The 57,671-nt window shown below is 55.8% G+C and carries 46 protein-coding genes and 4 pseudogenes (1 of these 50 running past the window's edge); 21 read left to right on the top strand and 29 right to left on the bottom strand.

Translation table 11 applies throughout. The annotated features are described in order from the left end of the window. From tnpC to tnpA, 3 genes are all read right to left on the bottom strand, one after another. Positions 1 to 1,247: the 5' portion of an IS66 family transposase gene (gene tnpC, locus QB905_RS14580; protein WP_282973902.1), read on the bottom strand. It extends 292 nt beyond the left edge of the window; 1,247 of the gene's 1,539 nt are visible here — the first part of the coding sequence; its start codon is at positions 1,245 to 1,247; its stop codon lies off the left edge, out of view. A gap of 68 nt (positions 1,248 to 1,315) precedes the next feature. Next, entirely contained in the window at positions 1,316 to 1,669 is a 354-nt protein-coding gene (gene tnpB, locus QB905_RS14575) for an IS66 family insertion sequence element accessory protein TnpB (RefSeq protein WP_282972945.1), read from the bottom strand. Beyond that, positions 1,666 to 2,058, bottom strand: a complete 393-nt coding sequence (gene tnpA, locus QB905_RS15360) for an IS66-like element accessory protein TnpA (RefSeq protein WP_461781760.1) — start codon at positions 2,056 to 2,058, stop codon at positions 1,666 to 1,668. Before tnpA ends, tnpB begins: the two co-directional genes overlap by 4 nt. 56 nt (positions 2,059 to 2,114) lie before the next feature. Between tnpA and QB905_RS14570 the strand changes: the two are divergent. The 3 genes and pseudogenes from QB905_RS14570 to QB905_RS14560 all read left to right on the top strand — a co-directional run. Further along, positions 2,115 to 3,239, top strand: a pseudogene (locus QB905_RS14570) (IS3 family transposase); the annotation flags it as partial. A gap of 536 nt (positions 3,240 to 3,775) precedes the next feature. Further along, positions 3,776 to 4,366, top strand: a complete 591-nt coding sequence (locus QB905_RS14565) for a glycine zipper domain-containing protein (RefSeq protein WP_282975905.1) — start codon at positions 3,776 to 3,778, stop codon at positions 4,364 to 4,366. Between the two features lie 203 nt (positions 4,367 to 4,569). Beyond that, positions 4,570 to 6,429, top strand: coding sequence for a sensor histidine kinase (locus QB905_RS14560; protein ID WP_282975904.1), 1,860 nt, complete (start codon positions 4,570 to 4,572; stop codon positions 6,427 to 6,429). Between the two features lie 82 nt (positions 6,430 to 6,511). Here QB905_RS14560 and QB905_RS14555 read toward each other — a convergent pair whose 3' ends face one another. Continuing rightward, the gene (locus tag QB905_RS14555; RefSeq protein ID WP_282973694.1) at positions 6,512 to 7,348 is read right to left on the bottom strand and encodes an IS5 family transposase; all 837 of its coding nucleotides are present in this window, start codon (positions 7,346 to 7,348) and stop codon (positions 6,512 to 6,514) included. A 41-nt stretch (positions 7,349 to 7,389) separates the two neighbouring features. Here QB905_RS14555 and QB905_RS14550 point away from each other — a divergent pair, with 41 nt between their 5' ends. Beyond that, on the top strand, positions 7,390 to 9,570 hold the full coding sequence (locus QB905_RS14550; RefSeq protein WP_282975902.1) for a GGDEF/EAL domain-containing response regulator: 2,181 nt from the start codon (positions 7,390 to 7,392) through the stop codon (positions 9,568 to 9,570). A 151-nt stretch (positions 9,571 to 9,721) separates the two neighbouring features. On the opposite strand, the gene QB905_RS14545 is transcribed toward QB905_RS14550, so the two are convergent. The 10 genes and pseudogenes from QB905_RS14545 to QB905_RS14500 all read right to left on the bottom strand — a co-directional run bounded on the left by QB905_RS14545 (position 9,722) and on the right by QB905_RS14500 (position 20,969). After that, entirely contained in the window at positions 9,722 to 10,846 is a 1,125-nt protein-coding gene (locus QB905_RS14545) for an acyltransferase family protein (protein ID WP_282975900.1), read from the bottom strand. Positions 10,847 to 10,877: 31 nt separating this feature from the next. Continuing rightward, the gene (copD, locus tag QB905_RS14540; protein WP_282975898.1) at positions 10,878 to 11,801 is read right to left on the bottom strand and encodes a copper homeostasis membrane protein CopD; all 924 of its coding nucleotides are present in this window, start codon (positions 11,799 to 11,801) and stop codon (positions 10,878 to 10,880) included. A gap of 29 nt (positions 11,802 to 11,830) precedes the next feature. After that, positions 11,831 to 12,196: a copper homeostasis periplasmic binding protein CopC gene (copC, locus tag QB905_RS14535; protein WP_282975895.1), complete on the bottom strand. Its 366-nt coding sequence runs from the start codon at positions 12,194 to 12,196 to the stop codon at positions 11,831 to 11,833. Between the two features lie 34 nt (positions 12,197 to 12,230). Continuing rightward, the gene (locus QB905_RS14530; RefSeq protein WP_282975893.1) at positions 12,231 to 12,983 is read right to left on the bottom strand and encodes a copper resistance protein B; all 753 of its coding nucleotides are present in this window, start codon (positions 12,981 to 12,983) and stop codon (positions 12,231 to 12,233) included. Next, positions 12,973 to 15,150 carry a multicopper oxidase domain-containing protein gene (locus QB905_RS14525; protein ID WP_282975890.1) on the bottom strand — a complete coding sequence of 726 codons (2,178 nt, stop codon included), beginning with the start codon at positions 15,148 to 15,150 and terminating at the stop codon, positions 12,973 to 12,975. The genes QB905_RS14530 and QB905_RS14525 overlap by 11 nt, the downstream gene beginning before the upstream one ends. 66 nt (positions 15,151 to 15,216) lie before the next feature. Next, positions 15,217 to 15,615 (bottom strand): hypothetical protein, encoded by a 399-nt coding sequence (locus tag QB905_RS14520; RefSeq protein ID WP_282975888.1) that lies wholly within the window; start codon positions 15,613 to 15,615, stop codon positions 15,217 to 15,219. A gap of 118 nt (positions 15,616 to 15,733) precedes the next feature. Continuing rightward, positions 15,734 to 18,115 (bottom strand): copper-transporting P-type ATPase, encoded by a 2,382-nt coding sequence (locus QB905_RS14515; RefSeq protein WP_282975887.1) that lies wholly within the window; start codon positions 18,113 to 18,115, stop codon positions 15,734 to 15,736. A gap of 9 nt (positions 18,116 to 18,124) precedes the next feature. After that, entirely contained in the window at positions 18,125 to 18,400 is a 276-nt protein-coding gene (locus QB905_RS14510; protein ID WP_282975885.1) for a metal-sensitive transcriptional regulator, read from the bottom strand. 424 nt (positions 18,401 to 18,824) lie between these two features. Continuing rightward, positions 18,825 to 19,933: pseudogene (locus QB905_RS14505) on the bottom strand (IS110 family RNA-guided transposase). A gap of 121 nt (positions 19,934 to 20,054) precedes the next feature. Beyond that, entirely contained in the window at positions 20,055 to 20,969 is a 915-nt protein-coding gene (locus QB905_RS14500) for an FAD-dependent oxidoreductase (protein WP_282975884.1), read from the bottom strand. A 259-nt stretch (positions 20,970 to 21,228) separates the two neighbouring features. On the opposite strand from QB905_RS14500, the gene QB905_RS14495 reads away from it, so the two are divergent. Further along, entirely contained in the window at positions 21,229 to 21,822 is a 594-nt protein-coding gene (locus tag QB905_RS14495) for a TetR/AcrR family transcriptional regulator (RefSeq protein ID WP_282975883.1), read from the top strand. 33 nt (positions 21,823 to 21,855) lie between these two features. On the opposite strand, the gene QB905_RS14490 is transcribed toward QB905_RS14495, so the two are convergent. From QB905_RS14490 to QB905_RS14465, 6 genes are all read right to left on the bottom strand, one after another. Further along, the gene (locus tag QB905_RS14490; RefSeq protein WP_282975881.1) at positions 21,856 to 22,260 is read right to left on the bottom strand and encodes a copper-binding protein; all 405 of its coding nucleotides are present in this window, start codon (positions 22,258 to 22,260) and stop codon (positions 21,856 to 21,858) included. Further along, on the bottom strand, positions 22,257 to 25,412 hold the full coding sequence (locus QB905_RS14485; protein WP_282975879.1) for an efflux RND transporter permease subunit: 3,156 nt from the start codon (positions 25,410 to 25,412) through the stop codon (positions 22,257 to 22,259). The genes QB905_RS14490 and QB905_RS14485 overlap by 4 nt, the downstream gene beginning before the upstream one ends. Next, positions 25,409 to 26,911 carry an efflux RND transporter periplasmic adaptor subunit gene (locus QB905_RS14480; protein WP_282975877.1) on the bottom strand — a complete coding sequence of 501 codons (1,503 nt, stop codon included), beginning with the start codon at positions 26,909 to 26,911 and terminating at the stop codon, positions 25,409 to 25,411. The genes QB905_RS14485 and QB905_RS14480 overlap by 4 nt, the downstream gene beginning before the upstream one ends. Further along, positions 26,908 to 28,152 (bottom strand): TolC family protein, encoded by a 1,245-nt coding sequence (locus tag QB905_RS14475; RefSeq protein ID WP_282975876.1) that lies wholly within the window; start codon positions 28,150 to 28,152, stop codon positions 26,908 to 26,910. The genes QB905_RS14480 and QB905_RS14475 overlap by 4 nt, the downstream gene beginning before the upstream one ends. Before the next feature lie 437 nt (positions 28,153 to 28,589). Beyond that, positions 28,590 to 28,970, bottom strand: a complete 381-nt coding sequence (locus tag QB905_RS14470; RefSeq protein ID WP_282975874.1) for a hypothetical protein — start codon at positions 28,968 to 28,970, stop codon at positions 28,590 to 28,592. A gap of 385 nt (positions 28,971 to 29,355) precedes the next feature. Beyond that, complete coding sequence (locus tag QB905_RS14465) at positions 29,356 to 29,781, bottom strand: tyrosine-type recombinase/integrase (protein WP_282975872.1); 426 nt, start codon at positions 29,779 to 29,781, stop codon at positions 29,356 to 29,358. 207 nt (positions 29,782 to 29,988) lie between these two features. Here QB905_RS14465 and QB905_RS14460 point away from each other — a divergent pair, with 207 nt between their 5' ends. Together QB905_RS14460 and QB905_RS14455 are read left to right on the top strand one after the other, a co-directional pair. Beyond that, on the top strand, positions 29,989 to 31,023 hold the full coding sequence (locus tag QB905_RS14460) for an IS110 family RNA-guided transposase (protein ID WP_282975871.1): 1,035 nt from the start codon (positions 29,989 to 29,991) through the stop codon (positions 31,021 to 31,023). A gap of 12 nt (positions 31,024 to 31,035) precedes the next feature. Beyond that, positions 31,036 to 31,377: a copper-binding protein gene (locus QB905_RS14455; protein WP_282975870.1), complete on the top strand. Its 342-nt coding sequence runs from the start codon at positions 31,036 to 31,038 to the stop codon at positions 31,375 to 31,377. 121 nt (positions 31,378 to 31,498) lie between these two features. Here QB905_RS14455 and QB905_RS14450 read toward each other — a convergent pair whose 3' ends face one another. The 4 genes from QB905_RS14450 to QB905_RS14435 form a co-directional block, all read right to left on the bottom strand. After that, positions 31,499 to 32,311, bottom strand: coding sequence for an FTR1 family iron permease (locus QB905_RS14450; protein ID WP_282975868.1), 813 nt, complete (start codon positions 32,309 to 32,311; stop codon positions 31,499 to 31,501). A 13-nt stretch (positions 32,312 to 32,324) separates the two neighbouring features. Further along, positions 32,325 to 33,065, bottom strand: coding sequence for a hypothetical protein (locus QB905_RS14445; RefSeq protein WP_282975866.1), 741 nt, complete (start codon positions 33,063 to 33,065; stop codon positions 32,325 to 32,327). A 5-nt stretch (positions 33,066 to 33,070) separates the two neighbouring features. Next, the gene (locus QB905_RS14440) at positions 33,071 to 33,412 is read right to left on the bottom strand and encodes a cupredoxin domain-containing protein (RefSeq protein ID WP_282975865.1); all 342 of its coding nucleotides are present in this window, start codon (positions 33,410 to 33,412) and stop codon (positions 33,071 to 33,073) included. 124 nt (positions 33,413 to 33,536) lie between these two features. Then, a protein-coding gene (locus QB905_RS14435) for an IS630 family transposase (protein ID WP_282975864.1) occupies positions 33,537 to 34,687 on the bottom strand; the annotation gives its coding sequence in 2 pieces (ribosomal slippage) (positions 33,537 to 34,225 and positions 34,225 to 34,687; 1,152 coding nt in all). Between the two features lie 155 nt (positions 34,688 to 34,842). On the opposite strand from QB905_RS14435, the gene QB905_RS14430 reads away from it, so the two are divergent. After that, positions 34,843 to 36,189 carry an IS1380 family transposase gene (locus tag QB905_RS14430; RefSeq protein WP_282972822.1) on the top strand — a complete coding sequence of 449 codons (1,347 nt, stop codon included), beginning with the start codon at positions 34,843 to 34,845 and terminating at the stop codon, positions 36,187 to 36,189. Positions 36,190 to 36,542: 353 nt separating this feature from the next. On the opposite strand, the gene QB905_RS14425 is transcribed toward QB905_RS14430, so the two are convergent. Further along, a complete protein-coding gene (locus QB905_RS14425) occupies positions 36,543 to 37,019 on the bottom strand; it encodes a DUF2127 domain-containing protein (RefSeq protein WP_282973517.1) in 477 nt (158 codons plus the stop codon). 214 nt (positions 37,020 to 37,233) lie between these two features. On the opposite strand from QB905_RS14425, the gene QB905_RS14420 reads away from it, so the two are divergent. The 8 genes from QB905_RS14420 to QB905_RS14385 all read left to right on the top strand — a co-directional run bounded on the left by QB905_RS14420 (position 37,234) and on the right by QB905_RS14385 (position 48,719). Further along, complete coding sequence (locus tag QB905_RS14420; RefSeq protein WP_349252583.1) at positions 37,234 to 38,547, top strand: TolC family protein; 1,314 nt, start codon at positions 37,234 to 37,236, stop codon at positions 38,545 to 38,547. Then, complete coding sequence (locus QB905_RS14415; RefSeq protein ID WP_282975863.1) at positions 38,544 to 39,431, top strand: efflux RND transporter periplasmic adaptor subunit; 888 nt, start codon at positions 38,544 to 38,546, stop codon at positions 39,429 to 39,431. Before QB905_RS14420 ends, QB905_RS14415 begins: the two co-directional genes overlap by 4 nt. Then, positions 39,431 to 42,514 carry an efflux RND transporter permease subunit gene (locus QB905_RS14410; protein ID WP_282975861.1) on the top strand — a complete coding sequence of 1,028 codons (3,084 nt, stop codon included), beginning with the start codon at positions 39,431 to 39,433 and terminating at the stop codon, positions 42,512 to 42,514. The genes QB905_RS14415 and QB905_RS14410 overlap by 1 nt, the downstream gene beginning before the upstream one ends. 130 nt (positions 42,515 to 42,644) lie before the next feature. After that, the gene (locus QB905_RS14405; RefSeq protein ID WP_282975859.1) at positions 42,645 to 43,298 is read left to right on the top strand and encodes a response regulator transcription factor; all 654 of its coding nucleotides are present in this window, start codon (positions 42,645 to 42,647) and stop codon (positions 43,296 to 43,298) included. Next, the gene (locus QB905_RS14400) at positions 43,295 to 44,653 is read left to right on the top strand and encodes an ATP-binding protein (RefSeq protein WP_282975857.1); all 1,359 of its coding nucleotides are present in this window, start codon (positions 43,295 to 43,297) and stop codon (positions 44,651 to 44,653) included. The genes QB905_RS14405 and QB905_RS14400 overlap by 4 nt, the downstream gene beginning before the upstream one ends. A gap of 303 nt (positions 44,654 to 44,956) precedes the next feature. Then, complete coding sequence (locus QB905_RS14395) at positions 44,957 to 47,116, top strand: outer membrane beta-barrel family protein (protein ID WP_282975856.1); 2,160 nt, start codon at positions 44,957 to 44,959, stop codon at positions 47,114 to 47,116. A 137-nt stretch (positions 47,117 to 47,253) separates the two neighbouring features. Further along, the gene (locus QB905_RS14390) at positions 47,254 to 47,586 is read left to right on the top strand and encodes a PepSY domain-containing protein (protein ID WP_282975854.1); all 333 of its coding nucleotides are present in this window, start codon (positions 47,254 to 47,256) and stop codon (positions 47,584 to 47,586) included. Positions 47,587 to 47,945: 359 nt separating this feature from the next. Next, on the top strand, positions 47,946 to 48,719 hold the full coding sequence (locus tag QB905_RS14385) for a COG4705 family protein (RefSeq protein WP_282975852.1): 774 nt from the start codon (positions 47,946 to 47,948) through the stop codon (positions 48,717 to 48,719). Between the two features lie 576 nt (positions 48,720 to 49,295). Here the strand turns inward: QB905_RS14385 and QB905_RS14380 are convergent. After that, positions 49,296 to 49,496, bottom strand: coding sequence for an ATP-binding protein (locus QB905_RS14380; RefSeq protein WP_282975851.1), 201 nt, complete (start codon positions 49,494 to 49,496; stop codon positions 49,296 to 49,298). A gap of 134 nt (positions 49,497 to 49,630) precedes the next feature. Between QB905_RS14380 and QB905_RS14375 the strand changes: the two are divergent. Then, positions 49,631 to 49,903: pseudogene (locus QB905_RS14375) on the top strand (IS21 family transposase); the annotation flags it as partial. 29 nt (positions 49,904 to 49,932) lie between these two features. Then, positions 49,933 to 50,649: an IS6 family transposase gene (locus QB905_RS14370; protein WP_282975844.1), complete on the top strand. Its 717-nt coding sequence runs from the start codon at positions 49,933 to 49,935 to the stop codon at positions 50,647 to 50,649. Between the two features lie 398 nt (positions 50,650 to 51,047). On the opposite strand, the gene QB905_RS14365 is transcribed toward QB905_RS14370, so the two are convergent. Beyond that, the gene (locus QB905_RS14365; protein WP_282972822.1) at positions 51,048 to 52,394 is read right to left on the bottom strand and encodes an IS1380 family transposase; all 1,347 of its coding nucleotides are present in this window, start codon (positions 52,392 to 52,394) and stop codon (positions 51,048 to 51,050) included. Positions 52,395 to 52,573: 179 nt separating this feature from the next. On the opposite strand from QB905_RS14365, the gene QB905_RS14360 reads away from it, so the two are divergent. Beyond that, on the top strand, positions 52,574 to 52,903 hold the full coding sequence (locus QB905_RS14360) for a hypothetical protein (RefSeq protein WP_282975849.1): 330 nt from the start codon (positions 52,574 to 52,576) through the stop codon (positions 52,901 to 52,903). Positions 52,904 to 53,085: 182 nt separating this feature from the next. Here QB905_RS14360 and QB905_RS14355 read toward each other — a convergent pair whose 3' ends face one another. Then, a complete protein-coding gene (locus QB905_RS14355; RefSeq protein ID WP_282975847.1) occupies positions 53,086 to 55,323 on the bottom strand; it encodes a TonB-dependent receptor in 2,238 nt (745 codons plus the stop codon). Between the two features lie 450 nt (positions 55,324 to 55,773). Continuing rightward, positions 55,774 to 56,490, bottom strand: coding sequence for an IS6 family transposase (locus QB905_RS14350; protein ID WP_282975844.1), 717 nt, complete (start codon positions 56,488 to 56,490; stop codon positions 55,774 to 55,776). Between QB905_RS14350 and QB905_RS14345 the strand changes: the two genes are divergently transcribed. Then, entirely contained in the window at positions 56,477 to 56,854 is a 378-nt protein-coding gene (locus QB905_RS14345; protein ID WP_282975843.1) for a hypothetical protein, read from the top strand. The genes QB905_RS14350 and QB905_RS14345 overlap by 14 nt on opposite strands. Before the next feature lie 632 nt (positions 56,855 to 57,486). Beyond that, positions 57,487 to 57,671: pseudogene (locus QB905_RS14340) on the top strand (hypothetical protein); the annotation flags it as partial.

Genomic DNA, 57,671 nt, shown 5'->3' with positions numbered 1-57,671 from the left:
TTGGCGATGTAATTCAATGCCTCGCCAAGCGGCGATTTGGCGGCGACACGGCTGCGGTGATTGTTGAGCCATGCCTCTATATCGGCCACTACGGGGCCAGATCGTAATTGTCGTGCAGCCAGACGCACCGCCGGATCGCTACCGCGGATGTCCGCTTCGATCTTGTAGAGATCGGCGATGCGCCTGAGGCCCTCTTCGGCGATTGGCGCCGGACCGGCGCGGGTAATCTCAAACAGCTTACGACGGGCATGCGCCCAGCAATAGGCCAGCCGGATTGCCGGGCCGATACGGTCGGGTGCGATCAGGCGATTGTAACCAGCATAGCCGTCGACCTGCAGAATGCCGGTGAAGCCCTGCAAGATATGTTCGGCATACTGCCCGCCACGCCCGGGCGCGTAGGTGAAGGCGACACCAGGCGGCGCCGCACCGTTCCACGGTCGGTCATCGCGGGCCAGGGCCCAGAAGTATCCGGTTTTTGTTTTACGTGCGCCGGGATCAAGTACCGGGGCGCGGGTTTCATCCATAAAGAGCTTGGTGGATTGCTTCAGATTGGCGATCAGGGCGCCCCACACCGGGCGCAACTCGAACGCGGCCCGGCCAACCCAGTCAGCCAGCGTAGACCGGTCAAGGTCAACGCCTTGGCGGCTATAAATCTGGGCCTGCCGATACAGGGGCAGATGGTCGGCATACTTACTGACCAGCACATGAGCCACAGTCGCCTCAGTCGGCAGGCCACCGGGAACGAGGCGCGCCGGAGCAGAGGCTTGAGTTATGCCATCCGTGCAGGCCCGGCAGGCATATTTGGGGCGGCGGGTGACGATGACGCGGAACTGCGCCGGGATCACGTCCAGCCGCTCGCACCTGTCTTCACCAATGCAATGTAAGCCGTTGCCGCAGGCACAGAGCAGACTGTCAGGCTCAATAACCTCTTCGATGCGGGGCAGATGGCCGGGTAAGGCCCCGCGATTGCCAGCGCGAGACTTTGCAGCCCGTTTACCACAAGGCGCATCGGCCTCTTCCTCAGCATGGATCGCGGCGATAGCGGTTTCAAGGTCTTCCAGGGCCAGTTCAAACTGACCCGGCTCGGCCTTCTCGGATTTGCGCCCGAAGGCGGCCTGCCTGAAGGCGGCGACCAGCTTCTCCAATCGCTCGATCCGGTCATCCTTGCGCAGATTGCGGGCCTCAGAAGCCACCAGCATGGCTTTGAGAACCGCTATATCATCAGGCAAATTGGCGGGGTTGAGCATGACGGCAATCTAACAAAATCCGCTTTTACCTTCCTGCCTAAAATGCCCCCCGAGTCATCTTGTCGCAGCTATTCCACCGCCTCCGGTGCACGCGCCTCCAGGGCCCGGACTCGGCGCCAGTCCAGCCCCGAGAACAACGCCTCAAACTGAGCATGGCTAAGGCTCATAAGTCCGTCCTTGATCGCCGGCCAGGTGAACACATGCGCCTCCAGCCGTTTATAGGCCATCACCAGTCCGGTGCCGTCCCAATAGAGCAACTTCAGGCGGTCCGCCTTGCGCGACCGGAAGACGAAGACCGTGCCGGTGAAGGGGTCTTTGTGCAATTGGTTCTTCACCAGTGCGGCAAGACCATCATGCCCTTTACGGAAGTCGATTGGCTTGGTCGCCACCATGATCCGTACCCGGTTTGACGGGAAGATCATACCGACGCCATCATGGCACACGCAACTGCCGCAATACGATCTGCTGAAGCGTCGTCTTCAAGACGGATCGTCACATTCCCGACCACGATCTCAGGCCTGATAGCCGGATGCGTAGCCGCGACCGGGGCCGGTTCGCTGACCACCAGAGCGCTAAATTCAACGTCGTCCTCAGGCGCCGGCAAGATCAACTTGCCCCTCCGCGCCAAGGTGCGCCATGAAGACAGGTGGTTCGCCTTTACCCCGGCACGGCGCGCCACTTCATTGACGCTTACCCCAGGCCGCAAGGTCTCTGCAACAAGCCGCGCCTTGACCTCATCCGGCCATCGGCGCGAACGCCGGGTCCCACTGCGGACCGCCCTTCCAGTGAGAATCTCCGGTGTAGTCTCCATGGAGAAAGTCCCTCTCGTTCAACTCTGAACAAGCCATGCGCAGATCAATGCCGAAAAGGGAACGTGGGGGCAGAACACCGCTTACGCTTGAACGCGCAGAGACGGTCATAGATATTCAAAAAAAAGTGGCAGCTTTGCTGGGCTTACCGCCCTTGAGCGGCGAGGAGCCCTGATGGATGTCGTAGCGGGTTTGGCTGTTGGCTGTGGCGTAATGGGCGCTTGCCTAACCGCACTCGGCTTGTCGAAAGCCAGTTTCCATCGGCGCCGGGCCAAAGCCCTCCATCCGCTTGAAGACAAAGCTCCGCGTCCAAGACCCCCGCGGGCCCTATCTGATCTGGAGCGCGACGGCATTCTCGCGCTTTTGCATGAACCCCAATTTGCCGATCTCGCGCCCGCCGAGATCTATGCGACCTTGCTGGACCAGGGAATCTACCACTGCTCCATACGCACCATGTACCGCGTCCTTCACGATAATGACGAGGTTAAAGAGCGCCGACGCCAATTACGTCATCCAGTCTACAAGAAGCCTGAGCTGCTCGCAGAAAAGCCCAATGAAGTCTGGTCGTGGGACATAACGAAACTGATGGGACCAGCCAAGTGGACCTACTTTTATCTATATGTAATCATTGATATATTCAGCCGGCGAGTTGTCGGCTGGTATGTCGCAGATTGTGAAAGCGCCAACCTGTTCAAGCTGCTCTTTCATGACGCTGTCCAAAAGCATGATATACCAGCAGATCAACTGACCCTCCATGCGGACAGGGGGCCGTCTATGAAAGCCAAGGCGACTGCACTTATGTTGGCAGATCTCGGCGTCACGAAGTCACACAGCAGGCCCTATACTTCGAACGACAATCCTTTCTCGGAAAGCCACTTCAAAACGTTGAAGTACCAACCTCAGTTCCCGAAGAGGTTCGGCTGCATCCAGGACGCCAAAGCCTTCTGCCAGCATTTCTTCAGCTGGTACAATCAAGACCATCACCATGCCGGAATTGGACTGATGACGCCAAATCAAGTCCATTTCGGCAAGGTCGATGCCATCTACGACGAGCGCCAAAAGACCCTTAGCCTGGCTTTTCAAGCCAACCCCGACCGTTTCGTCAACAAAGCCGCTACCGCCGCAAAAGCCGATCGCCGCCTGGATAAATCCCCCGGCCAAAACGCTGGAAATCCAAGTCTAAACTACGAAACACGATGTCTCAAAGTCGTTGACACGTTCCGCAGACCGTAGCGCGCGCTTTCTGAGAACGGGATGCAATGCCAGGGCTGTTCGTGATTTCCATCGGCGCGCGGCACTTTCGTTCCCGCCCAACCCGGCACAGTAATTTTTATCGGCTGCGGTGCAGGCCTGTCGCCGAACTGACGAAATTTCACCAAGGGCATTCCGGTCCTCCTAAAAGTTAACTCCAAGCGGTCCGTACCGCTTGTTTCGTGAACCCTCGATGAACGATTGTTAAGGTATCTGCCGCATCTCCTGACTCTGCCGTCATCACCGGTCAACGCGCCAAAGTATCGCTGATCCGACGAATCGCCGAATAAATTATTGCGACCATCTATGGTCTCTATCGCAGACGAGGCAGTCGAAGTCGCGACGAATGAACGCTTGGATGAACCAGTATGAACGTGCTGCTCAAATCCCGTTCATATCGCCGCAGCTATACATGTTCCCTGAAACGCGACGATAGACGCCGCGCTGCCAACTTCTGGAAATACACGAATGTCGAACTTTCTGACCAAGACCATGAACCTGAAAATCGTCACCCTGTCCGTCGCGGCCCTGGCCGCGGCCAGCTTGGCGGTCCCGAGCCTCGCCTCGGCACAAAGCTGCTACGATCACATGAAGGCCAACAGCACTGACGGCGCTATTCTTGGTGCCCTGGCCGGCGCAGCCGTCGGTAACGGTGTCAGCAGTCACCACAGCAAGGGCGCCGGCACACTTATCGGCGCCTTCCTTGGAGCGGCGGTCGGCTCCAACGTCGCTCGCGAGGCCACCCAATGCCGCTATACCTCGAATCGTACCGATTACCGCCAGGGTTACGGCAATGGCGGCTATAACAATGGCTACGCCGGTGGCGGTTATGGCGACCGTGGTTATAGCAATCGCGGTTATGCTGACCAAGGCTATGACGCCGCGCCGCCGCGCGAAACGGTCTATCGCGAACGCACATATAACCAGACGCCGGCCTATTATGGCGGCTATTCGCAACGCCGCTATGCTGAGACCACAAGCTACCGCGCGGGCAATGGCTATGGCCGCAGCTACGGCTATCGCCGCCACGACGATGGCGATGAAGCCAACGTCTGGTAGGCCAGCGGGAATTTCTAATGGAAACCTCTTAATAACTAATCCGGTCTAGGATGAATTCCTGTCCTTGGTTGCGAGGGCGCCAGAATATTCCTAGTGTGAGTAAGAGAACGAATTTGTCAAAATCTTCGCATACCCCAGCCGAAGACCCAACTTCGTCAAGTCATACTAGTTTGGTTTCTGTGCCATATCTTGTAATGGCTCCAGTGGCTTCCCCCGAGGCTAAATCTCAACGGCGTGAGGAAAGATCATGGTTTCATTTTACCAATTTGAAGGTAGAGGCAGCTATCTTTCTACTTATCGCCTTGACCTTTGCAGCTGTACTGGGGCAGGGCGCGGTCACTGACAAGACTCTCGACATCACGCCTCTATCCAGTCGATATTATCCATATGTTTTTAGCGACAAGGATAATGGCGGCAAGTCTACCACAACAGTCGAGCCGGGGCATACCCTTAACTGGTCTTGTAATCTTCGGGCGGGGTTTGCCTATCCCTATTGCGGATATGGCCTCTATTTGGGCGCAACCCCGGACGCCAAGGGGCTAGATTTTAAACATTTTCAGGACATAACCATTCGCCTCAACTACCACGGCAAGGGCGATCACCTAAAGCTGATGTTGAAAAATAAACTTCCAGCAGCACTTCGCGCAAAGGTGACGGGCGACACTGACATGTCGCTGGTAACAGAGTTCAATGTCGTCAACGGCGAAAACGTGGTTCATCTGAAGAAGGATCAACTGGCCATTGAGGGTTGGTGGATCGCGAGCAACAAGCTGACGCCGGAGGAAGCGAAACCGCTGTTTGATAATGTGGTAGCCGTTGCCGTCAGTTCGGGTGACAACGCGCCTTTAGGCGAATTTGATGTCTCGGTTCATAGCATCAAATTTGAAGGTGTCTCCATTTCGACGAAGCAATGGTACCTTGTCATATTGGGTGTCTGGTTAGTATTGACGGGTGCGTTTCTGGTTTATCGCTTTCTGGGCTTGCGGCGCGGTTATGAAGCTCGCCAGCGCCAGCAAACGAAGGAAAGCGAAGCTTTGGCTTCCGCTCGCGCCGCTGCAGAGGCCGCCAGTCTCGCTAAGTCGCAATTCCTTGCGAATATGAGCCATGAGCTAAGGACGCCGCTGAACGCCATTCTCGGTTACGCCCAACTTTTGAAAAATGGTGACCTCACGTCTGAACAACGATTATCGGCTGCGGATACGATCGAGCATAGCGGCGAACACCTGCTGACAGTTATCAATGATGTTCTCGACCTGGCAAAGGTTGAGGCAGGGAAGATGGAACTGGTCAGTGGACCGGTCGATATCCGGGCGTGTGTCCAAAATGTTGCTCAAATGATCCGCCTACGCGCCGAGGAAAAAGGGCTGCATTTTACGGTCGGCGTTTCTGATGATGTTCCACAAAATATCGTCGCCGATGAGAAGCGTATCCGCCAAGTCTTGATCAACCTGCTTGGCAATGCCGTTAAATTTACTGAAGCTGGCGAAGTGCGGCTGGAGGTCTCAGTTGTTTCGATAGGGGACGCTAATGTTCGCCTTCGCTTCGCCATCACTGACAGCGGAATAGGCATTCGGGCCGACCAGTTTGATCGGGTTTTTCGCGCGTTCGAGCAAGCTGGTAATGCCATTGATCGTAGCGGCGGCACAGGGCTGGGCCTCAGCATTACTCACCAGATAGTGCAAATGATGAGCGGAACCATCCGGGTCGAGAGTACACTCGGTTGCGGTAGCAGTTTTACTGTTGAAGCATCATTCCCGCTTACGAGGCACGGTACAGTGACTCAGACGGCAAGGTTGGCGCACCGGGCTCAAGAAACTGCCCCCGCTGACCAGGATATTGCCGTGGAGATGTCAGCTCCGTCCGGCGAAATAATGGACCGGCTCCTCGCCTTTGCGCGGAGCGGAAATATGCGAGGTGTTCGCAAAGAGATACCTGCCATCATAGCCTCTGGCACTCAGTATCAAGCCTTTGCCGAGCGCCTTGACGCATTAGCGGCCGCTTATCAGACCCCTGCCGTTCTGCGGTTGATAGAGCAGCATGCTCAGGAAAGGGACGCCGCGTAGCGGTGTCGAGTACAGTAATGGAACAAGCGCGTATTCTCGTTGTTGACGATAACCCAGCCAACTTAAAGCCCGACTCAAAAGTTCATGAGACATAGCAGTGCCTTGCCAGCCTGCGGGTCAAGAGCCTGACGCTGGCAATGACTGTCCATGTGGTTGCGCTTTGGAGGGTCGTCTCCCAATCCTTGGCCAGGCGTCTGCATCGGCCCAGCCATGCGAAGGTACGCTCGACGACCCAGCGACGCGGCAGGATCTCAAAGCCCTTTGCGGCGTCGCTACGCTTTATGATCTCGATGGTCCAGTCTCCGTGGCCCTTCATAGCCCCCTTAAGTTTGTCACCCGCGTAGCCCCCGTCGGCGAAGACGTGGCGCAGCCAGGGGAAGTGGTAACGAATGGCGCGAAGCACAGCGGGGGCACCATCACGATCCTGAACATCCGCCGCATGGATGACGACAAATAGCAGCAGCCCCAGGGTGTCGGTGATGATATGCCGCTTGCGACCCTTGATCTTCTTACCAGCATCATAGCCACGAACACCGCCACTTTCGGTCGTTTTGACGCTTTGACTGTCGATGACGCCGGCTGAGGGGCTGGCTTCACGACCCTCCAATTCGCGTGCCGCCATGACGAGCAGGTGATTGATCTTCTGCCATAGACCGCTGCTACGCCAATCATAGAAATAGCCCTGAACGGTCGTCATCGGAGGAAAGTCCTTCGGCAACATCCGCCACTGGCAACCCGAGGACGCAATATACAGGATCGCATTCACCACGGCTCGCATCGACGTTGTGCGCGGGCGACCGCCACGTTTGGCAGGCGGCAGTAACGGGGCCAATAAAGACCACTCTTGTTCCGTCAAATCGCTTGGATAGCGCGACGATTTGCGTCTATGCTCGACGCGGGCAATATCATCCCAAGGCATCCGAATCTCCGTTTCTCGCAAATCCAGAGAATCAGAACTTATTGATATTGCCTACCTTCTTTTCGGTCGGGCTCTTAGGGGTACTGGTTGATCACCTTGAACTGCATAGCTATGAAGTCTTCGTTGCCCTTGGAGGCTTAGAGGCCCTGGAGCGCGTGCGTTTCGCGTATCCGGATATCATCTTGCTCGACGTGATGATGCCTGGCTTGGATGGGTTTGAAACCTGTCGTCGATTGAAGGCACAAACTTACACTCGGGATATCCCCGTTATCTTCATGACGGCACTGAATGACGTGAAGAGCAAAGTCACGGGCTTCGCAACTGGCGGAGTCGATTATATCAGTAAGCCTTTTCAGGTCGAAGAACTTCTGGCTCGCGTACGGACGCACATTACATTGCGTAGATCGCAATTAGAGCTATCTGCACGGAACGCCGAACTGGAAAAAGAAATCGCCGCTCGGCATCAAGTTGAGGACTCACTTAGAGCCTCCGAAAGTCGCCATCGCCGCCTCTTTGAAACCGCCGGTGACGGAATTTTGGTGATTGATTGCGAATCGAACACTGTCCACGATCTAAACGCCCAGTGCGGGCGAATGCTCGGCGGGTCTGCAAAGGATATCCGTGGCAGCGGTTTGCACGAAATTCCGGCATTCCAAGCGATGGGTGGTGGCAGAGCCATCGCTGAAGCCTTGCGCAAAGATGGTAAAGTGAAATGGGACGAATGGTTCTGGCAGAAGGCCGATGGCAGCACAGTCTGTGTCGAAGTCCTCGGAACAACCTACCGTGCCAACAATCGTGTATTAGCGCAATGTACTCTTCGCGACATTGGATTGCGGAAGGAAGCTGAGGCTCGTGTCAGTTATCTGGCCATGCATGACGCGTTAACAGGATTACCCAATCGCACGCTCCTAGTGGACAGACTTACCCAAGCGATTGCCCATGCTCGCCGGGACCAAACGCAGGTTGGCATCTTGCTTCTCGACCTTGACCATTTCAAACATATAAATGATAGCTTGGGACATTTCGTTGGTGACAACTTACTGGAAGAAGTTTCGCAAAGGCTACGCAGTGTGCTTCGTGAAGGTGACACGCCGGCTCGTCTCGGGGGTGATGAGTTTGTCATTGCAGCTTGCGGGCTGAACGGGGCGGAAGATGCCGAGGCGTTGGCCGGACGCATAATGGAAGCGTTGAAGCCGGTCTTTCAAATTAATGGTCACAACCTTCATGTCGGCACAAGCATTGGCATCAGCCTTTTTCCAGGCGACGGTGATAATCCAGCGGCCCTTCTCCAGGCTGCCGACACTGCGATGTATCACGCAAAAAAGAAGGGGCGCGGAACGTACCGATTGTTCACTCATGATCTCACCATGGCGGCTGAACGCTGGTATGCCCTTTCCAATGATCTACATGGCGCGTGCGAACGTGGTGAGTTTGTGCTGCATTATCAACCACAAATCCAAGTCCAAAATTCAAGCATAAGCGGATTCGAAGCTTTGCTCAGGTGGAACCATCCGACGGAAGGCATGATCGAACCCGGTCTTTTCATTCCCTTGCTTGAAGAGCATGGTCGGATGGTCGAGGTTGGCCGCTGGGTGCTAAGGACAGCATGTGCGCAAAATGCCGCTTGGCAGGCTCTTGGCCTGCCGAAAGTTCGGATGGCTGTCAATCTGTCCGCACAACAGTTCTATAGAGGTGATATTGTACGCAATGTGCGCGAAGCGCTAGACGAGTCTGGCCTTGCACCTGAATGGCTTGAGCTTGAACTCACCGAAAGCCTGACGCTGGATGATACCGACCTAACGCTTCGTGTCATGGACGAATTGAAGGCCATGCGGGTGAGGCTGTCGCTTGATGATTTTGGCACGGGGTGGTCGTCGCTCGCCTATTTGAAACGTTTTCCCCTTGATCGGATAAAAATCGATCGATCTTTCGTGCGCGACATTATCCATGATCAAAGCACTGCCGCTATCGTGCATAGTATCCTCGAGCTGGCACGTCAGTTAGGCCTTGATTGCGTCGCTGAGGGTGTTGAGACTCAAGCACAGCTTGAACACCTTCGTGATGAGCAATGTGCCGAGATTCAGGGTTTTCTCTTCAGCAAAGCGATTGATGCTCTGGCCGTACCGGCTTTGTTAGCGCAAAAGAGTCACATGGTTGATTTTGCGAAGACGCAGGCCACGGGTTTGCGTCAGGTCACATCTGCATCAGGATCTATGACGTGACATGTGTTACATTTTCGGCATTGTTTGTTAACGCACATGTCGTGAAATTTATTGCGGTAAACCGGGCCGGATCGGGCCATCGAGCAATGCGCGGGCGACGCTTTAAGCGCAATCGCTAGAAGACCTACGCCATTCGATCTGTAGAGCAAGATCAGTCAATGGGGGTGTGCGGGGGCGAGACCGGCCGGTACTTTGAAAACTTGAGCAGGCGCATGTAGTGTCGTGCCGGCAGTTCGATGAGGTGATGCAAGGTCATCGCCGCTGGAATGACGCCGATGACCAGTCCGGCCCAAAGCCAGACCGGCATTGCGTCGGGATTGATATGCGCGACCTTTTGCAGGCCTTCGACATAAACCAACTGCCAGGGGATGCAGATCATGTAGATCGCGAAGCTTACCTCCCCGAGATAGACTAAAAATCCCTGCGACAGGACCGACGATCCCACCTTTGCCGCCAGTCCCAAACCGAGGATCAGCGTCGCGCAAAACAGAACGGAAACCAGGTCAGGACCATGAAGCAGAACGGTTGTGATAAGCCCCGTCAAACCAACCGCGGCCATAGTTAGCGCAATCAAGCTGGATAAATTCGTTGTGGACCGCCAGACGAGCCACATAGCGCAGCCAAGAGCAAAGCACGGCACAATACGGAGCGCGCCCCAGAACATGGTAGCCTCGGTAAGCGGAAATCCGGCGAACATCGGAAACAGCAAATACAGCGCGACGAGGAGTAGGACTGCGAGCCCAACGGCGAGGAATGGCCTTGCCCAAAGCGCGATGGCCGCGGTGGCAAAAACGGGAAAGGTCAGATAGGCGAACCATTCGGCGGAGATCGACCAGGACGGATGATTCCAGCCGCCATGTGGTGCCAAACCCCAGGCTTGGGTCAGGGTCAGGTGGGCGGGCAGAGACGACCAGATGATCAACTTGTCTCCAGCGTGAACACCGACAAGGGCGAGCGCACCGATCAACAGGCCAAGTCCGGCAATGATCGCTACGTGCATCGGATAGATGCGCGCGAGGCGTGCCCAGATGAAGTCGCGGTAGCCGAAGCGTTTGGCTTTGAAGCTCTCCAGATAGACGTGACTGAGGATAAAGCCCGACAACACGAAGAAGAGTTCGACGCCTAGATATCCCTTGGCAACAAAGTCCGGCCGAACGGGTTGCAGGTTTGGCCAAAAATGGTAGGCGACCACCCACATGGCCGCGAAGAAGCGCAGACTGGTCAGCGGGCGCAAGTCCTGCGGTCTCGTAATAGAAATGTCCTTGTCGTGCGTCATATCGGGCCCCCGAAGACCTTTTTAAGATTTGTTAGAGCGCTGATGGTGGTTCCATCATGCCGAAGGCAGCGACCAGCGCGAGAACGGCGAGCCCGGCCAAGGTTTCCAGGATGAGGCTCCGCCGCAGAGCCTTGATTGCGCCGGTCGTGTCATTGGCCGCGAGCGAGATTTCTAGCGCGGGCGTAAGCCTGAACCTGTTGAGACCGGCCAGGATCAGCATCCCGGCGAAGATGATGACCTTGATGGTGAGCAGGATGCCGTAGGTTGACTGGAATATCTGTCCAATATGGCTAACCCCAATCAGGAAGTAGCTGTTGATCAGGCCTGAGACCACGAGCACCGCGACGAGGGCAGAACCCATCCCGGAGAAGTTCTTCAGAGCGTCGAACAGCGCGGTTTGCTGTTCCAGGTCCTGAGCCTTGGGCAGGCAGAGCAAGGCCAGGAACGCTGCCAGCGCGCCCAGCCAGACGCCTGCCGCTATCATGTGCGCAATATCGGCGATCAGATGGACCCAGCCGCCGGCACCTTCCGTCGATGCGCCATGGCCCGTCCAGGCGAAACTGGCGAGCAGAACTACGCCCAATAGGCATGTTACCTGCCACAGGCACCGTGACGGCTTTATGATTATGACGGTCAGGAACGTGACGAAGCTCAAGGCAATGCGTGCGGCGATGGCATGGCCCCAATGGGTGTCGGTCAGGACGACTGACACAGACGGGATGTCGAGCTTGTCGAGCGTGATACCGTTCATGGTGGCGGCCTGGGCAGCCAGCGACAGCAAGGCGCCTAAGAACAGGAGCAGACTGCTGCCAACGAGGAGGGGCTTCGGCCAGCGCAGAGCGCTGGCCGAAGCATTACCTTTGGGCGGAAGAAGCGTGAGATAAAACAGGGCAGCCCCGAACAGGCCGGTTGCCCCTGCATATTGCACAAACCTCGCGATACTTACCGCCCACATGTTGGTCGTCCTACTTTACGGTGCCAAATCTACTTTACACTAAAGGTGAATTCGCCGGTCGTGCGGTGACCGTCGTCAGTTGTCACAGCGTGCCACGACACCTTGTAGGTGCCGGCCATCAGCTTGCCTTTGACGGGCGCGGTGAGCATCATGCCGCTGGAATCGACGGCGGGCGTGACATCGACCTTCATGCCGTCGCCCATGGTGACGTCGAAGCCCGAGAGCTTCGGCGCCAGCTTTTCATTGAAGTGCAGCATGATCGAGGTGGGTGAAGCCACCGTCGAACTGGCGGCCGGCATGGCACTTTGCAGCTTGGCATGCGCATCAGCCACGGTAGCCACAAGGGCGGCGGCCATTAGGGTTGCGGACGCGAGGAACAGGTTGAGTTTTTTCATGTTAGTCTCCTTTGGGTTTGGGATTGTTTGAGATTTAGAACATCCACCGGATGCCGAAGCTTAAGCGGGTGTCCGTTGGTTTTTCGCCACGCAGGCGGGCGTAATCGGCCGTCTTGCCGAACTTCTGCCGATAGGTCAGATCGACATAGGGTGCGAATTCACGGCGAATTTCATAACGGGTCTGTACGCCGATACTGGCGTCGGTCAGACCCGTCCCAAGCCCCTCAACGGCGTCGTTCTTACTGTTCACGTTCATCTCGAAACGTGGCTTCATGATGAGGCGCTGGGTGATCAGCCAGTGATTTTCATAGCGAAGACGACCAGATATTGCGCCGTCGTCTCGCAAGAAGACGTGGGCCTCGGTATCGAAGAAATAGGGAGCCATACCCGTCATACCCGCGGCGAGGAAGGTATGCGCCTTTCCGCCGGGAACGTCGGGTTTTAAATCCGCCCGGACGCCGACCTGCGCATCCCAATAGGTTGCGACATGACGGCCATAGAGCGCCCACAGTTCGCCTTTGTCAGTTTTGCCGTCGGTGATTTCGCCTTCGCTCTTCAGCCATAAACGATTGGTATCGCCACCCGCCCAGCCGTCGAAGTCCCAAGTGCCGGTGGTCAGGCCGTTGTGTTGTGAGAGGTCGGTTTCCAGCGTGAACATGTGATGGAGGCCGGGTTTGTGCATATTGGCCACGGCATCGAGGGCAGCGGGCTGATCGGCATGGGCCGAGGCCGCCACAAGGCCGAGACCGAGTGCGGCAAGGGCTGCGAATTTCAGATTAGTGCGCATGGGAAGCCTCCTTGCTGGTGGTTACAGACCCACTCATATCCATGCCGCCCATGTTCATGCCGCCCATGTTCATGCCGTCCATCTTCATTGGGGCGGGCTTGGGTTCGGGCGCACCCTTCTTTTTGACGGCTGCCACCTTTTTCTTTGGAGGAGGCGCCTTGGCTGCCGGCTTCTTGCTCATGTCCATTCCAGCCATGCCGTTCATGGCGTCAGGCGTAGACGCCGTCGGCTTGGCGTCCGGCGCGGTCATGACCATGGGAGGGCCAGGTGGCGGGCCTTGGTCGTTGGCGCCCATATCCATGCCCGGCATGGCCGAACCCGTGGCTCCGCTTGGTTGGGCTGCTTTTGCGTCTGGCGTTGGCATCTGCATCCCGCTCATGTCATTGGGTTTGGTGAGTGGCGCGGAAGGGCTAGCGGACTGACTCATGTCCATGCCCTTCATATCGCCCGACGTGCCGGACGTGGGTGACTTGCCCATATCCATTCCGGACATGCCGCTCATACCCTTCATGTCCCCTATGGCAGACGGCATGGACGCGGGAGGCGGGGCGCCCGGCTTTTCGACGACGAGGTCGGTCATCATGCCGGACAGCATGTGGTACATGAGGTGGCAGTGGAACGCCCAGGTGCCTTCATTATCAGCCGTCAGGATTACTGATACGGTTTGTCCGGGAGGCACAATAACGGTGTGCTTGTTCGGTAGCTTGTCCATGGGCTGGCCATTTTCCAACTGAACGAACATGCCGTGAAGGTGCATCGGGTGCGCCATCATGCTGTCATTCACCAGGATCAGGCGGACGCGTTCGTTGTAGGCGACATGGATGCCAACATTCGGATCGAACGTCTTGCCGTTGATCGTCCAGACATAGCGTTCCATATTGCCGTCGAGATGAACGGTGATTTCGCGTGTCGGTTCGCGGGTATCTCCCTGCGTGTCGCGATAGATGAGATCATTGTAGTTGAGGATCTTGGTACCTTCGGGCGCATGGGCATCGGCCCAGCCGCTCGGTCCGTCCATGGCTGACATGTCCATTTTCGGGTCTTCCATCATCATCATGCTCATATTCATATCGGACATGGTGAGGATGGAACGCGGACGCTGAGCGGGCATGTCGCCCTTCATACCGTCACGCGGCGCCAGGGTGCCGATGGCAAAACCCGTGCGGTCGATCGGTTCGGCTGCGATCGTGTAGGCCTTGTCGTCCTTTGGTTCGACGATGACATCATAGGTTTCGGCATTGCCGATGCGGAACTCATCGATGCTGACCGGTTCGACCGGCTGACCATCGGCGGCAACCACCGTCATTTTCAGACCGGGAATGCGCACATCATACATGGTCATGGAGGCGGCATTGATGAAGCGAAGGCGCACCTTTTCGCCCGGCTTGAAAAGGCCGGTCCAATTCTGAGTGGGGCTTTCGCCATTGACAATGAAAATATAGCCCTCAACATCGGCGAGGTCATTGGGGCTCATATTCATCCTGCCCCACTGGCCTGCTTTTTTGAGCGCCTTGCCGAGGCCCATCTTGCCGACCTCGGAGAAGAAGTCGCCCAGGGTACGGCGATGATAGGCGTAATAGTCCGAGGACATTTTAAGGTGAGCCTCGATAGAGCGGGCGGGCTCAAGGCTCTCGTCTGACAGAACGACGGTGTAATCGCGGTCTGATTTCACATCCTCGGCCGCATCCTGCGATCCGGGTGCCGGAGCGATGACGATGGCACCGAACAGGCCATCCTGCTCCTGCCCCATCGAGTGGGCGTGATACCAGTAGGTGCCCGATTGCTTGATATGGAAGCGATAGGTGAAGGTCTGGCCGGGCCGTATGCCGTCAAAGCCGTTGAAGCCTGGAACGCCATCCTGAGACGCAGGCACCAGCAGTCCGTGCCAGTGAATCGACGAGTCCTCATTCATGGTATTGGTGACGTGGATGATGGCATCATCGCCATCGGTGAAGCGCAGAACGGGGCCGGGACTGGTGCCATTAACGGTGATGCGGCTGCGGGGCTTGCCTGCAACCTCAACCATCTGGCGGGCGATGGTGAGGTTATATTCCTGAACATGGTGGGCCGGTGCGGCCTGAGTGAGCGATGGCCATAAAATCAAAGCCAGAAGGCCAAATAGTAAGCCAGTTACTGGGCCAGACACCAGCGAGAGCGGATGTTTCATGATATTAATCCTGAGGAGAAGGGAATGCGGTGCGCCAACATACGCACAGCGTCTAAGAGCTCAGGATCAGGCGCGTGGTGGCCTTTTTTGCGTATCGGCAAGGCGTGAGGGCAGGGCGCGCGCCATTAGCCATTCTACAGCGGATGTCTGCATAGGGAAAAGCACCGGAAGCACGGCGGCCAGAGCGGAAGGTGTGGCCGGGCAATGGCTGAGGGGGCAATTGCAGCCGTATGAACAACAGCCGCCGTCCATAGGGTTGGACGCCTTTTTCGCAGAGATGTCTCTGGCGGTCTGTGCCTTCATGGCTTTGGCGCAATCGGCGCTCATGGCCGCAGCGGAGACTTGTGCCATTGCTGACCCGTTATGACCGGAATGTGCCGTCATGGCCTGAGCATGCAAAGGCGCTGTGATCGTCGCGAAGACGAAAACCAGTCCCATCAGCCATCTTGTCCATGCTTTGGTCATGCAGCGCCGGATAATGCGGTCTTTGTCGGGATATAGAGACAGTCTGTAGCGCGCCCAGACATACCCCCAGTGGGCATTGGCGTCAATATGGTTATGCGGGCCTTGCGTGTCGGGGGCTTCACAGTTTAACCTTGCGAAGGCGCAAGGCATTGGCGATGACCGATACCGAGCTAAATGACATGGCCACACTGGCGATAATCGGCGACAGCAATAAGCCGAACACCGGATAGAGAATCCCCGCCGCTACAGGCACGCCCAGAGCATTATAAAAGAAGGCGAAGAACAGGTTCTGGCGGATATTGTTCATAACCGCACGGCTCAACACCCGCGCCTGCACCACGCCGGACAGATCGCCCTTGATCAGCGTAATGCCGGCGCTTTCCATGGCGATGTCGGTGCCGTTGCCCATAGCGATGCCCACTGTAGCCGATGCAAGCGCCGGTGCATCATTGACGCCATCGCCGACCATCGCCACCTTGCGGCCTTCCTTGATCAGGTTCTGCACCACCTCGGACTTGCCGTCTGGCAGGACATCGGCCTTGACCTCATCAAGTCCGAGTTGTCTGGCAACGGCCTGTGCCGTGGCCGCATTATCGCCGGTCAGCATGACCAGACGCAGGCCCTGTGCCTTGAGCGCCTTGAGCGCTTCGGCTGTGGTCGCCTTGATCGGGTCGGCGACAACGATGATACCTGCGGCCTTTTGCGCGATGGCGATATAGATGACGGTCTGGCCTGCCTCGCGATAGGGTTTGGCAAGCTCAGTGAGCGTCGCGTCATCTGCCCCGAGACCCTTCAAAAGGGCTGCATTGCCCAGCGCTGTGGTTGCGCCATCTATGCGGCCCGTGATGCCCTTGCCGGTGATTGAGGTAAAGTCATCTGCCTTGAACAGGCTTAAACCCTTATCCTTGGCGCCGTCGATGATGGCCGTCGCCAAAGGGTGTTCGCTTGAGCCTTCCAGCGATGCGGCAAGCGTTAGCAGCCGGTCTGCGTCAAACCCTTCAAGCGCCTTGATCTCGATCAGGCGCGGCTTGCCTTCGGTCAGCGTCCCGGTCTTGTCGAAAACGAGCGTGTCAACCGTCTGGAAGGCTTCAAGGGCGGCGGCATCACGGATCAGAATGCCTGCGCGCGCCGCGCGGCCCGTGCCCGCCATGATCGACATAGGCGTGGCCAGCCCCAGAGCGCAAGGGCAGGCGATGATCAGAACGGCGATGGCATTAAGCAGGGCATAGGCGAATTTCGGCTCAGGGCCAAAAACAAACCAGATGATCGCTGTCAGCACCGCAATGCCGACTACGATGGGTACAAAATAACCCGAAACCGTGTCAGCAACGCGTTGGATCGGTGCGCGTGAGCGCTGAGCCTTGCTAACCATATGGATGATCTGGGCCAGCAGCGTATCGCCGCCTACCCGCGTCACCTTCATCACGAAACTACCCGCCTGATTAAGCGTAGCACCGGTGACGCTGGCGCCGACGGCCTTGGCGACCGGCATGGATTCGCCAGTCAGCATCGATTCATCGATATAGCTCTGGCCTTCGCTGATTTCGCCGTCGACCGGCACTTTTTCACCGGGGCGAACGCGCAACTGATCGCCGACCTGCACGTCTTCGAGCGCCACGGTCTCGTCGCTGCCGTCCGCTTTGATCCGCCTGGCTTGCGTGGGCGCCAGCCTGAGCAGGGCCTTGATGGCGTCACCGGTTTGGGCGCGCGCCTTCAGTTCCAGCACCTGACCCAACAGAACCAGGGCGGTGATCACGGCACTGGCTTCAAAATAGACCGGCGGAAAGCCCATATCCGAAGCGGGTACGAGGCGCGGAAGCAGGGCCGCCACCATGCTATAGGCCCATGATACGCCCGTGCCCAAGGCGATCAGGGTGAACATATTGAGGTTGCGGGTGACGAGCGAATTCCAGCCGCGCACGAAGAAGGGTGTCCCGGCCCACAAGACGACGGGCGTGGCCAGAACCATCTGGATATAGACTGAAATCTGATGCGGGATGAGATGGTTCAGGGCAGGCAGATGCTCACCCATAGCCAGCAGAAAAACCGGAAGGCTCAAGGCGACAGCTATCCAAAAGCGCAAGGTCATATCCTTGAGTTCAGGATTGCCGTCATCTTGCAGGGTTACAGTTTCGGGTTCCAGCGCCATGCCGCAAATCGGACAGGCCCCCGGCTTGTCTTCGTGAATCTGCGGGTGCATCGGGCAAGTATAGCTGGCCTTATCACCGATTTTAGGGGCGGGTTTTGGCTTGGCTACCCCGTGATCGTGCTCACCGTGGCAACAGGCGGGCGTCGCCTGATCTGTCGCGTCACCCGCTTCAGGTACAAGGTTCATGCCACATTTTGGGCACTGCCCTGGTCCTGACTGATGAACGTCCGGATGCATGGGGCAGGTATGGCGCTTTTCCGCCGTCGTCGTCCCGACGTACTGCGGCAAAGGCGCGGTCTCCTTTTTGCCAGGCTGGCAGCAGGAGGCGTTGGCGTTAAATTCGTCGGCCATGTTGGCCTCCTATTCGTACTTCTTGAGAAGAACCATGATTTCGGCGAGTTGCTTGTCGCGTGTGGTGTCGTCGCCGCAGGCGCAGGATTTGGCGAGGCAGGATTTCATATGGGTTTCCAGAACACCGAGCTCGATAGTCTTGATCGCGCTGCGCACGGCCCGGAGCTGGGTGAGGATGTCCACGCAATACTGGCCTTCGCCAATCATGCGTTTGATGCCCTCAAGCTGGCCAGCCGCGCGGTTCAGCCGTGGCAGTTGTTCGGTGTGGGATGGGTGTTCAGACATAGCGACCTCGGTAATTATACCCTATGGGGGTATATATACCCGTGAGCGGTATATTGCAAGGTCAAGCCGTTAATATGCAATGTGCAATGTCAGCCGGGCTCTTATGTCCGTGATGTTAACGACAAGACGCGTTGATTTATCCTGATTTTTGCAGGGTATTTTATCTTATATCGACACCCATTGGAGGCGACAGGAAGCATGGACGACGGTTGATCCGGCTCTTATCCGCGGGTTGGTTACCGCATGACCAAGGTTCGTCGCGGGGCTTCCTCTGTCTAGTGAACGTGCATCGGCATTGAGCTTGCTCATACCCGGCTTCGAGGGTTCCCCAACCTCCCCAGCCTGCCGCCACTAATGAGTGTCGAAGTCTACCTAATTTATGCCGTTCGCCTCCTTCTTTTCGGAATAATGTGTTTGCCGTAGTTCAAGCGAACTTCGGGTCGACCATGCGAGCGATGGACCATATGAAGCCCACCAACTCCCGGGCGATGGCGACAATGACCTTGGGCGCGGCCTTGCCGGACGCGACCAGCCTTTTGTATCGCGCCGACAGCCGAACCTGGGCTTTCCACGCAATATTTCGGATCGGTTCGGGTAGGTCTTTCATTCGGTCTCGGATGATTTGAGTGACCCGTGCTGGGAACCGATAGATCCACGCCGCCTCCACCAGACATGTCCTGGCAAGACTATTGCCGGTCTTTGTAATGCCTCCGCGACGTATTGTGGCGCCGCTTGAGTGTTCTGATGGATTAAGCCCGAGGAATGCCATGAGCTGACGGGGCGATTCAAACCGATCGAAGCTTCCGACTTCGGCAACGAGAACAGCGGCGACGACCAAGGACACGCCGCGAAGCGCCTGGATGGCATTTACAACCGGGGCCAGAGACCATTTCGGTACGAGGTCGATAATAGCCGCCTTCAATCGAACGCAAAGCGCCTCGGCACGTTCAATCCTGTGAAGCATCTCTTCATGCGCCAGGTGTTGAGCAGGGTGAGCGAAAGTCAACTCGCCAAGCCAACGCCTATGGGCTTTGGTCCAATGGCCATACGGCGAAGTGATGCCATGGCGCAGTAAAAAGCTCAGGAGGTGCTGACGCGCCTTTCTGAGGTCAACCATCGCCTGGGATCGAAGCCGAACAAGGTCTCGCATAGCCTCGTGTGCTTCATCTGGGATCCAAACTGACGTCAGTTGTCCTGCCCGCAGCGTCTGGGCGAGCATCATGGCGTCACGCCGATCCGTTTTTACCGATCGCCAACCTTCCGCGGGATGAGAGACGGCGCGAGAACATCGCACGTGTGACCCAGGCCGCTTAGCCTTCGTTGCACCCCATACCCACACGGGCCGGCTTCATAGCAAAAATGCAAATGCTGCCCGCCCTTGGAAAGCTTCCGGCCCAACGTCCGAATGGCCTCCGGCGTATTCTCAATCGTTCCGTAAAATCGAACATCTGCACCCGCGGCTCCATCAACCTGGGCGATCGCGATCGTCTTTTTGTGTACGTCCAACCCGACAAAGAGTGTATTCTTTTCCATGGTCCGCCTCCAGTGTCTGGGGATAGGCTCCCTATGAGCAACCCCCGTTTGCGCTTGACGCCTTAGTTGACACCTCGAGGCGGGCCACTTCAATCGGCCAGAACCTCACGGACATGATGGTCTATTTTCGATGCCCGCCGAAGGCAAACTTGAGTTTGATGGCAATCACGATCAAGATGACGGCGCCTACAGCATATAAAATCGGGTTTTTGAAATCCAAAAGCCCGACTATGTGGGGAAAAACGACCGCGAGGATGCCGAGGTGAAGTGCGATCGCCGCGATGACAATCAGGACCAGTCCGATGCCGATTGGTTTTCCAAGCGAGCGATGGCGCATGTCATGAGTTCCTTTTCCGTCAAAACCTGAAAATTCCTCGGCCTTGATCCTGGCGGCATTGATCTTTAATGCTTTCAACGAGGTCTTCGCGGCGGCGACCATCTCGGGCAGCCCAGCGATATAGAAGATAGACTTCCGGTCTTGCTTCAAACGCCTATCAAGCATGGCCCGATCGATCCGACCGGATTCGCCGTGCCAGGACTGGCTTGAGGTTTCCGGTCGGGTCATCGTGGCGACCAGTGTAAAATTGGAGTTTGTCTCCGCCAGGGTCTGGAGTTCGCGAAGGTAGGCAGCGTCTTCCGGGCGGCGATTGACATAGAACAACGTGATGGTGTGCCCGAGGCGCCGTTCCATTGCGTCATTGATCATGGAATAGGCCGGGACGATGCCGATCCCGCCGGCGAGCATCACGGCGGGACGCTTGGAATCCTCGTGGAGGGCAAAGGCACCGGGCGGGACATTGAGCAGGATCTCGATCTTGACCTTACCGCCGATCGGTAAGGCGGCCAGGACGCGCTTAAAGGCCGTGTCGCGCATGCGCATGGCGATCGCCAGATCCAGGTCCTGGGGCGAGCACGCGAGGGAATAAAAGCGGGTATCACCTTGGTCGTCCCTCTCAGGCGGGTCGATAAGCGTCATTCTGACGTGCTGACCGGCCCTGAATTTGAAGCCGATCGGCTTCTCAAAAGTGAAAGCCATCGTACCGGAAGCAATTTCGGCTTCGCCTTGAGCGCAATGTCGAAAGTGGCGCGCTTCATAATCGCGTTCCCATGCAGGCGGCGCATACGCTCGTGATCCATTGATGCTTGCCCTATCCGCGTTGTCCTTGCCGGAAAGCTTGTCCGGCGATAGGTTGGACTGACTGTAAGATATCGGACACGATGTTCATAAAGCTTTTGCTGAACATTTCACCCGAAATGATCAGTAACGGGCGAAAGTCGGTACAGGACCTGAAAAAATGAACGACAAGATGCACGCACCTATCGACCGCCGCATCTCCCGGACCCGTGGTCTGTTGCAACACGCCTTCATCGCCCTGATCATGCGAAAGGGATATGACGCGACGACGATCCAGGACATTTGCGAGGAGGCCAATGTCGGTCGCTCGACCTTCTATAGCCATTACACGAGCAAGGAAGACCTGAAGCGAAAGGGTCTGGAGCATATTCGTTCGGCCCTGCAAGCGCGGCAAAAGGATGCTCTCGGCGGGTCACAAAAAGAGGTCACAGTACCATTCAGCTTCAGTCTTATTATGTTCGAGCACGCCCGCGACCATTTGCAGCTTTGTCGCGCTTTGCTCGGTAGCGACGGCGCAAGCATAAGCCTTGGGAGCATCCGTCAGATCATAGCGGACCTTGTTCGGACTGAAGTGTTGGCGGTCACCACAAAGGGATCGGGGCAGGTGGACATCGGAGAACTTAAAGTTCACTTCATCGTCGGCGCCTTTATGGGCATCCTGACGGCATGGATGGATACCGGCGCGATCCAGTCACCCATCGACGTTGATAGTCTGTTCCGCACCATGATCACTGAGGGCGCACTCATGAGGTGAAGGTGGCTTTTTAAGGCCACCTTCGGGCCTAACCTATTGTGGTGTCACGGCGGTGACCTCAACGTCAGAGTTCAGAACCTTGACATCAAACTTGATCTTTTCGCCGACCGTCAGGCCATCGAGCAGAGTTGTGGGTGCAGCCTTGAACGTCATTGTCATAGCAGGCCAGTCAACCGCCGGAATGGCTTCGTGCTTGATGGTCACCTTGCCCGCGCCCTTGTCGATTGCTGTAATGACACCGACGCCGCTCCCTAGTTTAGCACCTGTGTCGCTATCCAATGCGGTAGCAGACATATTTGCCAGATCGGACATACCCGACATTTCAGCAGGTGTAGCGGACGATGCGGCAGCGGTTTCAGTAGCCGGAGGCTTGGGGCTACAGGCAGCCAGCAGGCCGACAAGCACGAGGATAGGCAGTGGGATCAATTTGGCTCTCATGAGGAACTCCTTTGGTTGAGAGTGTGGGGTGATTGTTTTTGGGCTCGCCTGCGCATCAGCAGATAGGCGGCGGGCACGACAAGCATGGACAGAAGAGGTGCTGTCAGCATACCGCCGATCATGGGGGCTGCGATCCGGCTCATGACTTCCGATCCGGTGCCGTGGCCCAACAGAATTGGTAAGAGGCCAGCGAGAATCACGCAGACCGTCATGGCTTTTGGCCGTACACGCAACAATGCCCCCTCGCAAACGGCTTGCTCAACATCATCGGGGCTTGGGTCAGGCCCACGAGCTTTTAGCGCCTCTTTCAGGTAGATCAGCATCACCACGCCAAATTCAGCCGAGACACCAGCCAGTGCGATGAAGCCAACGCCCGTGGCGACCGACTGATGGTAGCCCAGAAGATACAGTGTCCAGATACCTCCAGTCAGCGCAAACGGAAGGGTCAGTATGATCAGCGCGGCTTCATCAAAACGGCCGAACGTCATGTAGAGTAGCAAGAAGATGATCACCAGAGTCGCAGGCACCACGAGTTTGAGCCGCTCGACAGCACGCTGCAGGTATTCGAACTGACCTGAATAGGCGATGGATACACCAGGCGAGAACTTGACGTCATGAGCAACTGCCTTTTTCAGATCACCGACTACAGAAGCAAGATCCCGGTCGCGGACATCGATATAGACCCATGTGGATGGCCGACCATTTTCGGTTTTCAACATGGGTGGTCCATCGGCAATCTCGACCTTGGCCACAGTTCCAAGTGTGATCTGTTGGCCCGTCGGTGTGAGGATGGGCAGGTTACGCAAGCCTTCCAGACTGTCACGATCCTCGCGAGGGTAGCGGACGCTTATTGGGTAGCGAGCCAGACCATCGACGATTTCGCCGACATTTTCACCGCCGATTGCCCCACTGATAATTGACTGCACATCGGAGATATTAAGGCCATAACGCCCCGCCGCCTCACGGTCTATATCGACATCGACATAGCGCCCCCCCGTCAGGCGTTCGGCCAGCGCCGAACTGACACCCGGAACGGTTTTAGCTACAGTTTCAACATCATGAGCTATTCGATCAATCTCAGCGAGGTTGCTGCCAGAGACCTTGACGCCTATGGGACTTTTAATTCCCGTAGCGAGCATGTCGATGCGGTTACGGATAGGTGGCACCCACACATTGGCAAGGCCTGGGACTTTCACGGCCTTATCCAACGCTTTGACGAGTTTTGCCGGGGTCATTCCCGGACGCCACTGATTGCGCGGCTTAAAATGGATGGTCGTTTCGAACATCTCTATCGGTGAGGGATCGGTGGCGGAATCGGCCCGTCCGGCCTTGCCGAAAACGGTGTCCACTTCAGGCACGGTTTTGATCAGACGGTCGGTTTGCTGAAGGAGTTCCGAGGCCTTTGCCACCGATAAACCCGGCAGAGCGGTTGGCATATAAAGCAGGTCGCCTTCGTTGAGTTGCGGCATGAATTCGCCGCCTAAACGTGTCAGAGGCCAAAACGTCGTGGCAAAGGCAAGGGCGGCGAGCAGCAACGTGACTTTCGGCCACCGTATCGCAGCAGCCAGCAAAGGCCGATAGATTCGTGCCAGAAAGCGGTTGAGAGGATTGGAGGATTCAGCCGGTATCTTGCCCCTTATGAGATAGCCCATAAGGACTGGGACAAGAGTGACCGAAAGCATGGCCGCCCCGGCCATCGCGTAGGTTTTGGTGAAGGCAAGTGGTGAAAACAGACGTCCTTCCTGACCCTGGAGTGTGAAGACAGGGATAAAAGAAAAGGTAATGATCAGGAGACTGAGGAAAAGGGCTGGCCCGACCTCGGTGGCGGCTTCAGTGATGACATGCCAGCGTTCGTCGCCTTTCATAGTTTCATTCGGGTGGTTGTGTTCCCACCCTTCTATTCTCTTGTGGGCATTCTCGATCATGACGACGGCTGCATCGACCATCGCGCCAATAGCTATGGCGAGGCCACCAAGTGACATAATATTGGCATTGACGCCCTGGATGTGCATGACAATGAGAGCCAACAAAACACCGATCGGCAATGTCAGGATAGCAACCAAGGCAGAACGCACATGCCAAAGGAATAGGCCGCAAACGATAGCGACGACGATGAATTCTTCGATAAGCTTTTCGCGTAAATTACCTATGGCGCTATTGATGAGTTCTGATCGGTCATAGGTGGTGACAATCTGAACACCCGCAGGCAGGCTTTTCTTTAGTTCGGCAAGTTTTGCCTTGACTGCCGATATGGTTTCCATCGCATTTTTGCCTGAGCGGAGTATGACCACGCCGCCTGCAACTTCGCCCTGACCATTTAGTTCGGCAACACCACGGCGCATTTCCGGCCCGATCTGGATAGTGGCCACGTCTCCAAGCGTTACGGGTACGCCGTTCGCAGCAACCTTCAAAGGAATGGCTCTAAAATCATCAAGAGTCTTCAGATAGCCGCTGGCACGAACCATGTATTCTGCCTCGGCCAGTTCCAGTACAGAGCCTCCGGTTTCACCATTGGCATTTTTAATCGCCGACACGACCTTGTCGTGCGTCACGCCGTAGGCGGCGAGCTTCACCGGGTCGAGGACGACCTGATATTGCTTGACCATGCCGCCGATACTGGCGACCTCGGCTACCCCTGGAAGCGATTTTAATTCATAGCGCAAAAACCAGTCCTGCAATGAACGTAGCTGGGACAGATCGTGCTGACCGGTCTTGTCAACGAGAGCATATTCGTAGATCCAGCCAACTCCCGTCGCGTCGGGGCCCAGCGACGGTTTGGCGCCTTCGGGCATACGACTTTGCACCTGATTGAGATATTCAAGCACCCGCGAACGCGCCCAATAAAGGTCGGTGCCGTCTTTGAACAATACATAGACGAAGCTATCCCCGAAGAACGAGTAACCGCGCACCGTCTTGGCACCCGGCACCGACATCATCGTCGTGGCCAGTGGGTAGGTGACCTGATTTTCCACGATTTGTGGCGCCTGTCCGGCATAGGGGGTGCGGATGATAACCTGAACGTCGGAGAGATCCGGGAGGGCATCGACGGAGGTGTGCTTTACTGCGAAAATACCTGTGGCCAGAAGGGCCAGAGCACCGAGGATAACGAAAATGCGATTCTTAACCGACCAGCGGATGACAGCGGCAATCATGGCTTCACTCCAATCGGCTGAAGCGTTTCAATGACAGGGCCGTCTGGCTTCTGTGTAAACCCAAAGCTCACATGGTCACCAGCTTTCATCCCGGTTGCAAGCGCTGCCGAGGAAAGCCTGAATGTCATGGTCATAGCGGGCCAGCCAATGGCGGGGACTGGCTCATGGCTGAGGGTAATCGAATCTCCCTTGACCTGCTCAATGACGCCCCGCGTTTGATAGAGGGTGCCAGTGGACGGTGCTGCGTTTGCAGAAGACATCGCGGTCAGGGGCCGCGCCTGAATTCCTGCCAGACTGGCCTCGGAGTCGATGAGGAACTGTCCGGAAGCCACGACTTTGTCGCCCGCACTAAGTCCTGCGAGAATCTCCGTTCGATCGCCGTTTTCGCGTCCAGTACGGACTTCGACTGGCGTGAAGCCCCCATTTCCAGCCGCCATCATCACCAAGGTGCGTTTGCCCGTGCGAATCAGGGCTTCTGAGGGTACGGAAAGAGCTGATGTCGTGTCACCGTGAAGATGAACGGTCGCATACATCCCAGGACGTAGCTTTCCGCTTCTATTCGGTAATTCGACCCGAACGCTCAGCGTCCGGCTGTCGGTTTCAGTTGTAGGCAGTATGGCGACGACGCGGCCATTGAAGGTCTCGTTCGGAAACGCTGTTAAGTCCGCGCTTACAGCCTGACCGACCCTAACCTGACCGGCCTGAATTTCCGGAACGGAGGCCGTGAGCCAGACGGTTGCAAGACTGGTAACCTGAGCCAGGGTTTGCCCCATGCTGACCGTCATACCCTGGCGGGCATCAAGGGTCTGAATAGCGCCGCCCACCGGGGTCGTGATGGTAACCGTTGTTGCGGGTCTGTTGGTGCGGGACACCGTGTTGATCAGGCCTTGCGGCATTCCGAGGAGAACAAGGCGTTGGCGGGCGGCGGCTTCAAGCGCGGGGTCATGCGTCTGCCTGACGGCCAGATATTCTAATTGGGCCCCAGACCATGTTGGCACAAGAATATCTGCGATTGGTGCGCCCGCCGTGACGACATCACCGGGAGCGCGGGCATAGACGCGCTGGACGAAACCGTTAGCCCGCGCCTGAATGACGGCAACATCACGCTGGTTGAAGTCAAGTGCGCCTGCTGCGTCAAAAGTGTCGGAGAAGTTTCCCGACTGCACCGAAACCAAACGTGTGCCAAGGTTCTGAAGTGTTGCCGGATCAATATGAACGGATGCACTATCACCCCCACTATCGCCAGCAAATCTGGCCACAAGTTGCATGTCCATAAACGGCGATTTACCCGGTCTATCGAAATGTTGGCTCGGCACCATCGGGTCGTACCAATAAAGCACCTTTTTGCCTGTATCTTTGGCCGCATCACCTACGGGTGCAGACGAATTGGATGACCTGTTCAAATGGGACAGCCCATAACCGGCACCGCCAGCAGCAATAATGAGGGCTGCGACAGAGACGGCAAAAACGGGGCGCGAAAATGTGATGGAAGTTTTCATTGGTCGTTATTCCCATAGGTCAGGGTAAGGCGGGCGGCGTCACGCACGGTGTCGGTTTCGCGGTTGAGCGCATCAATTTTGGTTTCGGCTAGGGCTAATTGTGCCTGAAGGACATCGTTTAGGCTCGCCGTGCCCGCGCTGTAGCTGGCTGTTTCCAGATCGATTCTCTTCTGCGCCAAAGGGAGGAGGGTCATCCGCGCTCGCAACAGCCGATCACGATGCATCGCGTAGTCCGCCAGATCGGCTTCAAGCGCAGCCTGCAGTTGGCGATAGGCCGCATCCTGCTCGAAGCGAACCTTCTCTGCCATTTCCAACTTGGCTTCGATTGCAGGGTCCTGCCGGGTTTTCTGGAACAATGGCAGGCTAAATGTCACACCTGTTGAAACCATGTCGCCCCATCGCGGATCACGGTGCTGATAGGCGACATCCCAGCCCCAGTCAGAGCGCTTACCTGCCTTGGCCATGCTCACGTCAGCATCCGCTTGCTGTGACATGGCGCTAAAGGCCTTGAGCTTCGGATTAGTATCGAGCACCGCCCGCAACTGGCCGGGGTCAACGGCGTAGGCGGGTGGTTCACCTTGGATTTCGGGTGCGGTATCTCCCGTCCAACGCACCAGATCAGACCGCGCGGCCGCCACTTTCGCAATGAGATCGGCGCGCATGTCAGCGAGGTTTGCAGCCAGTTGATCGGCATCCAGCGTCTGGGCGGGTCGCAAAGAACCTGCCGCTAATTGTGCAGGCGCACTGGTCCTTATCCGGTCAATAGCTGGTGTCAGCTCATCCAGAGATTCTAATTCCCGATGGGCATAATAGAGATCAATCCATGCCAATGCTGTGTTGACAAGGACATCGCGTTTCTCGACATTTTGGCCAGCCAGAGCAACACCAATGCCGGCACGGGCTTGGGTTCGTGCCGCCGCACGTTTGTCGGAATTAGGCACTTCCTGCATAATGCCGATAGACGTCATCGTCATGCTGGCGGCAGAAAATGAACCGGCGGGCGGTCCAGATATTGGGAAGTTTTGAATGCCCGCGCGGATTTTGGGATCAGGCAGTCGCCCAGCCGAGATGGCTGAAGACCGTGCCGCCGCTACGGCCGCATTGCTCGCGGCAAGGCTGGGCGCCGATTGTTCTGCCAGTTTGAGCGCAGCATCGAAAGTCAGTGGTTCAGCTATCGCTGCAGATGCGCAAACAAAGGGTATCAGCAGGGCTGAGAAAGTCGTTAAAAAAAGAAATCGCATGGAATATCCCTGAAATGGAAATTGGAAACCGACAGCCGCCCCCGTCGCAAAAGCGGTAGGGACGGCGTGGTGTTACTTTCCGGTTTTCAGGCAATCGCCCATCTTAGCTGGCGCACATGTCACCTTGACGATCCTGGGCATAAGATCGTGCGGGTTCGGTGAGCGTGCTATCGTGTGATACCCGCACTTGTGACATGGGATAGTGTTTGAACTTTGGGCTGAAGCGGCGGTAGCGGCAAGTAGGCCAATGGTGATCGCGCACGCAGCGGTGGCGAGGGTTTGACGCATAGTCATTGGAGAAGTCTCCTCAAATCATATCTGAGGCTTGCCCGCGGCACATGGCATCACGGTCAAGCGATATTCAAGACGGCGCTGGATGCACGAAGGCATGGGCCAGCAAGGCCTTGACGAGCGTAAATGTTGACGGAATCCGCCAGTTACGCTTTTGATTTGGGGGGAGGAACAACGAGGCTAGGCTCTTGAGCAAAAAGGGCCGGTAACGTGTCATTGAAAGAAACTTGTTCGACGGAGAGTACGGGCAGGATCATCGTTTCATCAGAAGCTGCGCCCACGCTGATGCCGCACATGGCAATGCAGTCGTTGAAGCATGTCTTGTCATGGGACGAACTGTCGGCCTTATCATGGCCGCAACATGCCATACCGTCGGACGACTTCATTTCAGGCATCGCGGTGTGTGAAGACCTGCTCGCCATCATCGGACTGCCCACACCAGCACAACCCTTCTGTGTCGCCTGCGCGTACACAGGCGAGATCAGCAGGCCGAGGACGGCGAAAATATAGAGCAGGGCTTTGACCATTACTATTTTAGCATACGTGCTAAATCCACGGTGTCAATGAATGTCAGAGGGCTGCTCTGCGACGCCACCCGCCACCCTCCTGGAAGTCCGCCCGGACTGACCCAGATCAGTGAGTGCAGTCATGACGAGTAATATTTGTGTGGAAGGCAAATTGATAACGGTTTCTATGATTTTTTATCTACCTCTTGTCTCAGTTCCTTGAGGTAGGCCTGGGCTACTGCAAGTGCCTTGCGTCCCTGATCCGTTTTTAAACTCTCCTAATTTTGCAGCCGGATTTGAAGCTCGATCAGTCCTAAAAGCTGTTATTATAGGTACTACTAGCGGCCCCCTTTCATAATTCACAGGCGATTCCAATCGATTGAAGGGACGGTCTCTACTTCCTCACTCACTCGATCCGTATGCGCTCTATGGCATCTTGGGTGATGCCGTCGCGCCGCCGATCATAGAGCTTGGTTGTTCGCGGGCTTGAGTGGTTGGCCATTTCTTGAGCCAATTCGAGCGTGCCTTCATTTTCCAGAAACGTCGTTATGCCGGTGCCTCGAAACGAGTGATTGCCGATCTTGGCCTTGACGCCAGCCGCGGTGGCACGACGGCGGATCATAGAATAGGCGTCATGTCGGCTAAGCCGCAGATGGCCGAGTTCGGCGGTTCGGCCTTTGCCACTGCGAAAGAGAGGGGCCTTCGGATCGTCGCTATGACAAGCGATGCCAAGATAGGCGTCGAGATGATCGAGGAGACGGTATGAATTGATTTGCCAGCTTTGCTGGATCTGGGAAAATGCTTTCCAGGGTGGATAGGCGGCAGGGTGCATTTGCTATGTGAGGCCCCGCGACCGCTGGAGACGGCGGGAGCGGGATCAGACCTCGTCGAGGAGACTGCCCGCCCTGCCACTGAATGGCCGCCGTGAGGCTCACAGGTTAGTTTTACCAGAACTGATTGTGATGATCTCGAATAGGAGAATGGAGCCATCCTGCTGAAGCATCTACCCCAATGTGTATCACTCATACTGGAGATAATCATGACGCGTTATATCGGTGTAGACCTGCATACAAATAGCCTGACAGCGTGTTTTTTACAAGACGGTGTGCCGGATCGTTTGCTTACGCTTCCGGTTCAAGGCGGCGGCTTGGAGCGCCTGATATCTCAGCTGGAACCCGGCGATGAAGTGGGTGTTGTGGCCACGGGCAACTCGGCACATTTCTGCAAGATGGTGTCCCCACACGTGAGCCGTGTCGTGGTGATTGCGGCTTGGCAGTTCGAAGTTATCCGTCGCTCGGTCAAGAAAACCGACAAGCATGATGCCCGTGCCATCGCCTTCTTTTTGTCCAAAGACATGCTTCCCGAAGCGCGCTCAAGGAATGAGGCTCACCTCGAACTGTCGTCGCTCATCGCCACCCGTGAACAGCTGATCAGGCTGCGTGTCTCCTTGATCAACAAGGTTCATGGCATGTCGGTGCGCCACGGCCTGAAGGTCAAGCGCGAGGTTCTGACCACGAAGGTCGGCTTCGAACGGCACGTCGCAAGCCACACCTGGACAGCCATTGAGCAGGTCGAATTTGACGTCATCGCCGGGCAATTAGAGGCCCTTCGAGCGGGCGTGAAACGCCTTGAAACCGAGATCGCCGCCTTCGCCAAATCCCTGCCGGGCTATGAGAACCTCATCAGCATCAAGGGCATCGGGCCGTTGTCGGCCGCTACGCTTCTGACACATATCGGGGACATCGCGGAGTTCAAGGATCCGGGAAAGCTCGCCGCCTATTTTGGTATCGTGCCGCGCATTTCGCAGTCGAACGACAGCCTACACAGCGGACACATCACCAAGCGTGGCAACAAGATCGCCCGCAAGACGCTCGTTCAATGCTGCCTGACCGCCAAACGCTACAGTCCCTACTTCCATGAGTTTTACGAACGTGTGAAGGCGTCACGCGGTTCAGGCAAGGCCATCATCGCCACGTCTCGAAAGCTCCTCAACACGATATTCCATACGCTCAAGAACAAATGGATCTTTGAAGATTTTACAAAATTCCAGATCCAATCTTGCAATCAATCATAGGAGGAGGAGATTATGATGAGAGCGTTTATAACGATTGCAATTGGCGTTTCCCTACTGGCTGCCGCTCCCCTGGCGTTGGCCGATGACATGAACGGGATGGCGGGGATGAGCATGTCCGCGGTAGCCGTCAAAACCGGCAAGGGTGTCGGCACTATCACGGCCATAGATATCAAGGCGGGTAAGCTGACGATCCAGCACGGCCCGATTCCGGCCGTTGGCTGGCCGGCCATGACCATGGCCTTCAAGGCCACGCCGGCGACATTGCTGAAGATGGTGAAGGTTGGGCAAAAAATCGCCTTCGATGTGAAAGTCACGGGCATGGTTGGCGAGGTGACAGCGATCGCGCCGAAATAAGCCGCTCCGCATAGGGCTTGGAGGCCTGAGACGTGCCGGGCTGACTTACGAGGCGCAACTCAGACCTCTTTTCGTTGACCTGCCACGCGTAGTGTTCATCAAATTTCTATGCGGTCGCTGCTTACTGCGTCGATCGATACGCCACGAGGCGCATCAGACCGAAGGTCACAACCAGTGACATCCCATAGGCCAGAAGTTCGGCTCCGGTCGGGTGGTCCATATAGCCTATCAGCGTATGCATGATTTTGCCGAAAAGGCTGTCCTGTGCCAGGAGCCATGACGAATCCCAAAGCGGACTGGCAAATATGTTAAGAATGCCCGCCTGTTCAAGGAAGCTGGCGGCCTGAGCCAAAAGACCGGCGCTCAACAGGGCAATCATGATCCCCGTGACCTTGAAGAAGTGCCGCATCGGGATGCGGAGCAAACCAAGATACATTAGCGCTGACAAACCGACACCAAGCACCAGACCAAACCCGCCACCCAAGACCATATTGACCGGCTTTTCCTGACCGGAAATGGCAATGCCATACAGAAAAAGGACGATTTCGGACCCTTCGCGCAACACGGCGATACCGACGACGACGGCTAGGGCCGTCAAGGTTTTTTGCCCCGAAACTACCGCGGAGCCCGCCGCTTGCATTTCGGCGGCGATCTCACGGCCATGGCTGGCCATCCATACATTATGCCAAGTCAGCATGGCGACGGCGATCAGCAGGACGCAGACATCGAACAGTTCCTGGCCCACGCCCTGAAACGCCTGAGAAATGGCGCCGGTAAACAACGCGATCAGGCATGCGCCGATTATGCCGCCAACAATGCCGCCACCGATCCACAGACCCCTCGTCGGCACGCCGCGGGTGGCGGCCAGAACGATGCCGACGATAAGTCCGGCTTCGATCAATTCGCGCAGGACGATGATAAGCGTGGCCAACATGCGAGGCGGTTCCTTAAAAGTATTTCTCGTATTCGAGCAGGACGCGCGCCGCATTGCGGGCCGTGGGCTTGCTCAGTCCAAAATAATAGACGGCCTCGTATTTCAGGCCGGGGACGATGGTGCCGTACACGCCCGGCCCGGCATAATGCTGCTGGGTGTTGAAGCTCTTGCCTTCAGACGCGGTGCCGAAATCGCTTTGAACTTCAAAGCCCGGGTTGAAATGCTCGTTTAAGAGATAGCGCGTGTTCCACAGGATGACGCGATCCGCCTGGCCGCCGTGAGCGCCGATTGGTTGCTCAAAACCGATATTGGCGCGATTGAGGAAGTGGCCGACCTGCTTTTCGACAAGCAGCTTGGCTTCGATGGCGTCACTATCGCCCCTTTGCGCCGCCTTGACATACATCAGCTTCAGCGACACATCGGCCCACTTTTCACCGGTTTCGAACGGCTGATAGATGCCGCCGATCTCCCGCGCATCCAGCTTGAGTGCTTCGCCGGGCGCGCGCTGATAGGACCCTTCCAGTTCGAGCTTAATGTGATCAGTGGGTGTATATTCGAACTCGAATTCATGCGATTGCGCATTATTCTTGTTGGGGTCGCGAGAAAAGCCCTGCGACCCGGCATATTCTAATTCGACCTCGCCCTTGACGACATTGGGCGAATAGACCTTGTCGATGGCCAGCGCTGGAAACGCCAGGACGGCGCCTATGCCTAAAATGGCAAGCGCAACCGCGCTTTTTGATAGATGTTTCATGCCACTCACTTCGCCTCGATCTTTCCGGTCGTCGTCGCCTTGTGAAAGTCGTCGAAATAGCCATAGAGGCCGGTCTTCAACGGGCCTATGAACACTGTGATTTGCGAATTGCCGCCGACGATCTTTTCGCGATTGAGCTCGTTGCTTTCAAATTCTGCAGGCGTGGTATCTTGATTTTTGATCGTGACCTTGACCTTGGTATCCGCTGGAATGGTCATAACCTGCGGCGTAAACTTGTGGTTTTTCAACGTAATGATGTACTGGTCCTCGGCGTGGACCGAACCAGCCCCAAGTCCAAAAGTAACGAAAGCCACAAAGGGCAAGACGGTTCCCAATAATCTGCGCATGGACAAATCCATTCACTCATCTGCAATTGAGAACTTTTCTCAATATTATTGCTTTTGATAATCATTCTTAATTTTCTTGTCAAGCTAGCATGAGGCGAGAAAGGCATCTAGTCGGCCGATTCACCTAAAGCACGGGGTATAGGTGCTTAAGCTTGACCCGTGCGGTTTCGGTAGTGAAGCGCCAGTCGGCCTTTGCGTGATGCTGGTTGCGGTGTTTGACCCAGGCGGCAACCTCACGTTCGAGGGCCTGTTTGTCTGGGATGCGGCGATCAAGGCATTGGGTGGAGAGGACAGCCAGTTCTGACTCGGCCATATCGAGCCAAGAGCCATGCTTTGGCGTGTAGACCCACTCAAAGCGCTGGACGAGGCGGCGCGCTTCGGGCGCTGGAAAGGCTTGGTAGAGCGACGACTTGGCGTGGGTGTTCAAGTTGTCTTGAAGCAGGGTGATCAGGTCGGCATCGGGGAAGTAATCGTCGGAGATTTCTCTGAGAACGTGGGCGTAGTCTATGGCGGTGTGCCGATCCGTCACCTTCACGTGTCGCCAGCCTTCAAGAGGGGCGAACATCATGAAGAGGTTGGCGACGCCGTTACGCCGGTACTCATAGTCATAGCGGGCCGGGCTCCCGGGCTTCATGGGAATCGGCGTGCGCGTTTCGCAAATCAATTGCTTTGACGTCTCATCGAGACAGACCAGAGGGCGCCTCGGATCGTGCGGTCGCTTGTAGACCTCCAGCACATCCTCCATCGCCGCGACGAAAGCCGGGTTCGCTTCCGGTGGAATTACCCAGCACTTTTTGGTATGCGGCTTGAGGAGGCTTTTTTTAAAACGCGCCCTATCGTGCTGTCGCTGGCCCGATCGACGATCTCCAGCTCCACAACTTTCTCCTCAAGCAACCGCAAGGTCCAACGGGCGAACCCTGGCGGAGGGGCAGAACAGGCCAGGGCGATGAGTTTGGCTTCCGTCTCACCGTCAAAGATCCGCGGCGTCGGTGGTGTCTCGCGCCGCTTGCGGCTCAGCACGGCATCAAGTCCCGCTTCAACCAACTGCTTGCGAACGGTGTAAACCATCGTATCCGTCGTATCGAAGGCCTTCATAATCTGGCTGTCGCTCCAGCCATCGCCAGCCTCAGACACATCGGCTTTCAACAAGATCTGCACCTTCAACAGCCGCCGCGCAGGGATCGTCCCCTTGCTCCTCAGCTCCTCAAGACGCTCCCGCTCATCGGCGCTCAGCCGAACAACGTATCTCTTTACCGCAACCTCGCGCCCAGCCATCATCACCTCCGACTCACAGAATGATGACGGCTAGCCGCTCTTATTCATGGTAGCGGCAAAATGATGCAGCGGGTGTAGCGTAAGGCTTTGTTTTGGCATAGATTATGGGTGTCGAATCCTAAATCATTTCCAACACCGCCGGTGCCACACCCGCCATGGACCAGATTACCGATCTTCCGTTCGATTTGCCAAGCGTTTCGCGCAAGAAAGTCACGGCTGCTTTCGATGGCGGTCGTATCAGTTCCGACGGCGGCGTCATGCTTTTGTCTGCCGCGGAACGCCAGATCGGGATCATCGACCGGCTTTGGCGGCTCATTCCAGACCGTCGCAATCCGTTGCTGGTGACACACTCGGTGGCGTCAATCTTGAAGGCTCGGATCTTCGCCATCGCCTGCGGGTATGAAGATGGCAATGACCTGGGCTCTCTGCGCACCGACCCTGCGTTCAAGCTCGCCTGCGGCCGTCTTCCCGAGGAAGGCAAGGATCTGTGCTCGCAACCCACGCTGTCGCGTTGGGAGAATGCCCCAGATCTTCGTAGCCTGATCCGGCTGACCTACGCCCTGGTCGATCAGTATTGCCATAGCTTTGGCTCGGCCATCCCGGCTGAGATCACGCTCGATATCGACGACACGGTCGACGTCGTCCATGGCCGCCAGCAGTTGTCGTTCTTCAACGCCCATGAAGGCGAGTATTGCTTCAAGCCTATCCACGTCTACGACGTGGCCACGGGTCGGCCGGTCGTGGTCATTCTGCGGCCAGGTAAAACACCTTCCGGCAAAGAGGTGCGTAGCTGGGTCCGCAAGATCGTGCGCCGGATCCGCAAACACTGGCCCAAAACTCACATTACCCTGCGCGGCGACGGGCATTACGCCAGACCCGAGGTCATGGCCTGGGCCGAGCGCAAGGGCGTCGACTATATCTTCGGACTGCCCGGCTCCAAGCCCTTGCATGCCAAGGTCGAAGCCTTTGCCGATCATATCCGTGTCGTTCGCGCCGAACAGCAAGCCGCCGCCGTTCGCGGCTACACCGAAGTCCGCCATGGCGCCCAATCCTGGGGGCGCGAGCGCCGCGTCATTGCTCGTATCGAAGCCACGCCGCTTGGTCTCGACAACCGTTTCGTCGTGACGTCCCTGGGCGATCCCGATCCTGAGACCCTATACGCCAAGCTCTATTGCGCCCGGGGCAATGCGGAGAACTTGATCAAGCTGCACAAGACCCAGCTTAAAAGCGACCGCACCTCCTGCCGTTGCCCCCTGGCCAACCAGATGCGTCTGATCCTCCACACCGCCGCCTATTGGCTCATGCTCACCGTCAGGGATCAAATCCCAAAGGCCCACAAGCTGGCGACCGCAGAGTTCAATACCATCCGGTTGCGCTTACTGAAGATCGGCGCCCGGATCACCGAGACGTCTCATCGCATCAGGATCGCCTTCGCCGCCGCTTGCCCAGAGGCCAGTCTCTTCCGTCACATCATGGCCGCGCTCAAGCCCGCACCTGCATGAAAAATGGGGCTATGCCCCAAAAGCCGCCGCCATCACCATCAACCCCATCGGAGAAAAATCTGGTCCAGCGCGTGGCGAAAAACACGAAGCGGAAAAACGCGTCTCGGCATAGGCCAACCTAAACGGCAACCCGGTCACAGGAACCATGAATGGATCGGGCTAGTGAATCAATAAAAGACTACAAATTAGTTGACGCGAACGACTAGAATGAATTGATTACATCTCGCAGAAGACCCATAACGCTTTGTGCAACCTGTCCTGCAGCTGGATTTTCAACCGCTTGGGGTGTAATGGCAAAAGCCGGACGGAAGCCGCTATAACGGGCGGTGCTTGAGGGCTTCGTCGAACTGACTCTATTGGGTTGGCATATGACGGCGCGCGAGCCTGTATTCATGCCAGATGATCACTACAATGAGGATATCGAAAATTGTAAGCAGGATCAGGCCCAGACCATGGGTGTAGGAGTATCGGTAGAGCTGATATGCAATCAGAAGCATAAGAATGATCAAAGAGGCAGGATATGACCAAAGCTTGCCTTTAAACAGGCCAACGACCAGAGCCAGATTTACAATACCATGTGCGAAAAGGTAGATAGCATAAAAAGTTTTCGTATTTATGGAAAAATTGTGCGCAATGGCGAGCAGATGCGTGGCGACGAAGTCTTTTGGATCTTCGACCAATTCCTCTTGAGTAATGTTGTTCACAAAAAGCGCGATGGCTTTCGTGCTGACGACGGCCAGCACAATACCACCGGCGCACTCAACCAACGCATGAATGCCTTTCAAAATAAGACTGATATTAAATATTTGACGTATTCGAATTTCGTTCATTTCGCGAGCGATACCTTCAACAGCGAAACCGTACTGTGACTCACTTGATTCAGATAATCATAAAAATGCTCAACCTAAGGACAGGCAGACATCGGTCCATAGTTGAGCTATCGATATGCAGAAGTTGGCCGGCAGCAAAAAATTCGGGCAAACGCCCGATAATTCATATCTATAAACGTATTTTTTGGCTCAACTTTGTCTGCGAGCCGACCGTATGATCGATCTAAGATTGGCCCTTTTCTGCGTAGTTGGCCTGTTAGGCCTCAGTGCATGTGCGACCTACTCGCCGATGCAGAAGCCACTCGAAAGCCTTGGTGCCACCGCACCTATGCCGTCATCCGTTCCCACCGGCAATTTGTTGAGTCTAGCCCTGTCGCGCAGTCCGGAAGTTGCTGCAGCACGTGCTCACTTGGCGTCCACCCAAGCCGAGTTAAAGGCGGCAAGACAGATGCCGACAATCACTTTAGCTTTAAGTAGTGAATATTCGAAGGCGGCTGATTCAGCGCGACCATGGCTATGGGGCATGGCCGTTGATATTCCTTTTGATACGAACGCGCGGCGCGGTAGCCGCATTACGGCTGCAAGTGTCGAGGTTATGAAGGCACGGGCCACCCTCGCTGAAGCCTTATGGCAAACGCGCCAGAACTTGCGAGAGGCGCAGGTCAAACTAGCCAGTGCCCGTGCCATTGAAGTAGCGGCCCGCGCCCTTTTGGATCAGCGCCGCGCCCTCGAAGCAGCACTGCAACAACGCATGGCTGCGGGTGAGGATGCGCACGACGGCCTTGATACCGCCCGGATCGCTACACTACAGACACAGCAAACACTGATTCAGACGCAAGGTGAGGCACAGGCCGCTCTCAGTGATCTTGCCCATGCGCTCGACGCGGATACATCCAGAGTGTACAACTTGCCACCTCCCCAATCTGGGAACTCCATAGACCTGAATGACGATATAGTCCTTTATGCGCGTCCGGATATCCAGACCGCAGTGGCTAATTATGACCTGTCTGAAAGTGCGCTGCGCCTGGCCGTGGCGCAGCAGTATCCGGATATCACTGTTTCACCGGGATATATCTGGGAGCGCGGCGTGGTGAAGTTGCCATTCAATTTGTCGCTTAACTTGCCCCCGCTTGATGGCAACCGGGCCAACATCGACGCAGCCGATCAGGCGCGATTGGCGTCAGGGAAGTCGCTGGAAGCCACCGTGAAGACGGCTCTGGCTTATGTCGCTCGCACCCATGCGCGATGGGAAAGCGCTGAATTGCTACAGCGCCAGATTGCTGTTCATGATGTACCGCTCGCCAACGAGATTGCGAGGCATGCCGAAGCCGCTGCGAGTGAAGGTGAAGCCGACTGCATCACGCTGTTACAGGCGCGTATAGCGGCGCTGGAAACCAACCTTGCCCTTGCGCAGGCGCGAGCCACGGCGGATCAGGCAAGGCTTGATCTGGAAGATGCGCGACATATTCCATTTGATCCGCTTGATGCGCGTGATTTGACCGCTGCTTTGATGGATATGACTAAATGAAGACTCTTACCCTTTCGCTTATTCTGCTGGTTTTACCCGTAGGTGCACAAGCGCAAACAACACAGATACTCAATGCGGCAACTCAGGCGAGGCTACAAATCGTCACAGCTCCCCTCGATGTTGCGCATAGCGCCGGTGGCATAAGTGGCTATGCCACTGTCATTGATCCGGCACCGTTGCTGGGTTACATCAGCGATCTATCTGCGGCCAGCGCCGCAGCTACTGCATCATCCGCCGAGGCCACACGCACGAAAAGGCTGAGTGGCAATGACACAGTTTCGGTCAAGGTCGCTGAAGCCGCAGCGGCGCAGGCTGCCGCCGATCAGGCGCGTGTCATCTTGTTGAGACAGCAGATTGCTTTGCAGGTCGGTCCCGCCGTAGCCCGGCTTGCTTCAACCAACTTCGCCAGGGATCTTGCCTCTGGTCAGGCGGCACTCGTTCGTGTCGATACGCCGTCTGGTCGCGGGCAGGCCGGTGCGCGTAGCGTCCGCCTGCATACGTCGACCGGTGATGTCGATGCCGAGATTTTGGGCCCTGCGCGTACCGCGGACGGCAAGCTGCAATCGCCGGGTTTGATCGTTGTGGTACGCGGAATGGCGGCGCGCTGGCTTACAACGGGCCTTTCAATGACGGCAGAGCTCTATGATGGCAGTATCAATGGTCTTTTAATCCCAAATGCTGCCCTTCTGCGGCATGACGGCCAGATATTTGCTTATGTTAAGACTGCGCCGACACGGTTTGATCGCCGGCTTGTCCAGCCTATACACGTTAGCGACGATGGGCTGATCGTAAACAGCGGTTTCCATGTCGGTGAGCATGTTGTGACCCAGGGTGCATCGGCGCTCTACACGGCAACCGCCGCACCAGTGGACGGTGACGACTGATGCTGTCCCGTCTTGTTGGCACCTGCCTCAAACACCCGCGCTTAATCGCTGTTGCGGCGGCTCTTGCGCTTGTCGCCGGTGGCCTGACGCTGGCCCGTGCCAATTATGACGTCTTCCCTGATTTTGTGCCTCCCCAGGCCGAGATCCAGACCGAATCACCGGGTTTGTCGGCCGCGCAGGTCGAGCAGCTCGTCACACGCCCGGTCGAACAGGCGGTCAATGGGGCGCAGGGCGTCAAGCAGGTTCGCTCAACCTCCATTCAGGGCCTCAGCATCGTTCAGGTTATCTTTAACGACGGATCCGAACCATATCGGGCACGCCAAATCGTTGCTGAGGCGCTCAATGATGTACCCCAGACGCTTCCGAACGGAGTTGGCGCGCCGACCCTGTCGCCGCTGACATCGCCAACCATGGATCTATTAGCCGTTGGGTTTCTCAGTAAGTCGGAGGGGCCGCAGGCCTTGCGCGATTGGGTACAGTGGAAGCTGCGGCCGCGTCTGATGGCCGTACCAGGTGTAGCGCGCGCGGCTGTCTATGGCGGCGAGGTACGACGCATCGAAGTGCGCGTTGATCCACATGCCCTGCAAACTTTTGGCCTCAGTTTGTCAGATGTTGTTGCGGCGACACAAGCTGCAACCGCCATAAGCGGCGGCGGCTTCATAGATACCTCCGAACAACGCATTCTTGTCGAGCCGAAAACGCAGGCCGCGACGACCGATGACATTGCTGCCGCACCGATCACTGCTGCTGGAGCGCAGGGCCTGCACATTGGCGACGTTGCCCAAGTGGTTGAGGCGCCTGCGCCCGATTTCGGCGACGCCGTAATCATGGGTAAGCCCGGGGTGCTGATCGTCCTGTCAAGCCAGTATGGCTCGAACACGCTCAAGGTCACGCACGAAGTCGAAAAAGCGCTTGCCGAGATGAAGCCCGCTATGGCATCGCAGGGTATCGAGATGGTGACGGGTTTACACCGCCCAGCAAACTTCATTGAAACCGCCCTGGCTGGGATTACTGAAGACCTGTTAATTGGTGCTGCTCTGATCGCTGTCATCCTTTTTGCTTTCATGCGCAATATCAAGACTGTACTCATCTCCTTTGTCAGTATTCCTCTTTCATTACTGGTTGCGATTATGGTGCTGGATCGTGCAGGCGTGACGATCAACACCATGACTCTGGGCGGGCTGGCCGTGGCGTTGGGCGTGGTCGTCGATGACGCAGTCATCGACGTCGAGAACATTGTCCGTCGGCTGCGCCAAAATCGCGATATGCCAGAAGGCAGAAGCGAAGCGACAATCGGAGTCATTTTGAAGGCCTCACTGGAAGTGCGTTCACCGGTTATCTATGCGACTCTGGTGGTAGCACTCGTATTGGTGCCGGTCGTCATGATGCATGGCTTGCAGGGAGCGTTTTTTGCCCCCCTGGCGACCGCTTTCATTCTGGCAACGCTGATTTCGTTGTTTATTGCCATGACAGTGACGCCAGCACTCAGCTTCCTCTTTCTGGAGCACAGCCAATTACCGCCGGAACCAAAACTGATGACGCGGCTGAAAGATGGCCACGAAAAGTTGCTGCGTCGTGTTTTTGCACGTCCCAGCACGGTGATGATTGCTACTGGGTTAGCGACTTTGGCGGCGATCATGGGTTTATTTTTCTTCAGAAGCGAGTTGATGCCCTCCTTTAGGGAGGGGCATTTCGTTCTTCAGGTTGCGGCGCAACCGGGAACCTCCCTTCAGGTGACGCGACGCTATGGTGAGTCGATCTCGAAAGAGATCCTTGCCATACCGGGTATCTCAGGGATTGAACAAGCCATCGGTCGGGCGCCTGGTAGCGAAGATACTTCAGGAACCGAGCGTAGTGAGTTTCAACTGGAGCTCAAGCCGCATCTATCAGGCGCGCGGCAAGATGCAATCGAAGCGAAAATTCATGAGGTGCTTGATCACTATCCGGGCCTGCAAACCGATGTCGTCACCTTTCTCGGCGACCGTATTGGCGAATCCCTGACGGGCGAGACGGCCAACCTTGCCATCAATGTATATGGCGCAGACGCGGACACGCTCGACCATGTCGCAAATCAGATCGCTTCAGTTCTGCAAGACGTAAAAGGCGCCAACGATGTCAAACTCACCACACCGCCTAAGGCGCCAAGTGTGCATGTGGATATTAACCGTCAGGCAGCGTCGGCGCGCGGCATATCACCCAAGGATGTGCTAAACGCCGTTCAGAGCGCCTATAAGGGAATCGACGCCACACAGATTTACCGCACTGACCGCGTCATCAATGTGGCCGTCACCCTGCCGCAGAACCTCCGACAAAGCCCCGAGGCGGTAGGAGAACTGCTGGTGCGCGGCGCCAATGGAGATTTGGCACGTCTGTCCGACATCGCAAAGGTCACACTGGGCGACAGTCGCACCCAGATTTCACATATCGGTGGTCAGTTGGTTGAAACCGTCACCGCTAACCCGAAACCAAGCGAAGTCACGCGCGTTACCTTGGCCGCCAAGGCGACCATCGCTGCAAAAGTAAAGCTGCCACCGGGCGTCTATCTCGATTATGTTAGCGTAGCCGATGACTTGATTAAGGCCCGCAACGAGCTATTGTTCAACACCGCGCTGGCTTTAGTTGGCATTGTGGCTTTGCTGGTTCTGGCCTTCCGGGAAGCTAGAGCAGTGTGGCTGATTGTAGCCTCAGCTCCGTTCGCGTTGGTAGGTGGTGTGGCTGCCGTCGCCCTCAGCGGTGGAAGTCTGTCGCTGGGAGCGCTGGTTGGTTTCGTAACCCTGCTGGGCGTAGCAGCGCGCAACGCAATCCTATTGCTGGCGCATACAGATCAACTGTTGGCTGAAGGCCACCCTTGGTCGGAGAGTACTGTATTGACGGCCACACGCGAGCGCGTAACGCCCATTTTGATGACCGCATTAGTAACTGCCCTGGGGCTGCTGCCTCTGGCGCTGGAAACAGGGCAGGCGGGACGCGAAATTCAGGGGCCGATGGCGATTGTTATTCTTGGCGGGCTAGTGACTTCTACGTTTCTAAGTCTAATTCTCTTGCCCAGCCTGATCTGGCGTTTTCGGCGTAGGGCTAAGTGACTGAGGGTGTGATATACCGGGAACAACCATCGACGACGCAAAAGCTGTAAACGGCAGTCGTTGAGCGAGTTGGTCTACAATCGTAAGTGGCTTCAGTTTCGTCTTATCTTACCATGCTACAGTCCGACCCATGCGGATTTTACTTGTCGAGGACGACGAAATGCTAGGCGAGGCCCTTCAGGCCGGTCTGAGCCAGGGCGGCTACCTCACCGACTGGATCAAAGATGGTCCAGATGCGCTTCTAGCCCTGCGTACTAACGCCTACGAAGCTATGATCCTCGATATCAATCTGCCAGGAATCTCTGGCTTTGATGTTTTGCGAACACTCCGGACCAGTTTGGATCTGCCAGTCATTATTATGACGGCACGTGACGGGGTTGCCGACCGGATTGAGGGGCTCGATCTCGGGGCCGACGACTACGTCGTCAAACCTTTCGCGCTCGGTGAACTGCTTGCTAGGCTGCGCGCCGTCCAACGACGCAGCCATGGACGCGCCAATCCCACGATCCTATTTCGGGACATTGAGCTCGATACGTCAGCCCGCGCCGTGCGCAAAGGCGGTAATTGGGTCAAAATGCGGGCACGCGAATATCAGATCCTTGAACTACTCATGCAACGCGTCGGCCGGGTCGTCAGCAAGTCGGAAATCGAACAACAGATATATAGTTGGAATGACGACTTCGAGAGCAATACGGTTGAAGCCACCATCTACACTCTGCGCAAGAAGCTGGGGAAGGATTTAATTACAACATTGCGTGGTATCGGCTATGTGATCAATCCATGACGAAGCGCGGCTCCCTGACATGGCAGATTCTGAAAGGCGTTGCCCTGCCGTTCGTGTTGATCACCGTCTTGATCGGCGCGATTGCATATATGAGTGCGGACGATGAAATCTCCGAGGTCTACGACTCGCAAATGATCTCTTCGGCACAGGAGCTCTGGAAGCTGGCACGCGCGGAACAGGATCCGCAACGCTTCCAAGTTGAGAACGGTAATATGGGACTATCGCCAGAGGATGAGGCTGCGCTTAATGAGTATTCAAGCTGGCGTAGTTTTCGCGTCTGGCGGAACGGTCTGATTGTTATGGCGTCAGGCAATGCGCCAAACGCCAACACGCCGGCTGAAGCCAGTGGTTTCAGGGTCATTCGTCGCAATGGGGCAAAGTGGCGCATTTTCACATATCGCAGTCCGTCTGACCACATCCTGGTAGAAGTGGCGGAAAGGTTGCAGGCGAGACAAGAAATATCACAACGCATTGTTTGGGGCGTGTCTTTGCCATTGTTGTTCGTCATGCCGATTATTATGCTGGGTGTCTGGCTTGGTATTCGGTGGGGCTTACGCGATTTGCGCTCTTTCGCTGCGGTTATTCGCAGGCGCTCGCCCAATGATCTTGGCCGTGTCGATGGCGACAAGTTGCCATCTGAATTGGCCCCGCTTTCAGACTCGATCAATGCTCTTTTAACGAAACTCGCAGTCTCTCGTGATCAGGAACGTCTGTTCACCGACAATGCTGCCCATGAACTGCGCACACCGCTTGCTGCCCTCGGTGTTCAGGCCGAAGTCGCTCGAGCCGCCCTGACCGAGCGTGACAGGCAGCGCGCATTTGATGCGCTTATGGGCGGCGTGCAACGCACCTCACGCTTGCTCGATCAATTATTGACGCTTGCGCGCATTTCGCACACGCCCGCAAAATTGACACCTATAAATCTATACGATTCCACGCGCGAGGCACTAGGTGAACTTTACGCCAAGGCGCATGCGCGCGGCCTGGATCTGATCCTGACAGGTGATGAAGACGTGTTCATCACGGCTAACAAGCCACTGCTCAACCTTCTGCTGAGCAACCTATTGGACAATGCCATTAAACACTCAGCGCCGGGTAGCGCTGTCGAAGTGAGCATAGGTCGCGCGGGTGAAACAACCGAATTTGTGCTGCGTGATCATGGCCCGGGCATCCCCGAGGTCGAGCAGGATAAGGTCTTTGGTCGATTTTATCGCATCCAGGGCAATACTCGGGCAGGCAGCGGCCTCGGTCTGGCGATCGTGCGCACCATTTGCGAACTTATCGGTGCTGAGATCCACCTTGCCAATCCCGCAGACGGCGCGGGCTTAATCGTCTATCTGCACTTTCTGGCCTAAGAATTTCAGTTTGCACTCATTTTTCTACGGTAAGACATCAGCCGCTAGGGAATTCCATATGAAAATGCCGTTGATGTTTATGTGCGCGACAGGACTGGCTAGGACGGCATTTGCTGCCTCCGGTGCGCAACAGTCGCTCGACGACGGCAGCTTCAAGTGCTGGAGGTCGTTTTTTAGCCTCTCGACTGGAAGAGCTAAATCCTTGATTGCGCCCGCATGCAGTATTTTGCAGCCTATCCCTCCACTCACCTCACATAGCGCGATGACCTTATCGGAGGAGCCGTTTTGCAAGCGAGGACGAATATGAAACAGCTCGCAATCGTTTCTGCTCTGGCCGCGCCCCTTCTGTTTACGCACATGGCGATGGCACAGGGAAAGTCTTCGCCGAAAAGCGATGCCACTGTGAAGGTCGCCGCTACCGGTGCGGTGACTGTGACGGTCGTTGCAAAAAGACCAATCATCATCAACAAGGTAGATCGAAAGGTATACAGAACCGACGCGGATGTCATGTCAGCGAGCGCCAGCGCGGCCGACATTCTGAACCACTTGCCTTCAGTCGAGGTCGATGCGGATGGCAATGTTAGTCTTCGTGGCGATACAAGCGTTAGCGTTCTCATCGACGGCAAGCCGCTAGCGGAAATGCAGGGTTCGGCCCGTGCAGCGGCCCTTCAAAGCCTCTCCGCCTCACAAATTCAGCAGGTTGAGGTCATGACTTCACCCTCTGCCGCGTTCAGACCTGATGGACTTGGCGGTGTGATCAACATCGTCACCCGCAAATCTGAACAGCACGCGTCATCTGGAGCGGCGATTGTTAACATTGGGGACGCCGGACGTTACAATGCTGATCTGTCCATGCGCATTACACACAAAGCGCTTGCTCTACATGGGAGCTTTGATGTTCGTAACGATGTCCGCCAGCGCCGCAATGTTACCCGGACGGTAGCGTCTGGAAGCGCAAGCGGTACGACACAATCTCGGACCGAACAGACCGAAAATGGAAATCGAAAGTCTGGCACTATTGGGCTGAACTACACGCCAACGGACAAACAGGATTTCGGCGCCTCTCTTAATTACGCCACGCGCGATGAACGTCGAAGAACAGAGCAACAATCGAACTCAGTCGGTGCCAATCCATCGGCATTTTCTCGTGACGGCTACGGCGGAGGACCGCGGACTGACTCCGGTGCCAGCTTAAGCTATGACCGCAAGACCGATCGGCCGGGCGAGGAGCTTTCACTGCTAGTTCAGACCAGCCAAAGCGTCGAAAAAAACGTCTACAATTATCGCACATTCTATGCATCGCCCTCGACGCCAAGCTCGGTTGAGCAAGATTTTCATCGCGAAAGCTACGGCGTCAGCGAGTTTAGTCTCGACTACATCCGGCCTCTTGCCTCGGGCGGGACATTAAAACTTGGTACGGACAGTGAGTACGATCAGAATCGTTTCGACGACACGGTGGCTCGTGGTATTGTGCCTGACGTGCGCCTGAAGCAGGCGCATGCGTTCGATAATTCGTTTCGCTATCGACAGACGATAAACGCCGCTTACCTCACCTATGACAATGCGTTCGGAAAGTTCGAAGTACTGGCTGGCCTCCGGGCAGAAACGGTGCATTTTAGGACGCTTCAGATCGTTACCGGCGACATAAGCGCACAGTCCTATGCTACGATCTATCCAACATTGAATGCCATCTATGCTCTGACCGACCAAGATAGCCTGACACTGGGATATTCCAAACGCGTACGCCGCCGCGATCCGGAAGATCTAAATCCCTACATCAATGCGTCCGATCCGAACAATCTTCATCAGGGCAATCCTTTGCTGAAGCCCGAAACAACCGACTCACTCGAGGCAGGCTTTCGACATTCCGCACGTGCCGGACAGAGTTATGAACTCACGGCCTATTATCGCAAGAGTCGCAATGGCGACACTGAAGTCCTGAGCGTCATCAATCCCGATGTCGCGTTGATCCGGGAGGTCAATTTGCCCCATTCGCGCTCGGGTGGTTTGGAGTTCATCGCCTCCGGCAAGTTCACGCCTGCATTGGGCTATAATCTGAGCGGCAATGCCTTCTATTCCGAAGTCAATGCGCTGGCCCTGGGCGCAGGCGCTAGGTCAACCATCGGTATGAACGCGAAGTTTTCGCTCGACTATCAGGCCACGGCGAAGGATCGCGTGCAAGTTTCCACGGCTTATCGTGGCAAGCGCCTGACGGCGCAAGGATATGTCTTTCCCTACGCTACACTGGACGTAGGCTACCGGCACGAGATCAGCAAGAAGCTGGCATTAGTCGCTACCGTAAGTGATTTGTTCAACAGCCAGAAGCAAAAGCGAGTCTTTGACACACCAACCTATGTCGGAACCTATGAGCGTCGCCAGTCAGGCCGTCTCGCTTATGTCGGCCTCAGTTATACATTTGGTGGCGACAAGACTCCGAGCGGCGATTTTTCCTACGAACAATAGTGCGAGTTCGCAGGGCTGAACGCAAACGCATCGGGAAATACCTTAGATTTGCCACTTTCCGATCAGGTTCATCTCATTTCACAAAGCAATACTACACCTCAACGCGATCTTGATCGCACTAACTATGAGGAATGAACATGAAACATATTATTTTAGCCGTACTCGCTGGCGCCGCTCTCGTTAGTGGCCAGGCTGTCGCAGCCTCTCAGCCCAAACATTTCGATGGCGAGAAGCTCGTTGCGCACGCGTCGGTTACAATGGCACAGGCTGAAGCCATCGCCATGAAGGCGCGCCCCGGCAAGATAGTCCATCGCGAGGCTGAGAAAGAGGCCGGAGGAAGTGGCTTGCGCTACTCCTTCGATATTAAGGCCGATGGCAAGACCTATGAGGTCGGTGTTGATACCAAGACCGGAGCCGTACTCGAAAACGGAGCCGAAGGCGCCGCAGAGGAGGCTCACGAAGCTGACTAGTTAACGCATATTATAAGGACTCTCCCGGTTGCTTTGCGGGAGGGTCCTTATCGCTCTGTATACGAACGGTGCCCAAGCCTCAACACCTATTCAAAATCAAATCAGAGAGGTCAGGCTTTCTCGGACGTATCCTTGCGCCTTCATGCCCTGTCATGGCAGCAACATCACTAATCGACTGGAAGGTCCAACTTCGCAGAAGTATCCCTGAGACCGTTCAATATTAGCGCCGCCACGTCAGGTCCATTCGGTCGCCATCAGGAACTTATATCTTACGGACTACTCAGATATTTTTTTGCCGCACTGAATGTAGAGCACGTCGCAACTGCTTATGTTTCACAATAATAATTGGATGTTACCCTATGGAAAGCAAATTGACGGCTAGACAGATGCTAAATAAAGTCCCTGAGGTGACGATTTACTTTTGGATCATCAAAATTTTGTGCACAACGGTTGGTGAGACAGCCGCAGATTTTCTGAATTCCAGCCTAAGGCTTGGACTGACGATTACGAGCCTCATTATGGGGGCTCTTTTGCTTGTAGCTCTCATCGTGCAGTTTAGGGCAAAAAAATATACACCCACGATCTATTGGCTGGCGGTCGTTTTGATTAGCGTCGTAGGTACTCTGATCACCGACAATCTTACGGACAATCTTGGCGTTTCGCTCATTATAACAACGACGGTTTTCAGCGCCGCGCTAGCTGCCATTTTTGGTGCTTGGTACTTGGTGGAAAGAAGCCTGTCCGTTCACTCGATCAACACAACCCGGCGTGAAGGCTTCTACTGGCTTACTATCTTGTTTACATTTGCCCTAGGTACCGCAGCCGGCGATCTCATAGCGGAGAAGCTCCAACTCGGCTATTTCGTATCACTGATGATTTTTGGCGGCCTGATCGCCTTCATCACCTTTGCCTATTATCGTCTTAAATTAAACCCGGTTCTCGCTTTCTGGATCGCCTATATTCTCACTCGACCCCTTGGAGCGTCCATAGGTGACTATCTCTCACAGGGCAAAACTGCAGGTGGACTCGGTTTTGGCACAACCATCACCAGCTTAGGTTTTCTTGTCGCCATATTGGCAACTGTCATTTATCTCACTGTGACGAAGAAGGATGAGATTCCGGCTACATCTTGATGACGCTGATCTTGTCAATGTCATAGGAATTGGGGTTCACGGCGAATCCGTGCGAAAAATCCCGCTAAGCAAGTTGTTGAATCTAAATGAATAATCGGTCGAGGCAATTTCTAATATTTTGAATTTGCTAGACATTCAGGTTTTCGAGAGGACTGGCCGCCTCTCGGTCGGAATGGCGCGATGGTCGCGCGTGCGCCATGCGCCCGCGTTTGTAGTTTCTATCACTTCTTGAGAGGGCGTTTTGGGAGAGGCCTTTATGGGCGTCCTGACGGGATGGATGGACAATGGCGCAATCCAGTCACCTGTGGAAGTCGACAGCCAATTTCGCACCATGGTTCTTGAGGGCGCGTTCAATTAAGCGATATTGGCTAAAGGTTTTGCCGAATCTGTTCGCTTAGGCCCGGATGGCCACCTTAAAACGGGCCAGTCTTCGCAGCAGATTTTCGACGTTTAGCCTAATTCGGCGGCTTCTGCCAATGCCGTTCGGCGAGCCATGTTAAGTTATTTTCCCTGACGTTTGGGTGGGTAACGGCGAGCTGAGCGCGCTATTCAAAGGCGCTGTAGCGAAGCGAGCCGTTACCCATTGGATTGGCTGAGGTTACGGGCTGCCGCTTCCTTTAAACGCCAACTTTTTCCGTCGAAGTTCAGCATTCGTCCGTGGTGCAGAAGGCGGTCGAGCAAGGGCGCGACCAGCACGACGTCCCCCATTAAGTGGGCCCAGTCATTAAAGGGGCGATTTGAGGTGATGATGGTCGACGCCTTTTCGTAGCGGCTCATCAGTAGGTCAGCCTATAAGCGGCGGTGCAAAAACCTACCACGGAAGCGTCGGAATCGTGCCGGCGCGGGCGGCGTAAAAGTCGTCCACCTATCTTCTTCCTGCAGGTCGCAGGGAGGATGGAAGGATTTATACCGTGGAATTGTATTTGAAGGTTCGCCTTGCCTGTTCGGAGGGCATGAGCCAGCGGGAGGCCGCGAAGCATTTCAACCTATCGCGTGACAGCATTCGCAAGATGCTGTCTTTTTCGGCCCCGCCGGGCTACCGCCGCCAGACGGCGATAAAACGTCCGAAGCTGGACGCGTTCATCGGCACCATCGATGGCATCCTGGAAGCGGATCGTTCGGCGCCGCGCAAACAGCGCCACACAGCCAAGGGCGCTGTTGCAAATTTTCGCCTGCGTACCCAACTTCGGGATTTTGACTGCGGGTTGAGCGGATGAATGACTTCAAGGGGCGCCACCATAAGGGCGAGATCATTCTTTGGGCAGTCCGCTGGTATTGCAAATACGGTATCAGCTACCGCGACCTTGAAACCATGCTGGCCGAGCGTGGCGTGGATGTTGATCACTCGACGATTTTCCGCTGGGTACAGAAGTATGCGCCAGAGATCGAAAAGCGACTGCGTTGGTACTGGAGGGCGCCTTCAATCGGGCGCTCGTGGCGGGTCGACGAGACATATGTGAAGGTCAGTGGCAAGTGGGTTTATCTGTACCGAGCGGTTGATAAAACAGGTAGAACGATTGACTTTTACCTGTCCTCGACGCGCAACGCGAAAGCCGCCAAACGCTTTCTCGGCAAGGCTTTACACGGTCTGAAAGATTGGGAAAAGCCCTTGAAGATCAACACCGACAAAGCGGCAGCCTACGGGGTTGCCATATCTGAGCTTAAAAAAGAAGGAAAATGTCTTGAGGATATGGAACATCGACAGGTCAAATATCTGAACAATGTCGTCGAGGCGGACCACGGCAAACTCAAGCGTTTAATCAAGCCAACTTTAGGCTTCAAATCTATGAAGACGGCCTATGCGACTCTCAAAGGCTTTGAGGTGATGCACGCTTTGAAAAAGGGCCAGGCCAAGATCTGGCAATATCAGGACGGCATCATAGGCGAAGTGCGTCTGGTCGAGCGCAATTTCGGGATTTACAATGTCTGAAGACCGCGTAGCTTAAACAGACTATTGCCATTTTTAAATTTTGCAACAGCGCCGCCAAAGATGGTATGCCGGCCGATCCGATGGCATTCCTTATCCTCTCGCAGGTTTGTACGTATTTCTGCTGTTATCAACCGCTTGACCAATATTTCCGGATTTTTACGCTTCCGCCCCCATCGTGGTCTTCAGGTGAACCGAAAATATACGTAGCGCTCTGATTTCGTTCAGACCGGAAAAGCTAACCCGATCCATTCATGGTTCCTGTGACCGGGTTGCCGTTTAGGTTGGCCTATGCCGAGACGCGTTTTTCCGCTTCGTGTTTTTCGCCACGCGCTGGACCAGATTTTTCTCCGATGGGGTTGATGGTGATGGCGGCGGCTTTTGGGGCATAGCCCCATTTTTCATGCAGGTGCGGGCTTGAGCGCGGCCATGATGTGACGGAAGAGACTGGCCTCTGGGCAAGCGGCGGCGAAGGCGATCCTGATGCGATGAGACGTCTCGGTGATCCGGGCGCCGATCTTCAGTAAGCGCAACCGGATGGTATTGAACTCTGCGGTCGCCAGCTTGTGGGCCTTTGGGATTTGATCCCTGACGGTGAGCATGAGCCAATAGGCGGCGGTGTGGAGGATCAGACGCATCTGGTTGGCCAGGGGGCAACGGCAGGAGGTGCGGTCGCTTTTAAGCTGGGTCTTGTGCAGCTTGATCAAGTTCTCCGCATTGCCCCGGGCGCAATAGAGCTTGGCGTATAGGGTCTCAGGATCGGGATCGCCCAGGGACGTCACGACGAAACGGTTGTCGAGACCAAGCGGCGTGGCTTCGATACGAGCAATGACGCGGCGCTCGCGCCCCCAGGATTGGGCGCCATGGCGGACTTCGGTGTAGCCGCGAACGGCGGCGGCTTGCTGTTCGGCGCGAACGACACGGATATGATCGGCAAAGGCTTCGACCTTGGCATGCAAGGGCTTGGAGCCGGGCAGTCCGAAGATATAGTCGACGCCCTTGCGCTCGGCCCAGGCCATGACCTCGGGTCTGGCGTAATGCCCGTCGCCGCGCAGGGTAATGTGAGTTTTGGGCCAGTGTTTGCGGATCCGGCGCACGATCTTGCGGACCCAGCTACGCACCTCTTTGCCGGAAGGTGTTTTACCTGGCCGCAGAATGACCACGACCGGCCGACCCGTGGCCACGTCGTAGACGTGGATAGGCTTGAAGCAATACTCGCCTTCATGGGCGTTGAAGAACGACAACTGCTGGCGGCCATGGACGACGTCGACCGTGTCGTCGATATCGAGCGTGATCTCAGCCGGGATGGCCGAGCCAAAGCTATGGCAATACTGATCGACCAGGGCGTAGGTCAGCCGGATCAGGCTACGAAGATCTGGGGCATTCTCCCAACGCGACAGCGTGGGTTGCGAGCACAGATCCTTGCCTTCCTCGGGAAGACGGCCGCAGGCGAGCTTGAACGCAGGGTCGGTGCGCAGAGAGCCCAGGTCATTGCCATCTTCATACCCGCAGGCGATGGCGAAGATCCGAGCCTTCAAGATTGACGCCACCGAGTGTGTCACCAGCAACGGATTGCGACGGTCTGGAATGAGCCGCCAAAGCCGGTCGATGATCCCGATCTGGCGTTCCGCGGCAGACAAAAGCATGACGCCGCCGTCGGAACTGATACGACCGCCATCGAAAGCAGCCGTGACTTTCTTGCGCGAAACGCTTGGCAAATCGAACGGAAGATCGGTAATCTGGTCCATGGCGGGTGTGGCACCGGCGGTGTTGGAAATGATTTAGGATTCGACACCCATAATCTATGCCAAAACAAAGCCTTACGCTACACCCGCTGCATCATTTTGCCGCTACCATGAATAAGAGCGGCTAACTTGTCATCACCGTCAAAGGGGCGGGTTAGCTTCTAAAGTTCCGGAGAACTTCCATGAATACCACTTTTGCCAAATGCGCGATGGCTTTTGCCCTGATTACTACATTGGTGGCCAGCGGCGCATCGGCCGAAACTCGGTGGGATGCTGCGCATCCCCGTCGGGAACAAGTCAATGTCCGCGCCGCCCATCTCGACCGACGCATCCAGCAGGAGCGGCGCGCAGGGGAACTCACGAGACGACAAGCGCGTGAGCAGCGTATCGCCGACCAACACGTTCGTGCCCGCGAACGTTTCGATGCACGACACGATCATGGTCACATCACGCGCCTCGAAAAGCATCGCCTGAACCGCGCAGAGAATCGTATTTCGCACTACGCAGGATAAGGCCCGTACGGCGGAGCCGGAACGAAGGTTGGCTTTCGTTCCGGCTCCGCCGTACGACTCTATAGAAACCAGGCGGCTAACCTACTGATTGAAGACGCTGATCATCCGTACCCTTTGTATACAAAAGCGCCCGAAGGTTTTGATCAGCGTGTTGGCGGATAGCCTCCAGGCCGGCAGGAAGGTCAGAATTGCGGACCGAATTTGAATTCCAGCGTCGCAAAAATGCTGCGTCCTGCATTGGTCCAGTACAGCGGCGTGCCTGCGCCAACCGTATAGCCCGCCAGATTTATGATCGGCTTGCTGTCGGCGATGTTGTTCACATTGATCTTCAACTTGGCGCTGGCCAGAGTGTCGGATAGGCGACCAAGATCGAAATCAATGGAAGCATCGGCTGTGGTGAAGGGCGGCAAGCGCTGCGTATCGCCAGAATCCCCATAACGCGGACCAACCATCTTGGCGAACAAGGAGGCGTAGACGCCGCCAGAGTTGTAGACCACCCCGCCGGAAGCTGTGTTCTTGGGCGTGTTTGGCACCCACGTCTTGTCCGAGTTTGCTATCGCGGAATTGATGGAGGCGTTGGCGTAGAGGCTAAAGCCATGACCAATCGCATAGCTGCCTTCAGCTTCAATCCCGCGATAGCGCACCCCGCCAAGGTTTCCATAGATCGCCTTTCCACCTTGCGAACCGACCGGGACAATTAGATTGTTAAAATCAATCGCGTAAACGTCCAGTGAAGCGGAGAGCTTCGCATTCTTCCAGGTTGTGCCTGCCTGATAATTGGTCGTGCTCTCGGGTTTGAAATTGGTGGAGTTTGGATCGACGCGATTGAAGTAGTTCTCATTTGGGGCCAAAAAGCCCTTTGCCGCCTGCGCATAGGCCGACCAGTTCGCGCTTATGTCGTAGTGGGCCTCAAGGCTCGGCAGGGTCGCTTGGAAGGTGTTCTTGTAGGACTGCGCCGTTTCCGTTTTGACATTGACGTTTGCATTGACGTTGCGCCTGAACCACGAATAGCGAATACCCGGCGTTAGGGTCAAACCCGCCAAAGGCTTGATATTGAACTGAATATAGGGCTGGAAGGTTTTCATACCCTGCGTCAGGTCTCGGTCGAACCCATTGGTTGCGCCGGTGCCCGGATCGCCAATGGCGCCATTGCCATTATCGTCGTAGTTCGGCGACATATTCTCGTTCATGACGACCTCGTTCACCCGACGAAGATTGGTCTGGCTGTCATACCAAAGACCTGTTTGCAGATCGCCGAACGGCAGGATCTTCGTCAGGCGCAAGATCGCGCCAACCGAGCGATAGTCGTTTTTGAGCAGTTGACCTGGCACGCCAGAAACCTGCGGGCCGCCTTGGGTGAGGACGACATAGTTCGGGTATTCGCCGTTCGGATCCTCGCCATTTATGCCCGTGTGGCCGTAAGCATAGGTGTAGAGTTTCCCATCGAGTGACCAACCCTCGCCAAAATGACCCGCGAGGTCGGCGTAGATAAAGTCGGTCTTGATAAAATCTGCGTTATAATCAAAGTAGTTCTGATTGTTCGGATCTCGCGACAGACCCCAGTTGCGGCCGAGGGTAGCCAGCTGATCCGCAGTTGAGCCAATGGAAATATTCTGATGGACATGGTTATACATGCCGGCGAGGGTCAGGGTGAAATTATCCCCAAGCGGCTGGACAAGCTTTGCATAGTAGTTTTGCCGCTTCTGATGCTCATTTGTCAGGTAACCGTCCGACTGCAAGCCCTCAGCGTCGATAAGAAAGCGCGTTCCTGAATTGTTCAACTTGCCGGAATCAACTTCAACGCCCACGTCAGACGTGTTGAAACTGCCATAGGAGACGTAAGGGCTGATTGCGAAATGGTCCTCAGGGGCTTTCGACAGTATGTACACCGTGCCGCCGAAAGTCGCATTGCCGATAGTCGCGCCCGTGCCAGGCCCCCGGTCAATTGTAATTTGGCCCAGATCATGAGCCATGAAATAGCTCGTGGTGTGGTGTGTGAAGTCGTTGGAATCGCCCCACGGAATCCCATCGAAAGTGACGTTGAACTGGCCGTCCTGAAACCCACGGATCGAGATGTTCTGGCTCTCCGCTAGTCCAGGACCATTCGGCGCGGTGTCGAAGGTCGACGGGCTGAACTTGATCGCCTCGTCATAATTGCCGGAAGGAGCCAGATTCTTGGCAATATAAGCCGCAGACACAATCGATGTCGGTTCGACGGCGCTGAGCGGCGTAGAACCTGGCGCTGGCGCCGTTTCGGCCTTGCCGGTGACGACGATGGTTTCGATTGGGACGGTCTGCACATTTTGAGCGGCGGAGGTCTGGGCCATTGACGCCCCTGGCGCAAGGGTCAGGGCGAGAATGAGCACTGCAGGGCTGGCCCCAAAAGCCAGACGGCTGGCGCCTTTTAAGGTGGAGGTCATGTTATTGCCTTGGAAATAGGTTAGTGGGCACAATGCGAACGCCTCACGCCGCTCACCTACAGAAAAGGCGCGCCATTATTTAAAATGATCGCAACCAGAACTGTATAAAATGAAACAAGTGCAATATTAACGTTTACACTGACTTTGATTTCTATCGGCGCCACAGTCTTGTAACGTCCGACTTTGGCGTCATGTCACCGCATAATGACACTAACGCTTCATTAAAATAACAGTTTTATGAATTTAGAAATTCGTGTAACATATTGACATCATGTAATAATATTCATCATTTCGATCAAAAAGAATCTCATTCAAAAGCCTTTCTCACGCGCTCAAGATCAGCTTTACATCAGCCAAGTATATTATGCTCTCGCGGCCGCTTCCGTGTGGCCTTGCAGGCGCTGTTGCAAAATTTAAAAATGGCAATAGTCTGTTTAAGCTACGCGGTCTTCAGACATTGTAAATCCCGAAATTGCGCTCGACCAGACGCACTTCGCCTATGATGCCGTCCTGATATTGCCAGATCTTGGCCTGGCCCTTTTTCAAAGCGTGCATCACCTCAAAGCCTTTGAGAGTCGCATAGGCCGTCTTCATAGATTTGAAGCCTAAAGTTGGCTTGATTAAACGCTTGAGTTTGCCGTGGTCCGCCTCGACGACATTGTTCAGATATTTGACCTGTCGATGTTCCATATCCTCAAGACATTTTCCTTCTTTTTTAAGCTCAGATATGGCAACCCCGTAGGCTGCCGCTTTGTCGGTGTTGATCTTCAAGGGCTTTTCCCAATCTTTCAGACCGTGTAAAGCCTTGCCGAGAAAGCGTTTGGCGGCTTTCGCGTTGCGCGTCGAGGACAGGTAAAAGTCAATCGTTCTACCTGTTTTATCAACCGCTCGGTACAGATAAACCCACTTGCCACTGACCTTCACATATGTCTCGTCGACCCGCCACGAGCGCCCGATTGAAGGCGCCCTCCAGTACCAACGCAATCGCTTTTCGATCTCTGGCGCATACTTCTGTACCCAGCGGAAAATCGTCGAGTGATCAACATCCACGCCACGCTCGGCCAGCATGGTTTCAAGGTCGCGGTAGCTGATACCGTATTTGCAATACCAGCGGACTGCCCAAAGAATGATCTCGCCCTTATGGTGGCGCCCCTTGAAGTCATTCATCCGCTCAACCCGCAGTCAAAATCCCGAAGTTGGGTACGCAGGCGAAAATTTGCAACAGCGCCATCTGGCCTGCGAAATGCTGGAAAGGCTGGGCAAGAGAGAACCGGGGATTGGTATGGCGGAAGACGTAAAAGCGTGGGCGAGTTCTATTTTGAAAATCGCATACGATCGAGATTTAAGCATCGACGAACACGCAGAACTCGTAAATCATCTTGCTGCTTACGTGGATGAAGCCCAGGGATTTGGTATCGATTCCGAGATTGCAAAAACGACCTTGATGAACGAGGTTCTGGACATCGCGCCCATCATTGAGCCGTTGGCACGTGTATTGAAGCGGGTTTTGAGAGCGCAGAAGTCGCGATAGTTTGGTTATTCGCCAATTCGGTGCCTTCCTTGAGCTTTGATCGCAATCCAGCCTTGACTCTGTAGTTACTACAAGGATCAAAGCGAGATACCTGATGGTAACGAATTTCCCCGAATGTGGTGAATGTTGCCTGTCTCTGTATGGACTTGCCTTTGAAACCTGGTTCGAAACCTTTTCTGTCGCGTCTTTGGGCATGGGCAGCCTTGCTGTCCATTGCGCTGACGCTTGGCATGGGGACGACCACGGCTCAGGCCAATGCCTCGATATTTGCTCATATTGCCTGTGGCGACACGCAACTCCCCGATGGCGGCTGGGTATGCAATTGTGAACCTGGCGACAGGGATTGCGTTGCCGGTAAGACTAATGGCGACAGCGGCGATGATCAAAGCGATCTCCTGGAAATGAATCACCACCATCATTCTGGGGAAACGCTCTCGGGGACTTTGGCGTCAGTTACGCATTGCGAGGCGCCACGCCTGTCATTTGTCTCCTCTTTTCGTCCTGAACCAGCCGCGCGGCTGCACGGGATAGATCCCTCGCAAGCCGACCAACCTCCGAGAATCTAACCAACACGTTCTACGTGCGCGCCCGTTCGCGGGCGCTTTGGTTTCATTTTCCGAGGTTTTTTTATCATGACATTCCATATCGGAGTGGCGCTCAGGGCGCTTCTCCTTGGTGCGAGCGCAAGTGCGCTTATACCGATGCTTGCGCTGGCCGATCCGGCGCCGGCGTATTCTGACCTGCTCCGACAGGCACAGTCCTCACCACGGCTCAAAGAAGCGCAAGCCACTATTGGCCAGGCGGAAGGTCTCGTCCG

Source organism: Asticcacaulis sp. EMRT-3 (genome assembly GCF_030027245.1).
Classification (GTDB): Bacteria; Pseudomonadota; Alphaproteobacteria; order Caulobacterales; family Caulobacteraceae; genus Asticcacaulis.
Note: the sequence above shows the minus strand (reverse complement) of the source record. Positions and strands in the feature narration are given on the sequence as shown.

Bases quoted from the DNA above. Each gene is read 5' to 3' on its own strand.
- tnpB (WP_282972945.1), bottom strand. From the start codon at position 1,669: ATGATCTTCCCGTCAAACCGGGTACGGATCATGGTGGCGACCAAGCCA.
- tnpA (WP_461781760.1), bottom strand. From the start codon at position 2,058: ATGGAGACTACACCGGAGATTCTCACTGGAAGGGCGGTCCGCAGTGGG.
- QB905_RS14565 (WP_282975905.1), top strand. From the start codon at position 3,776: ATGTCGAACTTTCTGACCAAGACCATGAACCTGAAAATCGTCACCCTG.
- QB905_RS14555 (WP_282973694.1), bottom strand. From the start codon at position 7,348: ATGCCTTGGGATGATATTGCCCGCGTCGAGCATAGACGCAAATCGTCG.
- QB905_RS14545 (WP_282975900.1), bottom strand. From the start codon at position 10,846: ATGACGCACGACAAGGACATTTCTATTACGAGACCGCAGGACTTGCGC.
- copD (WP_282975898.1), bottom strand. From the start codon at position 11,801: ATGTGGGCGGTAAGTATCGCGAGGTTTGTGCAATATGCAGGGGCAACC.
- copC (WP_282975895.1), bottom strand. From the start codon at position 12,196: ATGAAAAAACTCAACCTGTTCCTCGCGTCCGCAACCCTAATGGCCGCC.
- QB905_RS14530 (WP_282975893.1), bottom strand. From the start codon at position 12,983: ATGCGCACTAATCTGAAATTCGCAGCCCTTGCCGCACTCGGTCTCGGC.
- QB905_RS14525 (WP_282975890.1), bottom strand. From the start codon at position 15,150: ATGAAACATCCGCTCTCGCTGGTGTCTGGCCCAGTAACTGGCTTACTA.
- QB905_RS14520 (WP_282975888.1), bottom strand. From the start codon at position 15,615: ATGACCAAAGCATGGACAAGATGGCTGATGGGACTGGTTTTCGTCTTC.
- QB905_RS14515 (WP_282975887.1), bottom strand. From the start codon at position 18,115: ATGGCCGACGAATTTAACGCCAACGCCTCCTGCTGCCAGCCTGGCAAA.
- QB905_RS14510 (WP_282975885.1), bottom strand. From the start codon at position 18,400: ATGTCTGAACACCCATCCCACACCGAACAACTGCCACGGCTGAACCGC.
- QB905_RS14500 (WP_282975884.1), bottom strand. From the start codon at position 20,969: ATGGCTTTCACTTTTGAGAAGCCGATCGGCTTCAAATTCAGGGCCGGT.
- QB905_RS14495 (WP_282975883.1), top strand. From the start codon at position 21,229: ATGAACGACAAGATGCACGCACCTATCGACCGCCGCATCTCCCGGACC.
- QB905_RS14490 (WP_282975881.1), bottom strand. From the start codon at position 22,260: ATGAGAGCCAAATTGATCCCACTGCCTATCCTCGTGCTTGTCGGCCTG.
- QB905_RS14485 (WP_282975879.1), bottom strand. From the start codon at position 25,412: ATGATTGCCGCTGTCATCCGCTGGTCGGTTAAGAATCGCATTTTCGTT.
- QB905_RS14480 (WP_282975877.1), bottom strand. From the start codon at position 26,911: ATGAAAACTTCCATCACATTTTCGCGCCCCGTTTTTGCCGTCTCTGTC.
- QB905_RS14475 (WP_282975876.1), bottom strand. From the start codon at position 28,152: ATGCGATTTCTTTTTTTAACGACTTTCTCAGCCCTGCTGATACCCTTT.
- QB905_RS14470 (WP_282975874.1), bottom strand. From the start codon at position 28,970: ATGGTCAAAGCCCTGCTCTATATTTTCGCCGTCCTCGGCCTGCTGATC.
- QB905_RS14465 (WP_282975872.1), bottom strand. From the start codon at position 29,781: ATGCACCCTGCCGCCTATCCACCCTGGAAAGCATTTTCCCAGATCCAG.
- QB905_RS14460 (WP_282975871.1), top strand. From the start codon at position 29,989: ATGACGCGTTATATCGGTGTAGACCTGCATACAAATAGCCTGACAGCG.
- QB905_RS14455 (WP_282975870.1), top strand. From the start codon at position 31,036: ATGATGAGAGCGTTTATAACGATTGCAATTGGCGTTTCCCTACTGGCT.
- QB905_RS14450 (WP_282975868.1), bottom strand. From the start codon at position 32,311: ATGTTGGCCACGCTTATCATCGTCCTGCGCGAATTGATCGAAGCCGGA.
- QB905_RS14445 (WP_282975866.1), bottom strand. From the start codon at position 33,065: ATGAAACATCTATCAAAAAGCGCGGTTGCGCTTGCCATTTTAGGCATA.
- QB905_RS14440 (WP_282975865.1), bottom strand. From the start codon at position 33,412: ATGCGCAGATTATTGGGAACCGTCTTGCCCTTTGTGGCTTTCGTTACT.
- QB905_RS14430 (WP_282972822.1), top strand. From the start codon at position 34,843: ATGGACCAGATTACCGATCTTCCGTTCGATTTGCCAAGCGTTTCGCGC.
- QB905_RS14425 (WP_282973517.1), bottom strand. From the start codon at position 37,019: ATGAACGAAATTCGAATACGTCAAATATTTAATATCAGTCTTATTTTG.
- QB905_RS14420 (WP_349252583.1), top strand. From the start codon at position 37,234: ATGATCGATCTAAGATTGGCCCTTTTCTGCGTAGTTGGCCTGTTAGGC.
- QB905_RS14415 (WP_282975863.1), top strand. From the start codon at position 38,544: ATGAAGACTCTTACCCTTTCGCTTATTCTGCTGGTTTTACCCGTAGGT.
- QB905_RS14410 (WP_282975861.1), top strand. From the start codon at position 39,431: ATGCTGTCCCGTCTTGTTGGCACCTGCCTCAAACACCCGCGCTTAATC.
- QB905_RS14405 (WP_282975859.1), top strand. From the start codon at position 42,645: ATGCGGATTTTACTTGTCGAGGACGACGAAATGCTAGGCGAGGCCCTT.
- QB905_RS14400 (WP_282975857.1), top strand. From the start codon at position 43,295: ATGACGAAGCGCGGCTCCCTGACATGGCAGATTCTGAAAGGCGTTGCC.
- QB905_RS14395 (WP_282975856.1), top strand. From the start codon at position 44,957: ATGAAACAGCTCGCAATCGTTTCTGCTCTGGCCGCGCCCCTTCTGTTT.
- QB905_RS14390 (WP_282975854.1), top strand. From the start codon at position 47,254: ATGAAACATATTATTTTAGCCGTACTCGCTGGCGCCGCTCTCGTTAGT.
- QB905_RS14385 (WP_282975852.1), top strand. From the start codon at position 47,946: ATGGAAAGCAAATTGACGGCTAGACAGATGCTAAATAAAGTCCCTGAG.
- QB905_RS14380 (WP_282975851.1), bottom strand. From the start codon at position 49,496: ATGAGCCGCTACGAAAAGGCGTCGACCATCATCACCTCAAATCGCCCC.
- QB905_RS14370 (WP_282975844.1), top strand. From the start codon at position 49,933: ATGAATGACTTCAAGGGGCGCCACCATAAGGGCGAGATCATTCTTTGG.
- QB905_RS14365 (WP_282972822.1), bottom strand. From the start codon at position 52,394: ATGGACCAGATTACCGATCTTCCGTTCGATTTGCCAAGCGTTTCGCGC.
- QB905_RS14360 (WP_282975849.1), top strand. From the start codon at position 52,574: ATGAATACCACTTTTGCCAAATGCGCGATGGCTTTTGCCCTGATTACT.
- QB905_RS14355 (WP_282975847.1), bottom strand. From the start codon at position 55,323: ATGACCTCCACCTTAAAAGGCGCCAGCCGTCTGGCTTTTGGGGCCAGC.
- QB905_RS14350 (WP_282975844.1), bottom strand. From the start codon at position 56,490: ATGAATGACTTCAAGGGGCGCCACCATAAGGGCGAGATCATTCTTTGG.